The sequence below is a fragment of the Ensifer sp. LC11 genome (assembly GCF_001695835.1).
Lineage (GTDB): Bacteria > Pseudomonadota > Alphaproteobacteria > Rhizobiales > Rhizobiaceae > Ensifer.
Genome location: NZ_MBSO01000005.1, coordinates 110,748 through 168,418 on the forward strand (window position 1 = coordinate 110,748; position 57,671 = coordinate 168,418).

At 62.7% G+C, this 57,671-nt stretch carries 47 protein-coding genes and 1 tRNA gene (2 of these 48 cut by a window edge); 22 read left to right on the plus strand and 26 right to left on the minus strand.

Going from position 1 to position 57,671, the window contains the following annotated elements:
• A protein-coding gene (gene glpD, locus BBX50_RS04255) for a glycerol-3-phosphate dehydrogenase (protein ID WP_065774070.1) crosses the window boundary here: on the minus strand, positions 1 to 326 show its 5' portion. 1,192 nt of this gene lie to the left of the window's left edge; the window shows 326 of its 1,518 coding nt (coding positions 1-326); its start codon is at positions 324 to 326; the stop codon falls past the left edge of the window.
• 131 nt (positions 327 to 457) lie between these two features.
• Positions 458 to 1,222, minus strand: a complete 765-nt coding sequence (locus BBX50_RS04260; RefSeq protein WP_065774071.1) for a DeoR/GlpR family DNA-binding transcription regulator — start codon at positions 1,220 to 1,222, stop codon at positions 458 to 460.
• A 172-nt stretch (positions 1,223 to 1,394) separates the two neighbouring features.
• On the opposite strand from BBX50_RS04260, the gene BBX50_RS04265 reads away from it, so the two are divergent.
• The 7 genes from BBX50_RS04265 (at position 1,395) to BBX50_RS04295 (ending at position 9,987) form a co-directional block, all read left to right on the plus strand.
• The gene (locus BBX50_RS04265) at positions 1,395 to 2,162 is read left to right on the plus strand and encodes an SDR family oxidoreductase (protein ID WP_065774072.1); all 768 of its coding nucleotides are present in this window, start codon (positions 1,395 to 1,397) and stop codon (positions 2,160 to 2,162) included.
• Between the two features lie 275 nt (positions 2,163 to 2,437).
• Positions 2,438 to 3,334: a LysR family transcriptional regulator gene (locus BBX50_RS04270; protein WP_065774073.1), complete on the plus strand. Its 897-nt coding sequence runs from the start codon at positions 2,438 to 2,440 to the stop codon at positions 3,332 to 3,334.
• Positions 3,335 to 3,511: 177 nt separating this feature from the next.
• On the plus strand, positions 3,512 to 3,991 hold the full coding sequence (locus BBX50_RS04275) for a formate dehydrogenase subunit gamma (protein WP_065774074.1): 480 nt from the start codon (positions 3,512 to 3,514) through the stop codon (positions 3,989 to 3,991).
• Positions 3,988 to 5,544: an NADH-quinone oxidoreductase subunit NuoF gene (locus tag BBX50_RS04280; RefSeq protein WP_065774075.1), complete on the plus strand. Its 1,557-nt coding sequence runs from the start codon at positions 3,988 to 3,990 to the stop codon at positions 5,542 to 5,544. The genes BBX50_RS04275 and BBX50_RS04280 overlap by 4 nt, the downstream gene beginning before the upstream one ends.
• A 231-nt stretch (positions 5,545 to 5,775) precedes the next feature.
• Entirely contained in the window at positions 5,776 to 8,655 is a 2,880-nt protein-coding gene (fdhF, locus tag BBX50_RS04285) for a formate dehydrogenase subunit alpha (RefSeq protein ID WP_065774076.1), read from the plus strand.
• 269 nt (positions 8,656 to 8,924) lie between these two features.
• Positions 8,925 to 9,764: a formate dehydrogenase accessory sulfurtransferase FdhD gene (gene fdhD, locus BBX50_RS04290; protein ID WP_065774077.1), complete on the plus strand. Its 840-nt coding sequence runs from the start codon at positions 8,925 to 8,927 to the stop codon at positions 9,762 to 9,764.
• Complete coding sequence (locus tag BBX50_RS04295) at positions 9,754 to 9,987, plus strand: formate dehydrogenase subunit delta (protein ID WP_065774078.1); 234 nt, start codon at positions 9,754 to 9,756, stop codon at positions 9,985 to 9,987. Before fdhD ends, BBX50_RS04295 begins: the two co-directional genes overlap by 11 nt.
• A gap of 375 nt (positions 9,988 to 10,362) precedes the next feature.
• Here the strand turns inward: BBX50_RS04295 and BBX50_RS04300 are convergent, their stop codons facing one another.
• The 4 genes from BBX50_RS04300 to rocF form a co-directional block, all read right to left on the minus strand.
• Positions 10,363 to 12,147, minus strand: a complete 1,785-nt coding sequence (locus tag BBX50_RS04300; protein ID WP_065774079.1) for a PAS domain-containing methyl-accepting chemotaxis protein — start codon at positions 12,145 to 12,147, stop codon at positions 10,363 to 10,365.
• Positions 12,148 to 12,568: 421 nt separating this feature from the next.
• Positions 12,569 to 13,048: a chemotaxis protein CheW gene (locus BBX50_RS04305; RefSeq protein WP_057255050.1), complete on the minus strand. Its 480-nt coding sequence runs from the start codon at positions 13,046 to 13,048 to the stop codon at positions 12,569 to 12,571.
• Positions 13,049 to 13,442: 394 nt separating this feature from the next.
• A complete protein-coding gene (gene rocD / locus BBX50_RS04310; RefSeq protein WP_065774080.1) occupies positions 13,443 to 14,648 on the minus strand; it encodes an ornithine--oxo-acid transaminase in 1,206 nt (401 codons plus the stop codon).
• 137 nt (positions 14,649 to 14,785) lie between these two features.
• Positions 14,786 to 15,709 carry an arginase gene (rocF, locus tag BBX50_RS04315; RefSeq protein WP_065774081.1) on the minus strand — a complete coding sequence of 308 codons (924 nt, stop codon included), beginning with the start codon at positions 15,707 to 15,709 and terminating at the stop codon, positions 14,786 to 14,788.
• Between the two features lie 154 nt (positions 15,710 to 15,863).
• Here rocF and BBX50_RS04320 point away from each other — a divergent pair, with 154 nt between their 5' ends.
• A complete protein-coding gene (locus tag BBX50_RS04320) occupies positions 15,864 to 16,298 on the plus strand; it encodes an Lrp/AsnC family transcriptional regulator (RefSeq protein ID WP_065774082.1) in 435 nt (144 codons plus the stop codon).
• Between the two features lie 112 nt (positions 16,299 to 16,410).
• Entirely contained in the window at positions 16,411 to 16,893 is a 483-nt protein-coding gene (locus BBX50_RS04325) for a VOC family protein (protein WP_065774083.1), read from the plus strand.
• Between the two features lie 76 nt (positions 16,894 to 16,969).
• Here BBX50_RS04325 and BBX50_RS04330 read toward each other — a convergent pair whose 3' ends face one another.
• The 5 genes from BBX50_RS04330 to BBX50_RS04350 all read right to left on the minus strand — a co-directional run bounded on the left by BBX50_RS04330 (position 16,970) and on the right by BBX50_RS04350 (position 26,334).
• Complete coding sequence (locus tag BBX50_RS04330; protein WP_065774127.1) at positions 16,970 to 17,755, minus strand: APH(3') family aminoglycoside O-phosphotransferase; 786 nt, start codon at positions 17,753 to 17,755, stop codon at positions 16,970 to 16,972.
• A 411-nt stretch (positions 17,756 to 18,166) separates the two neighbouring features.
• On the minus strand, positions 18,167 to 22,345 hold the full coding sequence (locus BBX50_RS04335) for a translocation/assembly module TamB domain-containing protein (RefSeq protein WP_065774084.1): 4,179 nt from the start codon (positions 22,343 to 22,345) through the stop codon (positions 18,167 to 18,169).
• 102 nt (positions 22,346 to 22,447) lie between these two features.
• A complete protein-coding gene (locus BBX50_RS04340) occupies positions 22,448 to 24,361 on the minus strand; it encodes an autotransporter assembly complex family protein (RefSeq protein WP_065774085.1) in 1,914 nt (637 codons plus the stop codon).
• A 271-nt stretch (positions 24,362 to 24,632) separates the two neighbouring features.
• Positions 24,633 to 25,862: an MFS transporter gene (locus tag BBX50_RS04345; RefSeq protein WP_065774086.1), complete on the minus strand. Its 1,230-nt coding sequence runs from the start codon at positions 25,860 to 25,862 to the stop codon at positions 24,633 to 24,635.
• Positions 25,863 to 26,076: 214 nt separating this feature from the next.
• Entirely contained in the window at positions 26,077 to 26,334 is a 258-nt protein-coding gene (locus BBX50_RS04350) for a glycine zipper domain-containing protein (RefSeq protein WP_065774087.1), read from the minus strand.
• A 428-nt stretch (positions 26,335 to 26,762) separates the two neighbouring features.
• Between BBX50_RS04350 and BBX50_RS04355 the strand changes: the two genes are divergently transcribed.
• The 4 genes from BBX50_RS04355 (at position 26,763) to hemA (ending at position 32,013) form a co-directional block, all read left to right on the plus strand.
• Entirely contained in the window at positions 26,763 to 27,251 is a 489-nt protein-coding gene (locus tag BBX50_RS04355; RefSeq protein ID WP_034802397.1) for a (2Fe-2S)-binding protein, read from the plus strand.
• A gap of 60 nt (positions 27,252 to 27,311) precedes the next feature.
• Positions 27,312 to 29,657, plus strand: a complete 2,346-nt coding sequence (locus BBX50_RS04360; RefSeq protein ID WP_065774088.1) for a xanthine dehydrogenase family protein molybdopterin-binding subunit — start codon at positions 27,312 to 27,314, stop codon at positions 29,655 to 29,657.
• A 16-nt stretch (positions 29,658 to 29,673) separates the two neighbouring features.
• Positions 29,674 to 30,471: a xanthine dehydrogenase family protein subunit M gene (locus BBX50_RS04365; RefSeq protein ID WP_065774089.1), complete on the plus strand. Its 798-nt coding sequence runs from the start codon at positions 29,674 to 29,676 to the stop codon at positions 30,469 to 30,471.
• Between the two features lie 327 nt (positions 30,472 to 30,798).
• On the plus strand, positions 30,799 to 32,013 hold the full coding sequence (hemA, locus tag BBX50_RS04370) for a 5-aminolevulinate synthase (RefSeq protein ID WP_065774090.1): 1,215 nt from the start codon (positions 30,799 to 30,801) through the stop codon (positions 32,011 to 32,013).
• Between the two features lie 261 nt (positions 32,014 to 32,274).
• Here hemA and dxr read toward each other — a convergent pair whose 3' ends face one another.
• The gene (gene dxr, locus BBX50_RS04375; RefSeq protein ID WP_065774128.1) at positions 32,275 to 33,450 is read right to left on the minus strand and encodes a 1-deoxy-D-xylulose-5-phosphate reductoisomerase; all 1,176 of its coding nucleotides are present in this window, start codon (positions 33,448 to 33,450) and stop codon (positions 32,275 to 32,277) included.
• Between the two features lie 213 nt (positions 33,451 to 33,663).
• On the opposite strand from dxr, the gene BBX50_RS04380 reads away from it, so the two are divergent.
• The 3 genes from BBX50_RS04380 (at position 33,664) to BBX50_RS04385 (ending at position 35,196) form a co-directional block, all read left to right on the plus strand.
• Positions 33,664 to 34,386 (plus strand): META domain-containing protein, encoded by a 723-nt coding sequence (locus BBX50_RS04380; protein WP_065774091.1) that lies wholly within the window; start codon positions 33,664 to 33,666, stop codon positions 34,384 to 34,386.
• A gap of 148 nt (positions 34,387 to 34,534) precedes the next feature.
• Positions 34,535 to 34,696, plus strand: coding sequence for a Thivi_2564 family membrane protein (locus tag BBX50_RS30385; RefSeq protein WP_139108273.1), 162 nt, complete (start codon positions 34,535 to 34,537; stop codon positions 34,694 to 34,696).
• Positions 34,697 to 34,827: 131 nt separating this feature from the next.
• On the plus strand, positions 34,828 to 35,196 hold the full coding sequence (locus BBX50_RS04385; RefSeq protein ID WP_065774092.1) for a VOC family protein: 369 nt from the start codon (positions 34,828 to 34,830) through the stop codon (positions 35,194 to 35,196).
• Positions 35,197 to 35,235: 39 nt separating this feature from the next.
• Here BBX50_RS04385 and BBX50_RS04390 read toward each other — a convergent pair whose 3' ends face one another.
• Together BBX50_RS04390 and BBX50_RS04395 are read right to left on the minus strand one after the other, a co-directional pair.
• On the minus strand, positions 35,236 to 35,505 hold the full coding sequence (locus tag BBX50_RS04390) for a hypothetical protein (RefSeq protein ID WP_065774093.1): 270 nt from the start codon (positions 35,503 to 35,505) through the stop codon (positions 35,236 to 35,238).
• A gap of 387 nt (positions 35,506 to 35,892) precedes the next feature.
• Positions 35,893 to 36,612, minus strand: coding sequence for an SDR family oxidoreductase (locus tag BBX50_RS04395; RefSeq protein WP_065774094.1), 720 nt, complete (start codon positions 36,610 to 36,612; stop codon positions 35,893 to 35,895).
• A 113-nt stretch (positions 36,613 to 36,725) separates the two neighbouring features.
• On the opposite strand from BBX50_RS04395, the gene BBX50_RS04400 reads away from it, so the two are divergent.
• On the plus strand, positions 36,726 to 37,628 hold the full coding sequence (locus BBX50_RS04400) for a LysR family transcriptional regulator (RefSeq protein WP_065774095.1): 903 nt from the start codon (positions 36,726 to 36,728) through the stop codon (positions 37,626 to 37,628).
• Here BBX50_RS04400 and BBX50_RS04405 read toward each other — a convergent pair.
• The gene (locus tag BBX50_RS04405; protein WP_065774096.1) at positions 37,625 to 38,125 is read right to left on the minus strand and encodes a GNAT family N-acetyltransferase; all 501 of its coding nucleotides are present in this window, start codon (positions 38,123 to 38,125) and stop codon (positions 37,625 to 37,627) included. The two genes, BBX50_RS04400 and BBX50_RS04405, sit on opposite strands and share 4 nt — an antisense overlap.
• 131 nt (positions 38,126 to 38,256) lie before the next feature.
• Positions 38,257 to 38,333 (minus strand) — tRNA-Arg (locus tag BBX50_RS04410).
• 249 nt (positions 38,334 to 38,582) lie between these two features.
• Here BBX50_RS04410 and BBX50_RS04415 point away from each other — a divergent pair.
• The 4 genes from BBX50_RS04415 to metH all read left to right on the plus strand — a co-directional run bounded on the left by BBX50_RS04415 (position 38,583) and on the right by metH (position 45,079).
• The gene (locus tag BBX50_RS04415; RefSeq protein WP_065774097.1) at positions 38,583 to 39,479 is read left to right on the plus strand and encodes an ROK family protein; all 897 of its coding nucleotides are present in this window, start codon (positions 38,583 to 38,585) and stop codon (positions 39,477 to 39,479) included.
• Between the two features lie 3 nt (positions 39,480 to 39,482).
• Complete coding sequence (locus BBX50_RS04420) at positions 39,483 to 39,977, plus strand: heme-degrading domain-containing protein (RefSeq protein WP_065774098.1); 495 nt, start codon at positions 39,483 to 39,485, stop codon at positions 39,975 to 39,977.
• 3 nt (positions 39,978 to 39,980) lie between these two features.
• Positions 39,981 to 41,141 carry an AGE family epimerase/isomerase gene (locus BBX50_RS04425; RefSeq protein ID WP_065774129.1) on the plus strand — a complete coding sequence of 387 codons (1,161 nt, stop codon included), beginning with the start codon at positions 39,981 to 39,983 and terminating at the stop codon, positions 41,139 to 41,141.
• A 167-nt stretch (positions 41,142 to 41,308) separates the two neighbouring features.
• Positions 41,309 to 45,079, plus strand: a complete 3,771-nt coding sequence (metH, locus tag BBX50_RS04430; RefSeq protein WP_065774099.1) for a methionine synthase — start codon at positions 41,309 to 41,311, stop codon at positions 45,077 to 45,079.
• Between the two features lie 39 nt (positions 45,080 to 45,118).
• Here metH and BBX50_RS04435 read toward each other — a convergent pair whose 3' ends face one another.
• Genes BBX50_RS04435 through BBX50_RS04445 form a run of 3 tightly spaced genes read right to left on the minus strand, consistent with a single transcriptional unit; the run spans position 45,119 to position 48,438 of the window.
• Entirely contained in the window at positions 45,119 to 45,946 is an 828-nt protein-coding gene (locus BBX50_RS04435; RefSeq protein WP_065774100.1) for an alpha/beta hydrolase, read from the minus strand.
• A 33-nt stretch (positions 45,947 to 45,979) separates the two neighbouring features.
• Complete coding sequence (locus BBX50_RS04440) at positions 45,980 to 47,002, minus strand: DUF1254 domain-containing protein (RefSeq protein ID WP_083213527.1); 1,023 nt, start codon at positions 47,000 to 47,002, stop codon at positions 45,980 to 45,982.
• Positions 47,003 to 47,019: 17 nt separating this feature from the next.
• On the minus strand, positions 47,020 to 48,438 hold the full coding sequence (locus BBX50_RS04445) for a DUF1254 domain-containing protein (RefSeq protein WP_065774101.1): 1,419 nt from the start codon (positions 48,436 to 48,438) through the stop codon (positions 47,020 to 47,022).
• Positions 48,439 to 48,609: 171 nt separating this feature from the next.
• Here BBX50_RS04445 and BBX50_RS04450 point away from each other — a divergent pair, with 171 nt between their 5' ends.
• A complete protein-coding gene (locus BBX50_RS04450) occupies positions 48,610 to 50,829 on the plus strand; it encodes an adenylate/guanylate cyclase domain-containing protein (RefSeq protein WP_065774102.1) in 2,220 nt (739 codons plus the stop codon).
• 103 nt (positions 50,830 to 50,932) lie between these two features.
• Here the strand turns inward: BBX50_RS04450 and BBX50_RS04455 are convergent, their stop codons facing one another.
• The 7 genes from BBX50_RS04455 to BBX50_RS04485 all read right to left on the minus strand — a co-directional run.
• Complete coding sequence (locus BBX50_RS04455) at positions 50,933 to 51,436, minus strand: YHS domain-containing (seleno)protein (RefSeq protein ID WP_244513087.1); 504 nt, start codon at positions 51,434 to 51,436, stop codon at positions 50,933 to 50,935.
• Between the two features lie 27 nt (positions 51,437 to 51,463).
• On the minus strand, positions 51,464 to 52,054 hold the full coding sequence (locus tag BBX50_RS04460) for an ankyrin repeat domain-containing protein (RefSeq protein ID WP_065774103.1): 591 nt from the start codon (positions 52,052 to 52,054) through the stop codon (positions 51,464 to 51,466).
• Positions 52,055 to 52,187: 133 nt separating this feature from the next.
• Positions 52,188 to 52,847 (minus strand): aspartate/glutamate racemase family protein, encoded by a 660-nt coding sequence (locus BBX50_RS04465; RefSeq protein WP_065774104.1) that lies wholly within the window; start codon positions 52,845 to 52,847, stop codon positions 52,188 to 52,190.
• Positions 52,844 to 54,307 carry an MFS transporter gene (locus tag BBX50_RS04470; RefSeq protein ID WP_065774105.1) on the minus strand — a complete coding sequence of 488 codons (1,464 nt, stop codon included), beginning with the start codon at positions 54,305 to 54,307 and terminating at the stop codon, positions 52,844 to 52,846. Before BBX50_RS04470 ends, BBX50_RS04465 begins: the two co-directional genes overlap by 4 nt.
• Before the next feature lie 292 nt (positions 54,308 to 54,599).
• Complete coding sequence (locus tag BBX50_RS04475) at positions 54,600 to 55,442, minus strand: MurR/RpiR family transcriptional regulator (protein ID WP_065774106.1); 843 nt, start codon at positions 55,440 to 55,442, stop codon at positions 54,600 to 54,602.
• 133 nt (positions 55,443 to 55,575) lie between these two features.
• Positions 55,576 to 56,496, minus strand: coding sequence for a polyphosphate kinase 2 (gene ppk2 / locus BBX50_RS04480; protein ID WP_065774107.1), 921 nt, complete (start codon positions 56,494 to 56,496; stop codon positions 55,576 to 55,578).
• 117 nt (positions 56,497 to 56,613) lie between these two features.
• A protein-coding gene (locus BBX50_RS04485; protein WP_065774108.1) for an aldehyde dehydrogenase family protein crosses the window boundary here: on the minus strand, positions 56,614 to 57,671 show its 3' portion. The gene runs 421 nt beyond the window's last position; the window shows 1,058 of its 1,479 coding nt (coding positions 422-1,479); the start codon falls outside the window, past its right edge; the stop codon is at positions 56,614 to 56,616.

The following is a 57,671-nucleotide window of genomic DNA, read 5'->3' on the forward strand; positions in this document are numbered from 1 at the left end:
AGGCCGAGGCGGATCAGCCAGGCCGGGCGCAGGCCGCCCTTGTGATAGGGCAGCACGAAGCGCATCGGCCAGATGACGTGCGGCGCCATCGCCCACAGCACCTCGCGCTCCATCAGCGCTTCGCGCACGAGGCGGAACTCGTAATGCTCGAGATAGCGCAAGCCGCCATGAATGAGCTTGGTGGAACCGGAAGAGGTGCCGGAAGCGAAATCGTTCATTTCGGCCAAGGCGACCGAGTACCCACGGCCGACCGCGTCGCGCGCGATGCCGCATCCGTTGATGCCGCCGCCGATGACGAAGACGTCGTAGATTGCCTGCTCTGACACTGCTGTTTCCCCTCCACATTTCGCGATGCACAAATTGATGCATCAGCGAAAGTGAAATCAGTTAAAACGAAAACATATCGAATGTCAAACGAATGCTCCCCGAATCTTTAGGGGTATCTAAATCTCCTGCTTCAGGCGTCGGTTTCGATCAATCGGACGTCCTGTTCTGCGCAGATTTTCCTGACGTTTTCGAGGGTACAGCGATCGGTGATAAAGGTCTGAACCTGAGAGATATGACCGATGCGCACCGGCGCGGTTCTTTCGAACTTGGTCGAGTCGGAAACCAGAATGACATGACGTGCATTGGCGATAATCGCCTGGGCCACTTTCACTTCGCGGAAATCGAAATCGAGAAGCGCGCCGTCATGGTCGATCGCCGAGGCGCCGATGACGGCGAAATCGACCTTGAACTGCTTGATGAAATCGACGGCTGCCTCGCCGACGATGCCGCCATCCGAGCCGCGCACCACCCCGCCCGTGATCACCACCTCGATCGAGGGGAAGACGCGCAAGCGGTTGGCGACGTTAATGTTGTTGGTAATGACCATCAATTCCTTGTGGTCGAGCAAGGCTTCACCCACGGCTTCCGTCGTCGTGCCGATATTGATGAAGAGCGAGGCATTGTCGGGAATGAGTTCGGCAGCCGCCCGGCCGATTGCCTGTTTCTCCGGGGCCGCGATCTGCCGGCGGGCGTCGTATTTGACGTTTTCCTTGCCACTTGGGAAGATTGCGCCGCCGTGGATGCGGTTCAGCACCTTGGCGTCGCAAAGGTCGTTCAGGTCTTTTCGGATGGTTTGCGGCGTGACGGAAAAGCGCTGCGCCAGTTCCTCGACGAGCACGCGGCCCTCGCTCTTTGCCAGCTCCAGTATCTCCGCCTGCCGACCTGTCAGGTACATTTCGTCCTCCCCATTTTCGTTTTGTTTCATAATATGCAAAAACGAAAGCCGTGCAATTTCAGAATCGGCGTTTGCGCTGAAATTGCTTTCGCGGGAGGTCCAAAGTGTCCGGGCGCGTTGCATTCGTTTCGCCGATGGGCGACGCTATCTAAGGCGTATTAAGGGGGAAGACATGTTTCATCCAGCCTTGTTCAAGGGCATGACCGTCGTCGTTACCGGTGCCGGGCGCGGCATCGGGCTGGAGGTCGCCCGGCAGTTTTTGGATTGCGGCGCACACGTCCTCGTTCATGCCGGCCGGTCGATCGGCGACTTGCCTGATTTTCTCGAGTCGGCGGCAACGGAGGGCCGGGCGCATGTCGTGACGGCGGACTTCCTGGCGCCCGACGGGGTCGAGGGGCTCGCCGAGGTGATCCGAGGCCGGTTCGAAAGCATCGACATCCTCATCAACAACGCCGGCACGATGGTTGGCCGCTTCCCGGCGGCGGAACTCACCGACGAGCAATATCAAACCGTCGTGCAGCTCAACCAGACTGCGGTCGTCGAGATGACACGAGCGATGCTGCCGCTGCTGCGCAAGGGCACCCATCCGGCAATCGTAAACACCGTGTCGATTTCGGCGGTCACGGGAGGCAGCGCCGGCTCGTCGATCTATTCGGCCACCAAGGCTTTCGTCTCCACCTATTCCAAGGCGCTGGCGCGCGAACTTGCGCCCGAGGGCATCCGAGTCAACTGTGTTTCGCCAGGCACGATCACCACCGACTTCCATGAGCGCTATTCGTCGCCGGAGAAGCTGGAGGCGACCCGCAGGACCATTCCGCTCGGTCGGCTCGGGACGGCGGAGGATTGTGCGCCGGCCTATCTCTTCCTCGCCTCGCATGTGCTGTCGGGCTATATCACCGGCCAGGTGCTGGAGGTGAATGGCGGGCAGCTCATCGCTTGAGCGCGTGTCTGCTTCAGCGTTTGCCCCTCATCCGCCTACCGGCACCTTCTCCCCGCAGGCGGGGAGAAGGGACACTGCCGCGCCGCCAAGGCTCTAGTCAGGGATTAGCGCGTTCGCTTTCCCGCAGATAGGGAGGCAGGAGTTTTGGCGCTGTTGGTCTCTGATTCGGATCGGGGCACGTCCCCTCTCCCCGTCTGCGGGGAGAGGGCTAGGGTGAGGGGCAAAAGCCAACCCAAGCGGGTCAGGGGCAAAACAACGAACTCTGAAGGCTCGATATGATCGACAAGCTGGAAATGTTCCTGGTCCTCGCACGCGAACGGCACTTCGGCCGGGCGGCGGAGGAATGTGGGGTGACGCAGCCGACGCTCTCGGCCGCGATCCGCCAGCTTGAGGATCAGCTCGGCGTCATGCTTGTCAGCCGTGGTTCCCGTTTCCAGGGGCTGACGCCGGAGGGCCAGCGCGTGCTCGAATGGGCGCGCCGCATCGTCGGCGATACCCGTACCATGCGCGAGGAGATGCGGGCGGCGCGCAAGGGTCTTTCCGGCCATATCCGGCTGGCCGCGGTGCCAACGACACTCGCCATGGTGCCGATGCTGACGGCGCCCTTTCAGGAAAAACACCCTGATGTCACCTTCTCCGTGTTGTCGACGACATCGGTACAGATCCTGGCGTTGCTCGAAAACCTCGAGATCGACGCCGGGCTGACCTATCTGGAAAACGAGCCGCTCGGCCGAGTGACCAGCGTTCCTCTCCAGGTCGAGCGCTATCACCTCGTCACCGCCGCCGGAACACCGCTTTCGGAGCGGGAAAGCGTGACCTGGAAAGAGGTTAGCGACGTTCGGCTTTGTCTATTGACCGCCGATATGCAGAACCGCCGGATCATCAACCAGCATTTTGCCGAGGCAGGTGCAGTCGCCAAGCCGACGCTCGAATCGAACTCGATGATCGTGCTTTTCTCTCATGTGCGCACCGGACGCTGGGCTAGCATCATGCCGTTCAACGTCGCGAAATCATTCGGTTTTCACGAGGATATCCGGATGATCCCGATCGTCGAACCGGACGCCCGCCACACGGTCGGCCTGGTTGCGACACATCGTGAGCCGTACACGCCGCTTGTCTCGGCTTTGTTGCACGAAGCGCGCATCCTGGGTGAGCGAAATCAGGCTCGATAGATTTTTTCTATCGACCGACGGAACAGCCTTATTGACCCATCGGGCCATAAGCGCGAAGCTTTTTGATCATGGCCGGAGACCGCCGAGGAAGGGCCTCTGCCAGAAGTGAAATTACGGCTGGGCTGGCCGCCAGATTCGGGCGCCGCCATTCCAGTCCATGAGCCGGGAGGGCTCCCGTTGAACATCCATCAGCCGCGCGCCGACATCGCGGAGACCACGCTCGCCATCGTCGAGGAGCTCAAGGGGCGCGAGGGGCCGCTGCTGCCGATCCTGCACGAGCTGCAGGAAGAGTTTGGTTATGTGCCGCAGGACTGTCTTCCGGTCATCGCGCGCGAGCTCAACCTGTCGCGCGCCGAAGTCTACGGGGTGATGACCTTCTACCATGACTTCCGCGAGCATCCGGCCGGGCGCCATGTGCTGAAGCTCTGTCGCGCCGAGGCGTGTCAGTCGATGGGCGGTGATGCGCTTGCCGAGCGCGCCAAGCGCCTGCTCGGCATCGATTTTCACGAGACGACGCCTGACGGAGCGGTCACGCTCGAACCCGTCTATTGTCTTGGGCTCTGTTCCTGCGCACCCTCCGCCATGCTCGACGGAGAGGTGCATGCCCGGGTCGATGCCGCCGATATCGAGGCGCTTGTTCAGGAGGCGCGGCGATGACCACGAAGATCTATATCCCGCGGGATGCTGCCGCCGTGGCGCTTGGCGCCGAGAAGGTCGCCAAGGCGATGGCCGAGGCGATCGCCGCCCGCGGCCTTGACGTATTGATCGTCCGTAACGGCTCGCGCGGCATGCACTGGCTGGAGCCGCTGGTCGAGGTGGAAACGGCTGATGGCCGCATCGCCTACGGTCCGGTCAAGGCGCGCGACGTTGGCTCGCTCCTGGATGCCGGCCTGCTTGATGGCGGCGACCACGCGCTCTGTCTCGGGAAAACCGAGGAGATCCCCTTCCTCAAGCAACAGACGCGGCTGACCTTTGCGCGCTGCGGCGTCATCGATCCCCTGTCGCTTGACGACTATCAGGCCCATGGCGGTCTCGCCGGCCTGCGCAATGCCATCGCGATGGCGCCTCAGGACATTGTCGCACAGGTGACCGAGAGCGGCCTTCGCGGTCGCGGCGGTGCCGGCTTTCCGACCGGCATCAAGTGGAAGACGGTTCTCGATGCGGTGGGCGACCGCAAATACATCGTCTGCAATGCCGACGAGGGCGACAGCGGCACCTTTGCCGACCGGATGATCATGGAGGGTGACCCCTTCGTACTGATCGAGGGCATGGCGATATCAGGCATCGCGACCGGTGCCACCAAGGGCTTCATCTACACCCGCTCCGAATATCCGCATGCGATCGCGGCGATGGCCGAGGCGATCGAGATCGCGCGCAAGGCGGGTGTGCTCGGCGCTTCCGTGCTCGGCTCGGGCAAGGCCTTCGATATGGAAGTGCGTACCGGCGCCGGCGCCTATGTCTGCGGCGAGGAAACTGCGCTTTTGAACAGTCTCGAAGGCAAGCGGGGCATCGTGCGCGCCAAGCCGCCGCTCCCCGCCCACAAGGGCCTGTTCGACTGTCCGACCGTGATCAACAACGTGATCTCGCTCGCCTCCGTTCCCATCATCATGGACAAGGGGGCGGCCTTCTATCGCGACTTCGGCATGGGCCGGTCGCGCGGTACGATCCCGATCCAGATCGCCGGCAACGTCAAGCATGCCGGCCTCTACGAAACCGCCTTTGGTCTCGCGCTCGGCGAAATCATCGACCATATCGGCGGCGGTACGGCGAGTGGCCGGCCGGTGAAGGCCGTGCAGGTTGGCGGTCCGCTCGGCGCCTATTTCCCGCGGGCGCTGTTCGATACGCCGTTCGACTACGAAGCCTTTGCCGCGCGCGACGGCCTTATCGGTCATGCCGGCATCGTCGTCTTCGACGATACGGTCGACATGCTGCACCAGGCGCGATTCGCCATGGAGTTCTGCGCCGTCGAAAGCTGCGGCAAGTGCACGCCCTGCCGCATCGGTTCGACCCGTGGTGTCGAGGTGGCTGACAGGATTGCGGCCGGTATCGAGCCGGAGAAGAACCGCGAACTGCTCGCCGATCTCTGCAACACCATGAAGTTCGGTTCGCTCTGCGCGCTTGGCGGTTTCACGCCCTATCCGGTGCTTAGCGCCATGACCCATTTCCCGGATGATTTTCAGCCGGCCCCGGTGGTGGAGGCTGCGGAATGAGAGTGGCGATGGAGTTCACCCCCCTCTGCCCTGCCGGGCATCTCCCCCACAAGGGGGGAGATCGGCTCCTGGCTGGCCGCTCGTCTAGGCAGAGAAGTTTCCGCAAGTTGCGCCTTTCAAGAGATGCGCAGGGTGCGCCACATCCGTTCTCCCCCCTTGTGGGGGAGATGGCCGGCAGGCCAGAGGGGGGTGACGCCACCCTCGTGAACAACATTCTCAGGAGGCCTGACCATGTCTCTCATTCATGAAATCGACTACGGCACTCCTGCTTCCAAGTCCGAAAAGCTGGTGACGCTGACGATCGACGGTCGCGAGGTTACGGTGCCCGAGGGGACCTCGATCATGCGCGCGGCGATGGACGCCGGCATCGAGGTGCCGAAGCTTTGCGCCTCCGACATGATGGAAGCCTTCGGCTCCTGCCGGCTCTGTCTCGTAGAGATCAAGGGACGCGCCGGCATGCCGGCCTCGTGCACGACGCCGGTGGCGGCGGGCATCGAAGTCTCCACCCAGACGCCGCGGCTGAAGGACGTGCGCCGCGGGGTGATGGAGCTCTATATCTCCGACCACCCGCTCGACTGTCTGACCTGTGCGGCCAACGGCGATTGCGAGCTGCAGGACATGGCCGGAGCTGTGGGCCTGCGCGACGTGCGCTATGGCTATGAGGGCGAGAACCACGTCACGGCGCGCAACAATGGCGAGATCAACGCCAAGTGGATGCCGAAGGACGAGTCCAATCCTTACTTCACCTATGATCCGGCGAAATGCATTGTCTGCTCGCGCTGCGTGCGGGCCTGTGAGGAAGTGCAGGGCACCTTCGCGCTGACGATCGGCGGCCGCGGTTTCGACAGCCGCGTTTCGGCCGGCATGGCGGAAGACTTCATGTCGTCGGAATGCGTCTCCTGCGGCGCCTGTGTCCAGGCTTGCCCGACGGCGACGCTGACCGAAAAGTCGGTGATCGAGATCGGCCAGCCGGAACATTCCGTCGTCACCACCTGCGCCTATTGCGGTGTCGGCTGCTCGTTCAAGGCAGAGATGCGCGGCGAGGAACTGGTGCGCATGGTGCCCTGGAAGGATGGCCAGGCGAACCGCGGCCATTCCTGCGTCAAGGGCCGCTTTGCCTATGGCTATTCCAACCACAAGGACCGCATCCTCAACCCGATGATCCGCGAGAAGATCTCCGATCCCTGGCGCGAGGTCACCTGGGAAGAGGCCTATGCGCATGTGGCCGCCGAGTTCCGGCGGATCCAGTATCAGTACGGTCGCGATTCCGTCGGCGGCATCACCTCGTCACGCTGCACCAATGAAGAGACCTACCTGGTGCAGAAGCTGGTGCGCGCCGGCTTCGGCAACAACAATGTCGACACCTGCGCCCGCGTCTGCCATTCGCCGACCGGCTATGGCCTTGGCCAGGCCTTCGGCACATCGGCCGGCACACAGAACTTCGACAGCGTCGAATTCACCGACGTCGCCGTGATCATCGGCGCCAACCCGACAGACGGCCACCCGGTCTTCGCATCGCGGCTGAAGAAGCGGCTGCGCGAAGGCGCCAAGCTGATCGTCATCGACCCCAGGCGCACCGACATCGTGCGCTCGCCGCACATTGAAGCGTCCTATCATCTGCCGCTGCAGCCGGGCACCAATGTCGCCATCCTGACGTCGCTGGCGCATGTGATCGTCACCGAAGGGCTCGCCGACGAGAAGTTCATCCGCGAGCGCTGCGACTGGTCGGAATACGAGGACTGGGCGGCCTTCGTCGCCGAGCCCTATCACAGCCCGGAGGCGACCGAAGCCTATACCGGCGTGCCGGCCGATCTGGTGCGCGGTGCGGCGCGGCTTTATGCCACCGGCGGCAACGGCGCGATCTATTACGGCCTTGGGGTCACCGAGCACAGCCAGGGCTCGACGACGGTCATGGCGATCGCCAACCTCTCGATGGTCACCGGCAATATCGGCCGGCCGGGTGTCGGCGTGAATCCGCTGCGCGGTCAGAACAACGTGCAGGGCTCCTGCGACATGGGCTCGTTCCCGCACGAGCTGCCGGGCTACCGCCACATTTCCGACGATGCGACCCGCGAGACCTTCGAGAAGCTCTGGGGCGTTGAGATCTCCAACGAGCCGGGCCTGCGCATCCCCAACATGCTCGATGCCGCTGTCGACGGCACCTTCAAGGGCATCTATATCCAGGGCGAGGACATCCTGCAGTCCGACCCGGACACCAAGCATGTGGCCGCCGGTCTCGCTGCGATGGAATGCGTCGTCGTGCACGACCTCTTCCTCAACGAGACGGCGAACTACGCCCACGTCTTCCTGCCGGGCTCGACCTTCCTCGAAAAGGACGGCACCTTCACCAATGCAGAGCGCCGCATCAACCGGGTGCGCAAGGTGATGACGCCGAAGAACGGCTATGCCGACTGGGAAGTCACGCAAAAGCTCGCCCAGGCCATGGGCCTCAACTGGAACTATCGTCACCCCTCCGAAATCATGGACGAGATCGCTGCGACGACGCCGAGCTTCGCGCTGGTCTCCTACGACTATCTCGACAAGTTGGGCTCGGTGCAGTGGCCCTGCAACGAAAAGCATCCCGAGGGTTCGCCGATCATGCATGTCGACGGCTTCGTGCGCGGCAAGGGCAAGTTCATCCGCACCGAATATGTCGCGACCGACGAGCGCACCGGCCCGCGCTTCCCGCTGTTGCTGACGACCGGCCGCATCCTCAGCCAGTACAATGTCGGCGCCCAGACGCGGCGCACCGACAATGTCGTCTGGCATGCGGAAGACCGGCTGGAGATCCATCCGCACGATGCCGAACAGCGCGGCATCCGCGACGGCGACTGGATCAGGCTTGCCAGCCGCGCTGGAGAGACAACCCTGCGCTCGCTGATCACCGATCGCGTGGCGCCGGGCGTCGTCTACACCACCTTCCACCACCCGACGACGCAAGCGAACGTCATCACCACCGACTTCTCCGACTGGGCGACGAACTGCCCGGAATACAAGGTGACGGCCGTGCAGGTGATGCCCTCGAACGGCCCGTCCGACTGGCAGGTGGACTATGACGAGCAGGCCCGCCAGTCGCGCCGGATTTCCGGCAAGCTGGAGGCGGCGGAGTAACGTTCCATGGGGCCTTGTGCACGGAGCTTACCCCCCTCAGCCCTGCCGGGCATCTCCCCCACAAGGGGGGAGATGGGCTGGGCGCACCGCTTCGCTTCTTGTTTTGCCCCGTGCTTGGCGTCAGTTCGGCTGCGCGATTTTGGAGCGCGAGATAGGGAAAAACGGTGCCTGTTCGTGATCTCCCCCCTTGGGGGGGAGATGCCCGGCACGGCAGAAGCGGGTAACCCACTCTCAGCACAGCGAGGGGGCGCCCAACGCCTCAGCGAGCGATGACCACGTTCAGGACATCCAAGACCGTTCCCGGGGCGGCCCGCCGCAACGGCGGGCTTCGGGACGGTTCGCGCACGGTGCCGGAAGAAACGCCGGTTGCCTTCAGCTATGGCGGCTCGACCCATGCGGTGATGATGGCTACACCCGGCGATCTCGAGGATTTTGCCGTCGGTTTCAGCCTGACCGAGGGCATCATCACCGATCCCGGCCAGATCGAAACCGTCGAGATCGTTTCCGAGACGGTCGCCGGTAATCTCGGCATCGACTTACAGATAGTCCTTCGCGACGAAGAGAACGACATGCTGCGCCAACGTCGCCGTCATATGGCGGGCCCGGTCGGCTGTGGCCTCTGCGGTATCGAGTCGATCGAGCAGGCGGTGCGGCCGACGCCGGATGTTTCCGGCTCGAAGCTGACGCTGTCGCAGGAGGAAGTGGTTTCCGCCGTGGCGCTGCTCAACGGCCAGCAGCCGCTGCATTTCGAAACCCGCGCCGTGCATGGTGCCGCCTTCTACGTGCCGGGCCGCGGTCTGATCGCCGTGCGCGAGGATGTCGGCCGCCACAATGCGCTCGACAAGCTGGTGGGGGCTGCGGCTCGTGCCGGTTTCAAGGGCAGCGAGGGCGCGGTTGTCGTCACCAGCCGCGTTTCCGTGGAGATGGTGCAGAAGACTGCAGTCGTCGGCAGCGCCGTGATCATCGCCATTTCGGCGCCAACGGCGCTCGCCATCCGCACGGCGGAAGCTGCGGGCATGACGCTGATTGCGCTGGTGCGCGGCGATGAATTCGAGATCTTTACCCATGCCGAACGCATCAAGTCCGGAGCTGTCGCCGATGTCGCATGACAATACCAACGCCAAGCTGATCTACATGGCGAACCAGATCGCCACCTTCTTCAACAGCCAGCCTCAGGCGGAAGCGGCACAGGGCGTTGCCACTCATATCAACAAATACTGGGAGCCGCGCATGCGGCGCAAATTGTTCGAGCATATCGACAAGGGCGGCGAGGGGCTGACGCCGCTGGTGCTGGAAGCGGCACCGAAGATCAAGCGTCCGGAAGCCGCCTAGAGCGCCGTGCGTTCGTACGAACGCAGCAAGGACGCTCTAGCTCTTTGATTCTAGAGCATCTTTCCGCCTCACGTGGATCCACTTGAGAGCAGGATGCTCTACAGCGCCGCGCGTCTCATCGGACGCGCAAAGGTCGCTGTAGGGCTTTGAATTGCTGCATGTTTTTGTCCTTTAATCGGCTATGGTTAAAGGAAACATGCAGTAGGCGCTTGCGTCAGCGGCCGCCCGCAGCGGTCGCGCCGCCGGCGAATGCCCGAGGGTTCGTGAAACGGGCGGCCTTGATTGAGGCATCTTCAACATCTGAAAAAATTAAGGGAAGGCGGCTACCGGTCGCCGCCTTCCCCATTCCCGAGCGCGGGGTGCAGGGATGTGCGCTCAGAAATTCTGCCAGCCGTCCGCGGCCGGTGCCGCGGCTGCCATTGTTCGTTGGCCGCTGCGCATGGCGCGTGCGGTCGCGTGCAGACGGGCCGGCTGCGCACGGTCGTCGAAGTGGCGGTTCGCGTCGATGACCTGGGTCTGCTCGCCGTAGCGGAACTGCCGGAGCAGCTCATGCAGGGCTTCCGCCTCGCGGGCCATGGCGTGGCTTGCAGCCGTGCTTTCCTCGACCATGGCGGCGTTTTGCTGGGTCGCCTGGTCCATGGAGTTGACCGCCTGGTTGATCTCCTTAAGGCCGGTCGATTGTTCGCGGGCCGCTTCGACGATTGCCGAGACGTTGGCGTTTATCTCCTGGACCTGAGAGAGGATCTCTTCGAGTGCCGCACCCGTCTGACCGACGAGCGACACGCCATTCTTGACGTGTTCGGTGGAGGCGCCGATCAACGCCTTGATATCCTTGGCAGCACTTGCGGAGCGTTGCGCCAGTTCGCGCACCTCCTGGGCGACGACGGCGAAGCCCTTGCCCGCTTCGCCGGCCCGTGCCGCCTCGACACCGGCGTTCAATGCCAGGAGGTTGGTCTGGAAGGCGATGTCGTCGATCACGCCGATGATGTTGGAGATTTCGCGCGACGACTGCTCGATCTGGTCCATCGCACCAATGGCGCTCTTGACGACAGTGCCTGAGCGTTCGGCGCCGGCCTTGGTCTTGGCGACCAGTCCGCCAGCTTCCTCGGCACGCCGGCTCGAATCCGATACCGTCGTGGTGATTTCGTCCAGCGCAGCCGCGGTTTCCTCAACGGAGGCTGCCTGTTGTTCCGTGCGTTTGGACAGGTCGTCGGCGGCTGAGCGGATTTCGCGAGCGCCGGATGCGATCGCCGTGGCGTTGTCGCCGACCGTTCGCATGGCTTCGCAGAGCTTGCCGATCGCACCGTTGAAATCGGCCCGCACTGTTTCCATGCTGGGCACGAAGGGGGTGTCGAGCGTGCGGGTCAGGTCGCCCCCGGCCAGGGCTTGCAAGCCCGCGCCGAGGCTTTTGATCGCGCCCATGCGTTCGCTGACGTCGGTCGCGAACTTGACGACCTTGTAGACCTTGCCACTCAGGTCGCGGATCGGGTTGTAGGCCGCCTGGATCCAGATTTCCTTGCCGCCCTTGCCGTAGCGCACGAACTCGTTGGAGAAGAATTCGCCAGCGGCGAGCCGCTTCCAGAAATCGGCATATTCGCTGCTGCGCGCATAGGTCGGCTCGCAGAACATGCTGTGATGTTTACCCTGGATCTCGGCGAGGCTATAGCCGAGCGCGGCGCAGAAATTCTCGTTGGCGGTCAGGATTTCACCGGACGGCGTGAATTCGATCATCGCTTGCGAACGGGAGATTGCGTCGAGCTTGCCGGCATCTTCCACCGCCCTTGCCTTGGCGGCAGTGATGTCGCTTGCAAATTTCACCACCTTATAGGGCCTGCCGTTGCGCAGTACCGGATTGTAGGTCGCCTGGATCCAGATCTCGCGTCCGCCCTTGGTGACGCGCTTGTAGGCATTGGCATCAAACTCGCCGCGGCCAAGGCGGGCCCAGAAGTCGCGGTACTCCTGTGTCTGGGCGTAGTCGGCCGAACAGAACATGCGGTGGTGCTGGCCGACGATTTCAGCGAGGCTGTAGCCGAGTGCCTGGCAGAAATTCTCATTGGCGGTCAGGATGTTGCCGGTCAGGTCGAACTGGATGATGGCCTGCGACTTTGAAAGCGCGGCGACGATGTGGGTCGCATCTGCAATTTTACCGAGAGCGAACATAGGAACCCTCTGATCTCGTTTGTTTGGCTCAAGCCGGGGCTTCGTGCCTTCTTTGACAGGGCTTGCGGGGCCAAAGCGGCGCAATTCCCGGACTAAGACAAATGCCGGCCTGCCGAAAAATGCCTGGTCGTCCCGCGCTGGCCCACCGGGTCAGCGGTTTCGTGCTTCGTGAGGGGAGTTCGAACCACCGGGCTTCATGCCCAAGGCGCCGTGTTATGCAATCTAGGTTAGTGATAGGACTATTAAGCAGGTGTTAAAATAGCAACTATCAAATTTTAGTTGTAAGAACTCATAGATCCCAATTTTAGTTGAATTAGGTACGCCTGTTTTTCCAGGCTCTGTCGTAGAGGTCGGGGCACTGCCAATAAAAAAGGCCGCCCCACGGAACGTGGGGCGGCCTGCATAGGGTTGGTCGGGCGGCTTAGGCGGCCAGTTCTTCGACCTCACGCTCCTTGAACATGCGCGCAAGGTTGAGGAAGCAGATCATGCCGTTCTCATTGGCGATGATGCCCTCGGCGAAGCTCTTGTCGAAGGAGGCCGTTACTTCAGGAACCGGCTGAACCTGGCTGCCCTGAACCGTAAGGATGTCGGAGACGCGGTCGACGACGAGACCGATCACCATGTTGTGCACCTCGGCGACGACGATGGCGCTGCGTTCATTGGCCGTCGTCGATTTCATGCCGAGCTTGTGGGCGAGATCGATGATCGGGATCACCGTGCCGCGCAGGTTCATGACGCCGATCACTTCCGGCGGCGAATGCGGGATGGGGGTCGAAGGCGCCCAGCCACGGATCTCGCGGATCGTCGTCGTCTTGACGCAGAATTCCTGATCGTGGAGGCGGAACGCAATGATTTCCAGCGTCTCGCCGTCGAAACCGGCCGTTCTGAGTGTGCTTGTCATCGAAGGTCCTTCCAGCTTTCCGGTCGCGGCCTACGGGCGCGACATCGCCAAACTCGAGACATCTCCGCTTGGGGCTGCCGACGCATTGAGCGCGACCGAAAATCCGTTCGGGAGAGATCCTTACAATCCACCGATCACATCCGGTGGGGCGCAGCTGCATCATGCGCGGAGGAACCGCTTTGCGCTTTGGGAAGGCACTATAGGCCGGGATTCGTTAAGACTTGCTTTTGTAGGCGCGGGCAAGCCATCCCGGGAAAAGCGCAACACGGTTTTACGGCTGCTGTCGCGCTGTTCCACGCGTCGGACATCCTACCGTTCCAGCAAAACAACGACCTTCGCAAGGGACGGTCCGCCCCACGACGGCTCGGGGCAGACCGGGATCAGGAGGCAAGGGTCAGGCGGAGGCGAGGACCGCGGCAAACTGATCGACGGCCCAGTCCACCTGGTCGGCAGTGATGACGAGCGGCGGCGCGATGCGGATGGTGTCGCCATGGGTATCCTTGGCAAGGATGCCGCGCTCCTTCAGCGCTTCGCAATACTTGCGGGCGCCGCCAGCTTCCGGAACCAGTTCCACCGCCAGCATGAGGCCGCGACCGCGCACGTCCTTGATGATGTTGGAGCGGATGTCGGTGAGGCCCTTCTGGAAGCGCTCGCCCATGCGGGCCGAGTTCTCGATCATACCTTCCTCGGTCAGCGCCTTCAGAGCGGCGCGGGCGATGGCGCAGGCGAGCGGGTTGCCGCCGAAGGTCGAGCCATGCTGGCCGGGCTTCAGCACACCCAGCACTTCCGAGTTGGAGAGGACAGCCGAGACCGGGTAGAAACCACCGGACAGAGCCTTGCCGATCAGCGTCATGTCGGCTTCGATCGCCTCGTGCTCCTCGGCGAGCAGCTTGCCGGTGCGGCCGAGGCCGGTCTGGATCTCGTCGAGGATCAACGTGATGCCATGCCTGGTGCAGAGCTCGCGCACGGTCGTGAAGTAGCCGACAGGCGGAACGATCACGCCGGCTTCGCCCTGGATCGGTTCGACGAGGAACGCAACGGTGTTCTCGTTGATCGCGGCGCGGAAGGCGTCGATATCGCCGAAGGGCACAACCCGGAAACCGGGAGCGAAAGGACCGAAGCCTGTGCGGGCGTCCGGGTCGGTGGAGAAGCCGACGATGCCCATGGTGCGGCCATGGAAGTTGTTGGAGCAGACGATAATCTCGGCCTGGTTCTCAGCCACGCCCTTGACCTCGTAGCCCCATTTGCGCACGGCCTTGACCGCGGTCTCGACGGCCTCGGCACCGGAGTTCATCGGCAGCACCTTGTGCGAGCCGGTCAGCGCTGCGATCTCCTCATAGAAATGCGCGAGCTGGTCATTGCGGAAGGCGCGCGAGGTCAGCGTCAGCTTCTGCGCCTGCTCCATCATCGCCTGCAGGATCTTCGGATGGCAGTGGCCCTGGTTGACGGCCGAATAGGCCGAGAGACAATCGAGGTAGCGATTGCCCTCCATGTCCCAGACATAGACGCCTTCGCCGCGCGAGAGCACCACGTCGAGCGGCTTGTAGTTATGGGCGCCGAGCCGGTATTCGGTTTCGATCAGGGCTGCCGTCGTATTCATCCATCGTCCTCCGTTTGTCTGTTTTCTGAGCGGGATGAGGAAAAGTGTTTGCGGTTTTCCGCCCACATCCCGCTCTCACTTATGAGAGCCGATCACGTTTATGATTTCGGGTCGACTCGACCCGAAATCAACGTGATCTAGGCGCTGCGGGTCGGCCGGTCGAGCACGCGACGACCAAAGAGGCTCGCCGTCAGTTCGACCAGGATGCGCGCGCTCTTGCCGCGGTCATCGAGGAAGGGATTGAGCTCAACGACGTCGAGCGAGGAAACGAGCTCGCTTTCCCAGAGCATTTCCATGATCAGGTGCGCCTCGCGGAAGGTCGCGCCGCCGGGAACGGTGGTGCCGACGCCGGGGGCGAGTTCCGGATCCATGAAGTCGACGTCGAGGCTGACATGCAGCAGGCCGTTGGCGGCGCGCACTTCATTGAGGATCTGGCGCATGATGTGGGCCATGCCGAGTTCGTCGACGGCGCGCATGTCATAGACGCGGACCCCGTGCTCGGTGATCTCTTCGCGCTCGCGGTCGTCGACGGAGCGGATGCCGACCTGGAAGACCTTCTTCGGATCGACCAGCGGACGGTCGGTGGGCAGGATCGGGGCGAACTCGGCCTGGCCGCAGAAATAGGCGACGGGCATGCCGTGCATGTTGCCGGACGGCGACGTCGACGGCGAGTTGAAGTCGGCATGGGCGTCGAGCCAGAGCACGAAGAGCGGGCGGCCGACTTCGGCGGCGTAACGCGCCATGCCGGAGACGCTGCCCATGGACAGCGCGTGGTCACCGCCGAGAATGATGGGGAAGTGGCCCTTGCGGACCGTGTCGTGCACGGAATCATGCAGCGCGCGGGCGAAGGCGGCGACGATCTGCAGATTGTTGGCACCCTGGTGGTTGGCGAGGTCGCGGGCCGGCAGCGGCTTGACGTCGCCTTCGTCGTGAACCGTGTGGCCGAGGTCGCGCAGCACCATGTCGATGCCGGCAATGCGCAGTGCCGTCGGCCCCATGGCCGCGCCGCGTCGTCCAGAACCTTCCTCGATGGGTGCGCCGATCAGCGTGATGGTCGTCATGTCCGCCCGATTCCTTCTCAATAAATCCCTGTGACCCCGTTTGGGTCGTCGCGCGGATTATGGCGAAAGTGCGCGTCAGCAAAAAGATGGAAAACTGCCGATTAGTGAGATAAAACGCGCAGACTGATAAGTACGATATTGCAAAGTGACAGCCATGGATGACCTCGATCAGGCGCTGATCAGCGCGCTGCGCCAGAATGCACGCATCGCCGTTTCGGCGCTCTCGGCGATGACCGGCGTGTCGCGCGCAACTGTTGCCGCCCGCATCGACAGGCTGGTCGCCAACGGCACGATCGCGGCCTTTACCATCCGCACCGGCGCGGAAATCCCGGCATCCGGCGTGCGCGCGGTGGTGATGATCGAGGTTCACGGCAAGATGGCCGACCGCGTCGCCGAGCAAATGCGCGGTCTGCCGCAGGTCAGGGCGCTGCACAGCACCAATGGCCGCTGGGACTTCATCGCCGAACTGGAGGATCGTGATCTCGTCTCCTTCGACGAGACGCTGCGGCGCATCCGTCTGATCGATGGCATCACCGTCACGGAGACCAACATCCTTCTGAAAACCAGCAAGATGACCGGCGCTTTCTGACTGTGTTGGACCGCCGCCAAGCGGCGACGAAGTTGCTCGTCAGAGTCCGATTGTTCTTGATTTGTTCTCGTATTTCGCTATCCTGTGCGCCTCACCCAAGATGGAGGATGTCATGGTTGCCAATGGCGGCAGGCTTGCCGATCGGCAGATCTGTGTGAAGCTGTTTGTCAGGCATGGCGACGAGGATCGCGCCATCGCCTTTTATCGCGAGGCGCTTGGCGCCGAGCTCCTGCAGCGGCATGAATGGCCGAGCGGCATTCTGACGAGCGCGGATCTGAGGATCGGCGAATCGGTCTTCCGGATAGCGGGCGCCAATCCGCGACGCGACGCCGAGCCCAGGCTCGGGGGGCCGCGGTCGCCGCACGCGCTCGGCACGACGGCGGTGATCCTGGAACTGCATGTGCGCGACGTCGATCGCGTCATCGGCCGGGCGATCGGCGCCGGGGCAAGCCTTAGGAATGCGGCTGAAACGCTGTCGACCGGCGATCGTGTCGGTGCCTTCATCGATCCCTTCGGCCATATCTGGGCGCTGTTCAACGCGATCGAGGATGCCGACATCGTCGATCTGAGCGTCGAGGCCCGCAACGCTGCGTGAGGCGTTGGGGCCCTTTCCACAATGGCTTGGCGGCCGAGTGCCTGGCGGGGGGCTCTGTATCGGCCCAAGTGGGGGATCAGAAAAACTCATCGAGAAGGCAGTAGAAATCGCGCTTTTGCCGGTCGTCCTTGTCTATTCCATAAAGTGTCAGGAACGGCGAAACCCATTCCTCGCCGAGATTGTGGGCGATGCTGCGGCAGGCAAGCGCGATATCCTGATAGGGATCGGCGACGCCAAGCCGACTGCAATCGATGAAGCCGGCAAAGCGACCATTGCTTTCGATGATGTTCGGCAGACAGGCGTCGCCGTGGGTGACGACGAGCACCTTGGTCGAAGGCACGCGGGCTTGCAGCTCGGTAAAGAGGTCTGCCGCCGTGCGGCCAAGGCGCGCTTCGTCGAAGTCGCTTTCATCAATCAGGCCGGCTTGGGTGCGTGCGCTCGCGATGGCGATGCGCTTGTCGATCCGGTGATCGAAGGGGCAGGCGGCAACATCCAACGCATGCAATCGCTTCAGTGCGTTCGCCAGGATGACAATCTGGTCCTTGGGCGACAAGGTCGTCGATGCGAGATCGGTGCCTTCGACAGCCTGCAAGAGTAGCCAGTTCGTTTCCGCTCCGAAGGCGCGGGCGAGGATTTGCGGACAAGGAACGCCCTGCGATGTCAGCCAATCGAGCCGGGTGGCCTCATCGGCGAATTCGCCGAAGGGGCCGGCAGCCTCGACCTTCAGCACCAGCATCGGGCGGCCCGCCGCCTTCAACAGATAGATGCTGGAGTCCGACTGGCCGAGCGTGTCGCGGTTCCAGTCATAGCCGGTAACCAGCGGATCGAAATTTTCCGGGAGTTCGATATTGGGAATTCGCAAGGACAAGACGATCACCTGAAAAAATGAATGAAAATAGCGAGAGCATCCTGCCCCGAGGAGAGTCACCCTAGGCAGAAAGATGCTATCGAATCAAAGCGTTAGAACGTCCGTTGCGCGTTCATGTGAACGCACGGTGCTCTAGGTCGCGACGCGGCCGGACGTCGATGTAGGGTCTGTGTCGTGGTTATGCCACTGCCGCAACGCAGGTTTCGCGTGCATTTTGCGGGCGTTTGGCCCGACGGCGTCATCTCCTGGCCAAATCTCGATCAAGCCCTGCAAGTGCCGCAGGGAGCCCGCGTCAAGATCAGGGGAAGCGCGTGGCTCACGGCAGCTCCTGTGCGGCAAAAGGACGGCGGATCGCTACCCGCAGGCCCTTCGATTTGCCATGCTGCAGAGGAGGGGAGCGGTCGCTCAGTATTCCTTTTCGAAGAAGATACCGCCTGATGCGGAACCGTCGCCGGCCGCCGATCCCTTGAGCTTCACGCCCTTGCCGACATCGAGATTGATGACCGCCTTGCTGGAGGCGGAATCGGAGCCCTGCTGCAGCTCGATATAGGTCCGGTCATTGAGATACTTGCCGGCGCGCACCGAAGCGCCGCCGTTCTCGTCGGTGGTGACGTCGAGGTCGTCGACGCCGAGTTTGTTGCGCAGGCCGTCGAGCAGTGATGTCGAGCCGCCGCCGGCAAGCTGGCTGACGGCGGACGCGAGCTGGGCGATCTGGAAGGCTGAGAGGTTCGAGAGCGACCGGTTGAAGATCAGCTGCGCCAGGATCTCGTCCTGCGGCAGCGCCGGCGACGACGAGAAGGCGATCTGCGGATTGTTGGCAAGGCCCGCCACCGAAACGGTGATCGTGGTGGCGCCGACGCTCGAGGTTGCCTTGAGGTCGAGCGTCGGGATCAGGTCGCCGCCGAAGCCGATCTTGCCGTCGGTGAAGGTCAGCCGCTTGCCAAGGATTTCGAGGCGCCCGCGGCGCATTTCAAAGCCGCCGGAAACGACCGGCTGCACGGCCGTGCCGCGGATCGTCAGGTCGCCGCCGAGTTCGGCGTCGATGCCGCGGCCGCGCACGAAGATCTGGTGGGCGTTGACGCCAAGGTCAAAGGCGATGACGCCACTGGCATTGGCGCCGGCGCCCGGCGCCTCGTCCTTGCGCAGGTCCTTGACCATCTTCTGCACCTTGGGCGGCGCATTCTTGTGCTTGATGTCGATCGCCGAAAGCGAGGTCGGCAGTTTTTCCGGAATGGTGATCGACGCCTTGCGGATCGTCACCTTGCCGCCGAGCGTCGGTGTCGCGACCAGCGGACCGGTCAACGTCATCTCGCCATTGAGATTGGCGTTGAACAGCGTGCCGTCGACATAGGTTGCGTTGTTCAGCTTGATCGTCAGATTGGCCGGGAAGCTGGAGCCGGGAACGGTGCCGACGGTGCCGCTCGCCTCAACGGAGCCGCCGGTTGCGAGATTGGCCGAGAGCTTGGAGATCGTCGCCTGCTTGCCGTCGAGCGCGACATTGGCGGTCAGGTTATCGAGCGCGAGGTTGCGGCGCACGTCGACGAGGCGGCCGCCTGACGTGGTGAGGGTGCCGGCGATCTGCGGTGCCTTGGCCGAACCGGAAATGGCGACGTCGACCTTCGCCTGGCCTGTCAGCGTGAAGCCTTTTTCTGCCATCAGGCTGGCGATGAGTGCGAAAGGCACGTTGCCGTTGAACTTCATTGATATCGGCATGGTACCGCCGATATCGACATTGCCGCCGCCCTTGAAGGCAAGGCCGCCGGCGCCCGTAAGTGTTGTGTCGAGCGTCACCTTGTTGTTGGCGAATTTGCCGCTGGCCGCGATGTCGAAGGCGGCGACGCCGGCCGTGCGCGCAGCGGCGAGCGATGCGCCGGACCATTTGAGATCATAGGCGACAACAGGTGCGGACGCTGCGCCGTCGACATCGACGCTACCGGCGATCGTGCCTTCGGCGCCAAGATCCGGTGCAAAAGCGTTGACCAAGGCTGCCGGCAGAGCGTTCAGCTTCGCGGTGATATCAAGCTTTTCGCCCGCGCTGCCGTTGACGGTGATGGTGCCCTTCGATGCCTGGATCGTCAGCGCGTTGAGACGGACGGTGCCATTTTCGATGGCGATCGCCGTCGGCTGCGCAAGCTTCAGCGCGATGCCCTTCGGGGTCGCACCGAAGGACTGAAGGCGAATTTCGGTACGGCCTTTGGCGCTGCTGAGGTCGCCTTTCGCGGTCAGCGGGCCACCATCATACTTGCCGTTGATGGCAAAGCCGGTGCGGCCAGCCTGCTGCTCAAAATCAACGGCGAGCCCGGAAACGCGGTTTTCTCCCTGCGCGATGGTCTCGGCGCGGATGCTGCCCTTGATGGCAAGGGCTGCGACATCGGAGATGGTGATGTCGGCGGTCGGCTTGGCGATCGTCAGCGCATCGCGCTTGATGCCGCTGCCACCGGCCTTGACCACGACGGAGGTGATGCCATTGGCGGTCTTGATCGTCGCCGAGCCTTTGAGGTCGCCCGAGGCCTTCTCACCGGCCATGGCGGCCAGCAGGCCGAGGTCCGGCAGGTCGAAATTGACGTTGCCGTCCGGCTTGAAGTCGGGCGTGAAATTGATCGCGCCGGTCAGCGTGTTCTCGCCGATCCGGGCCTCGAGTACGGGGATCCCGGTGCGACCGTCCTTGGAGACGACATCGGCCTTGACGTCGATCGCCTGGCCGTCGAGCGCACCCGTGGCCGTGAGGCTTGCCTGTGGGCTCGAGGGGTTGGCTTTCGCGTCGGCCTTGATCGTGAGGTCGCTCAGCGTGCGGCCGGCGAGCGTCGCGCCGCTCGAGGTGAGCTCTGCCTTGATGCCGAGTTCGGCAAGCGGGCCCGTCACCGCTGCGGTGAAATCGGCCTTGCCCTTGGCGTCGGCCAGGATCTTGCCGAGATCGGGCAGGGTTCCCTTGAGGTCGGCCGTCAGATTGCTCTGGGCCAGGGCGACGGTGCCTGAGGCCTCGATCGTGCTCGACTTGAGCTCGAGGCCTTCGACGGTCACGCTGCCGTCGCTTGTGGTCTTGACTTCGCCTGCGAGCGCGATGGTGCCTTCGAACTTCGCCGCTGCCGCGGGCGGCAGCGCGTCCGGAACGGCAAACAGCTTGAAGGCAGCAGCGAGCGCGTTCTCGTCACGATAGAAGGCGCCGGTGATGGACCCGCCGACGCCGGGGCTTTCGATTGTCACCGGATTAAAGGCGATGTTTTCCCTGGTCACCGATAGGATTGCGTCCAACTTGAGCGGCGCCTGGACCAGACGGGTAAGGTTGGGATCGCTGAAGCCGGCCTCGCCTACTTCGATCACTGTCTTCACCGGGCCGGATTGCGCCTGAAGATTGAAGGCGTCGCTGTGTGCCGAAAACTTGACGGCGCCGAGCGCCACATCCGGCAGCGCCACGGAGGCGATGTCTGCTGCGAGATCGAGACTGGCGGCTTGCGCGTCGCCGGTCAGAGACAGGTTGACGGCATTGATCTTTGCCTGAGCCTCGCCCTTTTCGAGCGGCCAGCGAAAGTCGATTGCGCCATTGGTGCCAGCGAGCCTGGCCTGCAGGTTGTTTTCGCCCTTGCTGTCGAAGGTGCCGAAGGCACCAAAGCTGAGCGCCCCGGTTCTCACCTGCCCCTTGTCGACGCGAACGAGACCCTGGCCGTTGAAGGCGGCGGCGATGTCGATGCTGGTCTCGCCCCCGAACATCGGGCGCAGCGCCGGCGGCATCAGCGCGCCGAAGCCGCCGCCACCGTTGACCGTCAGCCGGTGCATGCCGTCTTTCGTCTGCACATGACGGCCGTCGAGCTTGAGGATCTCACTGCCGTCAAGTGCCGCCGTCGCGTTGCCGGCCCAGTCGGAAAGCGGTCCCTCGCCGGTGACCTTGATGTTGACCGCGGGCTCGTTGGGCAGTCGCAGGAGTTTTGCGAGCACGCCGTTTTGAGGTTCGTCGACCGTTGCCTCGAGTTTGAGTTCATTGCCGGCCGGATTGAAGACGATGTCGGCTACGGCGCGGGCGTCCGGCCGGTCACGCTGGGCGGCGGTCAGGCCAAGGGCGATGCTCTCGTTCGTGGCGTTCACTTTGCCGCTGGCGGTCAGGAACTGATCCTCGCCGGCGATTGCCTTGCCGATGACGATCTCCTTGAGGTCGATCGCGTCGATCTTGACATCGACCGGAAGCACGAAGGTCGAGCGGACTTCCTTGGTCTCGGTGGATGGCACAGGCAGGCGCTCGACGCGCACCAGGCCGGCCGAGATTGCCGACGCGTCGAAACGGAAGGACAGCAGCGCCGCAGGCGACCAGTCGAGCTTGAGGTCACGGACCTCCGCATAGACACCTTCGCCGTCGAAGAGCGTGATGCTTCCGGCCGTAAACTCACCGGTCAGGAGCGCACTCGGATCGGCGATCCGCACGATCTGGTCCGGCGTCGCCGCATACTTCTCGATCGCCCAGGCGACGAGCCGGGCGCCGGGAGTGGTGAAGCCCACGAAGGCGAGGAGAAGGAGGGCAACGACCGCGATCACGCCAAGCACACGAAGGCCATAGCGCAGCGTCGTGCCAAGGAAGCGGACGACCTGATTCATGATCTACCCATAACGCAAGTTGCGCTGCAGCGGAATCGCTGCGGGAGAAACTATCCCCCGATAACGGCAATTTGCCGGTTCTGGCTGGAGAATCGGCCCTGTTCAGAAGGATTGGCCGATACCGGCATAGATGCCGTACTTGGTGCCGCCGGGATATTTATTGAGCGGCACGGCGAAGTCGAGGCGGATCGGCCCGAAGGGGGTCGCATAGCGCAGGCCGATGCCGGCGCCGGCGCGGATGTCGGAGAAATCAGGTGTCGTCTTTGCAGAGACCGTGCCGGCATCGATGAAGGGAACGACACCGATCGTGTCGGTGATCGCGATGCGGGCTTCGAGCGAGGCGTTGACATAGGAGCGCCCGCCGGTCTCCTCGTTGTCGGCATTGCGCGGGCCGATTTCCTGATAGGAATAGCCGCGTACCGAGCCGCCGCCGCCGAGATAGAAGCGACGGTTGGCCGGAATGTCCTCAAGCCCGCTGCCGCCGACCAAGACGCCGGCGCCGATCTTGCCGGCGAGAACGAAGCGCTTCTCGTCGCCAAGCGCGTGATAGCCCGATGCCGACGCTTCAAACGACGAGAAGAAAGTCTGGCCCTTGATCTCGTAGCTCGGCTTGGCGTTGATCATCGCCCGGTAGCCGTCGGTCGCATTCAGCTTGTCGTTGCGGGTATCGCGCACATATTCGAGCGGAATGGCGGCGGTCAGATAGGAGTTCGAGCCGAAGGCGTCGTCGATGTCGGCCCAGCTGAGCTCGCCGCCGCCCGAAAAGGTATCGGTATCCGAGAGTTCGAACGTGGCGCCCGCCGCACCGGTCAGGATCTTGGCGCGATAGGCGTCCGGATCCTGGATGTTGGCCCTGAGGCTCGCGGTAAAGGTCGAGGCGGGACCGAAGGCGCCGGGTTTGGCAAAGAGGATGCCGACCGAATAATCGAGCTTGTCCAGTTCTTGCGTTTCGCCGATGCGGTCGACCGACCCTTCGATGCGCAGCGATTCGGCCCGGCCGAACAGGTTGCGGTGTCCCCAATAGCCGGACACTCCGAGGCCGTCGGTTGTCGAAACCTGGGCGCCGAAGCCGAAATATTTGTGCTTGCCCTCCGACACCTCGATCTTCATCGGGATCGAACCGTCTGATGAAAGCGTGTTGGCTTCCTTGATCGTGACGCTCGAGAAGACGCCGAGCTGGCGCAGGCGCTCGGAGGCCTTTCGGATATCTTCGGGCGAATAGGGGCGGCCTTCGTTGAGGCGCGAATAGTCGCGCACGAATCCGGGGTCGACGGTCTTGGTGCCGTCGACACTGACCTCCCCGACGGGAGCGACAGGTCCGCCGCTCGCAGCGATGACGATGTCGACGGTCGAGTTGGCGTGGTTGGCGACGGCACTGCGCTCGGTCAGTTTGGCCAGGGGACGGCCCTGCTCGCGCAGATCGTTCACGACCTTCTCGCCGGCCTTGATGATCAGTGTCGAATCGGCGCGCGCCCCGGCAGGCAGGCCGTAGTCTGCAGGATTGAAGCCAACCGCGTCGCCTTCGAACGTGACTGTGCCAACCTTGAAAACCGGGCCTGGCGTGACGGTGACGGTGACCGGGATCGGTTTGCCATCCGGGAATGCGGGATCCGGCGGCAGGCTGTCGATGTCCTGGCCGTTGACGCGGATCGCCACGGTGCCGCCGTAGCGGGCCTTTTCATAGAGAGCGGCGAGCAGCCGGTCGCGATCGTCGCGCGCCCGGATCGCAAGGCCGAGATCGCCGGAGACCGGTTTTTCCTGGCCCTGAACCAGCTGAGAGCTGTTTTCCAGCGCTTCCTTCAGCTCCTTGTCGTCGGTGCCGGCGTCGAAAGTAAGGGTATAGTTGACCGGGTCGATGACCGGCGCTTCTTCCTCGTCGCTTTCGAAGAACTTCATGCCGAAGAGCTTGAAGGCGTGGGCTTTTTCGGCGGAAAGCGGGCCGAGCGCGCACGAAAAGGCAACAGCAAACACAGTCGCTGCCTTCCAGTACGCAATACTCGACCGTGGTGGGGACATTCGCTTCCGCATCCCGTCTTCAGGCGACCCAATACAAACTGCCTGCTTATGCGGCCGGGTCACTATCGCATGCCTAAGGTTTTCCATCTGTTAACGATGACAGCCCGCAGCATCCACCCCTGATGCCGAAAATCGGTACCGATTTGCTCGAAAAAGCGTCGAAATGTTGTCGACGCAGCACAATCGCCAATCCCGGCAGGACTGGCTTCCAGCCAAGCGCGCCGCCACTCCGAAGGGCGCTTGGGCGCGCTTGACCTGTGGTCAGCCAAAGCTATGCGGCTTCCGGCAGCGCCCGCAATTGCGGTACGCGAGAGGCTATGATGACGAGAAACTGCATCAGGAAACCGCTAGCCGCGACGGCAAGACAGGCCTCGACGCCGAAGCGTGTGGCGACCATTGCCCCGAGGGCTGCGCCGATGGGCCGCGCGCCGAATGTGGCGGTGGCAATGAAAGCGGAAACCCGCCCGAGCATCGCATTCGGCGTCACGGCCTGTCTGAGGGTGAGAGTGGCGATCGACCAGAGCACTGGTCCTGAACCGAACAGAAAGAAGCTCAGGCCGGCGAGGGCGCCTGACGGCACCCATATCGTCGCGAGCATCGCTGCGGCCGCCATAAGACCGCCGAGCGGGCCAAGAGTGATCATCACGCCGAACGGGACGCGGCGCCCAATTGCGGGGGCGGCGAGTGCGCCGATCATCATGCCGGCGCCGTAAATTCCCAAGGTGATGCCGACACCCGTTGCCGTCAGGCCGAGGGTCTGGACGGCATAGGCGACATAGACGGCCTGCAACACGAACCAGGCCGTGTTGAAGACGATGGCTGTCACAAGAATGGGCCGCAGCAGTGGATGGCCGGCAAGGAACCGAGCGCCTTCGGCCAGGTCCTGAAGCGGATTGCGTTTGGGCATGGCCGGTGGGTGGTGATCACCAAGGCCGGCGAGCAGGCTCACGGAGAGAAGGGAAAGCGCCGTGGCTGCAACATAGGCGAGGGATGCACCGCTCCACGCCACGATGGCTCCGCCAATCGCAGGTCCGCCGGAATAGGCAAAGCTGCGGGCGAGTTCCAGCCAGCGATTGGCATCGGCCAATCGGGCGCGGGGAACGATCGCCGGGACAAGGGCGGGTGCGGCGACGTTGTAGCACACGGTGCCGATGGCGCCGATGAAGCCCATGAGGCCGAGAAGCGGCAGCGTCAGCAGGCCGCTGACCATCAACAGCAATGTGGCAACCAGTGATACGGCCCTCAGCATTTCCGAGGAGACCATCAAGTTGCGTCGCGACGCGCGGTCGGCAGCGAGACCGGCAGGGATCGAGAGCAGGAGGAAAGGCAGGGTCTGGGCCATCTGCAGCCATCCGGTTTCCGCCGGGCCGGCGGCAAGCAATAGGACCGCGGCGAGGGGAGCGGCGGCCAGCGCCATCTGCTCTGATAATTGCGCGAAGAGGTTGGACCAGCCGATCCTTATGAAGGCTGGCGGCAATGCGGTGTCCGGTAGTTTCGACATGGAGGACCTCGATCATGATCTGTCGAGGACAGCAAGAAGCGATCGCGCCAACGGTTGCCACCCGATTTCTGCGCGCTCGATCGGCGCCTTGCGCGTTCACCCGGCTTGGGCCGCGGCGTCCGCCGCAACGAAAAACCCCCTCAGGGCCATCGGCCGTGAGGGGGAGATTTCAGACGAGCCCATCGGCGGCCGAGGGCATAGCCTTCCTGTCGCCTTAGCGCGGGCAAGCGTCGATATAGCGGCGGCCGTAGCGGTCGCGGTAGTAGCACTGGCCCGGCTGTTCACTGACATGGCCGATGACCGCGCCGGAAACGCCGCCGATGGCCGCGCCGACCGCTGCGCCACGGACGTCGCCGGTGATCGCGCCGCCAATGATCGCGCCGGAAACAGCACCGATGCCGGCGCCTTTTTCCGTCTGGGTGCAGCTTGCGACCGACAGGGCCACCAGCACAAGTGCAATGGCTTTCTTCATATTGTCCTCTCCGATCTCTACGGATCTTGAGCGTTCGCTCAGTCCGTCCTTGGATGATGGCGGAGCCGGGCTCATCCCGCTCCACCTGAACTTGCAACCGGAAAATACGCGGTCCCCAATGAAAGTCTACAGAGGGTCCAGCGCTTTCTTTCCGCGTGCAAGATAATGATATCGTTCCTGAACGGGACATGAAGGCGCTGTTCCACGCGATACAACTGGCTTGGAAAAAATTTGTCGTCGGGCGACCGACAGCGGTTGCGACATTCCAAAAAAAGACAAATGATACAAACAAGCCAGCGGATCCGGGAGGAGTGGGTCAGCGGCGACGGGCATCGATATCAGTTGGCGCGTACCCTAGTCGCGTGAACCATCTCACCCGACGTTTCGGCCGCGCTCGTGTTGGCATTGACCGACCCCGGAGGAGCGAAATGGCGAAAGTAACAATGACGGTCAACGGCCGTCAGGTGAGCGGTCATTGCGACGACCGTACATTGCTGGTGCAATTCATACGCGAAAATCTTGGACTGACCGGTACCCATGTCGGCTGCGACACGTCGCAGTGCGGCGCCTGTGTCATCCATATGGACGGAAAATCGGTCAAGAGCTGTTCCATCCTCGCCGCGCAGGCGGCGGGCTCGACCATCACCACCATCGAAGGTTTGGCCGCAGACGGCGAACTGCACCCGGTGCAGGCGGCGTTCAAGGCCAATCACGGCCTGCAATGCGGGTTCTGCACGCCCGGCATGGTGATGACAGCGGTCGATATGATCCGAAGGCACCAGGGGCAACTGGACGAGGCGACGGTGCGCGCCGAGCTCGAAGGCAATATCTGTCGTTGCACCGGTTACCACAACATCGTGAAAGCGATCCTTGCCGCAGCCGCCGAGATGAGCGGCGCCCGCGTGGCCGCAGAGTAGCGCCCCACCCAGGCATGTCATCGAAGGACTGTCGCTGGATATCTCGGGAGGAGATCGGCAATGGGAGTTGAAGGCATTGGCGCCCGTGTGGCGCGCAAAGAAGACAAGCGGTTCCTGACCGGCAAGGGCCGCTACACGGACGACATGTCCGTGCCGGGCATGAAATATGCGGTGTTCGTGCGCAGCCCGCATGCGCATGCGAAGATCCTGAAGGTGGATGCGTCTGCGGCCAAGGGCATGCCCGGCGTGATCGACGTGCTCGATGGCAAGCAGATTCTCGCCGACGGTATCGGCAACCTGATCTGTGGCTGGATGATCCACTCCAAGGACGGATCGCCGATGAAGATGGGCGCCTGGCGGCCACTCGCGCACGAGACGGTGCGTTATGTCGGCGACGCTGTGGCGATCGTTGTTGCCGACAGCGTGGCTGAGGCGCGTGACGCGGCCGAGGCCGTCGTCGTCGACTACCAGGAACTTCCCGTCGTGATCGACGCGTCGAAAGCGATCGAAGCGGGACAGCCGCAGCTTCATCCCGAAGCGCCAAACAACCTGATCTTCGACTGGCAGATCGGCGACGAAACCGCGACCGACAAGGCGATCGCAACGGCTGCACACGTCACCGAGGTCACCATCCACAACAACCGGCTCTCGCCCAACCCGATGGAGCCGCGCGCGGCACTCGGCATCTATGACGCCGGCGACGACCATTATACCTGCTACACGACAAGCCAGAACCCGCATGTGGCGCGGCTGGTGATGAGCGCCTTCTATAACGTTGCGCCGGAGAACAAGCTCAGGGTGATTGCGCCCGATGTCGGCGGTGGCTTCGGCTCGAAGATCTACATTTATCCGGAAGAAATCGTCTGTCTCTGGGCATCGAAGCGCACCGGCGTGCCGGTGAAATGGACGTCGGATCGAACCGAAGCCTTCCTGACCGACGCGCACGGCCGCGACCATGTGTCGACGGTGAAGATGGCTTTTGATGCCAGCAACCGGATCATCGGGCTCAAGGTCGACACGATTGCCAATCTTGGCGCCTACATGTCGCTCTTCTCCTCGGCGGTGCCGACCTATCTCTATGCGACGCTGCTGTCCGGCCAATACGACATCCCGGCAATCCATGCGAATGTCCGGACCGTCTATACCAACACCGCACCGGTCGATGCCTATCGCGGCGCCGGGCGGCCGGAGGCGACCTATCTGTTGGAACGCACAATGGAGACGGCGGCGCGCGAACTTGGCGTCTCGCCGGCTGAGCTCCGGCGGGTCAATTTCATCCGTTCCTTCCCGCACCAGACGCCGGTGATCATGAATTATGACGCGGGCGACTACGAGGCGTCGCTCGACGCGGCAATGCAGGCGGCCGACTGGAACGGCTTTGCCGCCCGCAAGGCGGAAGCGGCCAATCGCGGCATGAAGCGGGGCATCGGCATGAGCTGCTACATCGAGGCCTGCGGCATTGCGCCGTCGGCGGCGGTGGGCTCGCTCGGCGCCGGCGTCGGGCTCTGGGAATCGGCCGAGGTGCGCGTCAATGCCGTCGGCACGATCGAGGTTTTGACCGGTTCGCATAGCCATGGCCAGGGCCACGAGACGACCTTTGCCCAGCTTGTTGCCGACCGCTTCGGCGTGCCGCTCGACAGCGTCAACATCGTGCACGGCGATACTGACAAGGTGCAGATGGGCATGGGCACCTACGGTTCGCGCTCCGGTGCCGTCGGCATGTCGGCCGTCGTCAAGGCGCTCGACAAGGTCGAGGCCAAGGCGAAGAAGATCGCCGCGCATCTGATGGAGGCGGACGAAAGCGACATCGTCATCGAGAACGGCGAACTGAAAGTTGCCGGCACCGACAAATCGGTGCCCTGGTTCCAGATGGCGCTTGCCGCCTATACCGCCCACAACCTGCCCTCGGGCATGGAGCCGGGGTTGAAGGAGGGAGCCTTCTATGACCCCGCAAACTTCACCTTCCCGGCCGGCTGCTACATCTGCGAAGTGGAGGTCGATCCCGACACGGGCAGAACCAAGATCGTGCAGTTTGTCGCTGCCGACGACTTCGGCAACATCATCAATCCGATGATCGTCGAGGGGCAGGTGCATGGTGGCATTGCGCAAGGGATCGGCCAGGCGCTGCTCGAAAGCGTTCACTATGACGCTTCGGGCCAGCTGCTGACGGCGAGCTACATGGATTACGCCATGCCGCGGGCCGACGATCTGCCGTCGTTCCAGGTCTCCACCTCGAACACGCCTTGTCCCAACAATCCCTTGGGTATCAAGGGCTGTGGCGAGGCAGGGGCGATCGGCTCGCCGCCGGCACTGATCAACGCCATTACCGACGCCATCGGCAACAACGCGCTCACCATGCCGGCGACACCGCAGAAGGTGTGGGCGGCGGCGCACGCGGCCAAGTGAACGGGAGGACACCCAAATGTACGAGACCCAATATCATCGGGCGTCCTCGGTTCAGGATGCCGTCAGCCGAATGGAAGCGGCCGGAGAAGGCAAATATGTCTCCGGCGGCATGACGCTGATCCCGACGATGAAGCAGAGACTGGCGGCGCCGAGCGACCTCATCGATCTCCGCCACATCGCCGAGATGCAGGGCATCTCGGTCAATGGCCGGTCGGTGCGCATCGGTGCGGCGACCACCCACGATGAGGTGGCGTCGGCGGCGGCGCTGAAAGCGGTCTGTCCGGCCATCTGCCATCTCGCCGGCCATATCGGCGATCCGCATGTGCGGCACATGGGCACGATCGGCGGCTCGATCGCCAACAACGATCCGGCAGCCGACTATCCGGCGGCGGTGCTGGCGCTCGGTGCGACGATCGTGACCAACCGGCGGGAGATCGCAGCCGACGATTTCTTCACCGGCCTGTTCGAGACGGCGCTGGAAGACAGCGAGATCATCACCGCCATTACCTTCGACGCACCGGCCAAGGCCGCCTACCAAAAGTTCGCCAATCCGGCGTCGCGCTATGCGATGGCCGGCGTCTTCGTGGCAAAACGGGACAATGGCGAGGTCCGGGTTGCGGTCACCGGCGCCGGAGCCAACGGTGTCTTCCGGCAAATGGACATGGAAGCAGCCCTTGCTGCCAATTGGTCGCCGGATGCGCTTGCCACCGTCAGCGTCGATGCCACGGACTTGCTCTCCGACCTTCACGCCGATGCGGCCTATCGCGCCAATCTGGTGAAGGTCATGGCCAAACGCGCTGTCGCGGCGGCCTGACCGCCATGGGGCGCCGTGCACCCATCGAAAAAGGGCGGCTTTGGCCGTCCTTTTTTCATCCTTGCTTGACTTCGATCAAGCTTGAAGAGATGAACATGCGCTAAGGCTTTCTTTGGAATGTTTCAAAACTAGCGCTGTCTCAGTTGAAACGGTTTCAGGGAAAGCAGCGAAGATGCTCTGGAGCGAAAATGCTAAAGCATCTCTGATGCATTTGCTGGGCGGGCAGCAGGTAAGGGCCTTTTGCCGCAGTTGGCAGATGCCGAGCATTCCGAGGTTGACCCCAGGTCGCTTTGAATCAAAAAAAAGCGCCGGGCACTGGAGAAAATGATGGATTTCGAGAATTTCTTTAAGAACGAGCTGGACGGGCTGCATCAGGAAGGCCGTTACCGGGTTTTCGCAGACCTCGCCCGTCATCGCGGCCAATTCCCGAAGGCAGCGCGCCACACGGCTGACGGCGTTCAGGAAGTGACCGTCTGGTGTTCGAACGACTATCTCGGCATGGGTCAGCATTCCGTTGTCACCGAGGCGATGAAGCGCGCCATCGACGAATGCGGCGCCGGTGCTGGCGGCACCCGCAACATCTCCGGCACCAACCACTACCACGTCCTGCTTGAGCGCGAGCTCGCGGACCTGCACGGCAAGGAATCGGCGCTGCTGTTCACCTCGGGCTATGTGTCCAACTGGGCCGCACTCGGGACGCTCTGTTCGAAGATTCCTGGCGTCATCGTCTTCTCGGACGCCGGGAATCACGCTTCGATGATCGAGGGGATCCGTCACTCCAAGTGCGAACGCGTCATCTTCAAGCACAATTCGGTCGCTGACCTCGAAGCCAAGCTCGCGGCTGCCGATCCGCGCGCGCCGAAGCTCATCGCCTTCGAATCCGTTTACTCCATGGATGGCGACATTGCGCCGATCAAGGAATTCTGCGACCTCGCCGATAAATACGGCGCCATGACCTATCTCGACGAAGTCCATGCCGTCGGCATGTACGGCCCGCGCGGAGGCGGCATTGCCGAGCGCGAAGGCCTGATGCATCGCCTGACGGTCATCGAAGGCACGCTCGGCAAGGCGTTCGGCGTCATGGGCGGCTATATCACCGGTTCCGCGGCGCTCTGTGACTTCATCCGCTCGTTTGCGTCCGGCTTCATCTTCACGACGGCGCTGCCGCCGACGCTCGCCGCCGGTGCGCTCGCCTCGATCCGTCACCTGAAGGAAAGCCAGGTCGAACGCTTCGCCCACCAGGAGCGCGTTCGTCGCCTGCGTTCGCTGCTCGACCAGCGCGGCATTCCGCACATGCCGAACCCGAGCCATATCGTGCCGGTCATGGTCGGCGATGCCGCCAAGTGCAAGTGGATCTCCGACTTGCTGCTCGATAACTTCGGCGTCTACGTCCAGCCGATCAACTATCCGACAGTGCCGAAGAAGACCGAACGCCTGCGCATCACCCCGACGCCGTTGCATTCGGATGCCGACATCGACCATCTTGTCGGCGCGCTGCATTCGCTGTGGTCGCGCTGCGCGCTGGCCCGCGCCGTCGCGTAAGTTACGGCGCACCGTCTCGAAAATCTGCCCCTCACCCTAACCCTCTCCCTGCAAGCGGGGCGAGGGGACGAGAGTGACGATTGAACCACTCCGGCCAACGCCGAAACGACGTCTTGCTCCCATGGCAGGACGCGAAACTGAGTGCGTTGGATCGGAGCGGGCGCCGCAACGTCCCTTCGCCCCGCTTGCGGGGAGAAGGTGCCGGCAGGCGGATGAGGGGGCGCTTCCCTCTCGAGGGGGTGAAGCGCTCAGAGAACCTGATTACTGAAGCAGCTCGGCCGCCAGTTGCCGGGCTTTTTCGTCGGCGGCAAAGACATCGTCCATGGTGGACGCCGCCGGCAGGCCAGCAAGCCTGTCCATGACCTTTTCGACGATCTCCGCCATGGCGAGAAAGCCGGTGCGGCCGGCGATGAAGGCGTCGAGCGCCGTTTCCTTGGCGCCGTTGAGCACGGCACCCTGTACCCCACCCTCGACCATGGCACGGCGCGCCAGGCGGATGGCCGGGAAGCGCACTTCGTCCGGCGCTTCGAAATCGAGGCGCGACAGCTTGGCGAAATCGAGCCGCTCGATCGGCAGGCTGCAGCGGCTCGGATAGGCAAGCGCATAGCCGATCGCGGTGCGCATATCCGGGCAGCCGAGCTGGGCGAGAACCGAGCCATCGGTGTAGCCGACCATCGAATGGATCACCGATTGCGGATGCACAATCACCTCGACCTGTTCCGGCCTGAGGGCGAAGAGGTGTTTCGCCTCGATCATTTCCAGCGCCTTGTTGAACATCGAGGCGCTGTCGATCGAGATCTTCAGCCCCATCGACCAGTTGGGATGGGCGCGCGCCACGTCTGCCGTCACATGCCGCATCTCTTCCAGCGATTTGGTGCGGAACGGACCACCCGAGGCCGTCAGGATGATGCGCTCGACGGCGTGGCGCTGGTGCTCTTCCAGCACCTGGAAAATGGCGTTGTGCTCGCTGTCGACAGGCAGCAAGCGGCCGCCGCCCGTCTTCACCGCCTCGATGAACAGGCTGCCTGCGGAAACGAGGCACTCCTTATTGGCAAGCGCGATGTCGGCGCCGCGGCGCGCGGCGGCCAGCGTCGGGGCGAGGCCGGCATTGCCGACGATGGCCGCCATCACCCAATCGGCGTCGCGTTCGGCCGCTTCGATCAGGCCGCTTCTGCCGGCGGCAACCTCAATGCCGGTGCCGGCAAGGGCTGCCTTCAGGTTTTCATATTGGTTTTCGTTGGCGGTGACGGCGAGTTCGGCGCCGGACTTCACTGCCTGCTCGGCGAGCAGGGGAATATTGCCGTTGCCGGTGACGGCGACGACGTCGAAGCGCTCGCGGCCGCCCAAGCGCTCGATGACGTCGAGCGTGTTGGTACCGATCGAGCCGGTCGAGCCGAGGATCGTCAGTCGGCGCTTCGCGTTGTCGCGGGATGCCATGCCAATACCCATTTTCTTCTTTTCGGAGGAATGCGCGCGGCGGACTTCGTCGCGGATGCAGCGCATGATCTTTTGAAGATCGATCCGAGTTTTTTATGTTGTGCCTAGGCTCTACAGGCGAATTCCGTCGGCAACAAGGGCGCGGTCTTCAATCCGTCTCGTCCAGAGGCTAAGAATCGGATCTGCTTTGAGTCGAAGCCGAAGGAGTTCGTGATGCTGAAAGCCGTTACCGCCCTTTCCTGCGCCTGCGTCATGATCGAGATGGCTTCGATGCAGCCGGTCGCGGCCGAAAACGTTCCTCCGCAACTCGTCGGCACCTGGCTTGCCGAAGATATCGGCGGAGGCGGGGTGATCGACGACCTGCAATCGACGCTCGAAATCCGCGAGGACGGCACTTACGGAGGCATGGCCGGCTGCAACCATTTCACCGGCACCTTCGGCCTCTCGGGTTCGAAGCTCACCTTCGGTCCGGCCGCATCGACACGCAAGATGTGCGTGCCGGCGGTGATGAACCAGGAACAGAAGTTTCTCGAAGCTCTGCGCAGCGAGCTCTCCTGGGCGGTGGAGGGATCAAAGCTCGTCCTGACCAAAGCCGGCGGCGAACCCGGCATCAAGCTGGCGTCGACGACGGCCGGGTCGGAAGGGGTCGATGTGACAATCCGCGTCCCAGGTGCCGACGCGGCGGATCGTCAATCGGTTCGCTACGATTGCGGCGGCAAGGTTGTCGAGGCGGAATACATCAATGCCGGTCCGGTCTCGCTGGTGACCTTCACGATCGACGGCACCTTTGTCGTCGCGTCCAACGTGATTGCCGCTTCGGGTGCCAAGTACGCCGGCGGGCAATACATCTGGTGGACGAAGGGCGAGGAGGCGACGCTGTTCGACGCAACGAAAGGTGAAGAGGATCAGGGCATCGCCTGCAAGCCTGCGTCCTGACGCGGGTATTTCGCGGTCACGCATCGGTTCTCCAAGCGTGCTTGCCGGGCCGGCTGTACAAGTTGCCGCCTCGAATGGAACTTTTGGCTTCGACTCCTAGTTACATTCCGACGCCATTGCGGCGCTGTCGTGCAAATGGGAGTGATCCATGGGGCTGCTTATCGGAATTCTGATTACATTCCTCGTCATTGTGCTGGTGCTCTATCTCGTCCAGCGGCTGCCGCTTGACGCGCGCGCCAAACAGATCGTCCAGATCATTGTGATCATCATCGGCATCGTCTCTCTGTTGAAATACCTGGCCGTCTTCTGACGCGCCGCCTTCCAGCCAATGCGAAGACCGCCGGTTCCGATGGACCGGCGGTTTTTTGATGCCTGGTCGATGCTGACAACAACTGACAGTCGTTTCACCTAGGGTCCGGTCATCCAAAAGGAGACCCGGCCATGCTGTCACCCAACCTCATCCTCTTGTATGTCGAAGACCCGATGGCGAGCGCTCGCTTTTACGCGGACCTCATCGGACACGAGCCTGCCGCTGCCTTTCCGACCTATGCCGCCTTCGAGCTCGAAAACGGCCTGACCTTCAGTCTCTGGTCCACGGGCGCGAGGGATTTCGTTTCGTCCGGCACCGGCCATCGCTCGGAAATCGCCTTCATGGTGAAGGACGACGCGGAGGTCGAACGGCTCTATGCGGCCTGGCGCGAGCGTGGGCTCACGATCGAGCAGGAGCTGAAGACCGCCGTATTCGGCCGCACTTTCGTTGCCCTCGATCCGGACGGTCATCGCCTGCGCGTATGCCGGCCGGATGACTGAGCGGCCACCGACCGGTGCGCCGGGCGCATGCTGCCCCTCTCACGGCGCAGCCGCTGGCGTCCTTCGGTCGAGAATGGCCTGGAACAAGGCGGCTTGGCGCTCGGTGGCGGCGCGGATTGCGCTGAGCTGCCGCAGCATGGATCCGAAGGCCGTGAGAAGAATGCCGCTCAGGATCGCGCTCAAGGCCCAGGGTAGAACCATGAGCGCACGCAGCTGCGCGGTGGCCGGATCAACAGCCAGCGTCGCGGTGGCGACAACGGCTGCGGCGATGATGATGACGATTCCAATGATTTGCAGAAGCTTGCCCATGGTCTCCTCCCGTCATGCGAGCAACCTCGGGCAGACCGCATGCGCTGTCAAGCAGGTGCTGCCGCCCGCCCGGCTACGTGATTTCGATTGGCCTGGAGGAGAACCGGTCAAAACAAAAAAGGCCGGGGCGAACCCGACCTTCCTCATCACCTCCCGCCGATGCCAGTTCATCCGTGGTCATCAAGAAGGTATGAGTGTTCAATAGCCTCTGTTCGTGACAGGCAAATGACGGAGATGCCTCTATCCTGATCGGCCGATGACATGAGCGCCGCCGGCCGCTTTCTCAATCCGCCACCTTGACCACGAGCTCGATCTCGACCGGCAGTTCCAGCGGTCGTTGCCGATGCTTTCCTTCAATCGTTGTTCTGCGCGGCGCGGTGCTCGGCTCTACCATTTTCCCAAGTGCGCGCCGCCGTCGACGTTCAGCACCTCCCCGGTTATGCGCGGCGCCCTGGTCAGGAACAGGACGGCATCAACGATCTCATCGACGCTGGAAATACTGTGCATCGGCGAAAGCGTGTTCAGGAACTCCTTCGGATTGTCCTTGTGAAGCGGCGTATCGACCACGCCGGGCGCCACGATGTTGACGCGGATCCCGTCCCTTGCGTACTCCATGGCGATGTTCTTCGAGATGGCATTGATGCCGCCCTTGGTCAGCATGGCGACCGAGGCGTTCATGCCCGCGATCGGGCGGTCCGCCAGTGGCGTCGTGATGCTGACGATGCTGCCGCCGCTCTTCTGCGCCAGCATCTGCCTGATGACGAGCTGGGTCGTATGCAGAAAGCCCTCGATGTTCGTCGCGCTCAGCTGTCGGTAGTCTTCGGCGGTGTAATCGACGAAGGGCTTGGTGAAGAAGATGCCGGCATTGTTGACGAGCGCGTCGATCGATCCAAACCGGTCGATCGCGGTCTCGACCACGCGTTTGGCCGTGTCCGGATCGGCGATATCGCCATCGACCCGCGCCAGCCGGTCCGATTGGACGATATCCCGGGATTGGCTGACGCTACGCGACGTTGCGACGACGCTATAGCCCTCAGCGAGGAAGGCGTTCGTGAGACCTGCGCCGATGCCCTGCGATGCGCCGGTAATGATTGCGACCTTTGCCATTTGACGTCTCCATGGTTGGATTGGGTTGCTGGAGATCAATATGGCTGCAGCGCCATTCCACGATTAGATGAAACTATCTGGAATTACTTTTCCATCAGTGCAAAAATCTCGGCATGGTCGATCTGAACGATATCGCGGTCTTTGTGGCCGTTGCCCAACTCGAGAGTTTCAGCCGGGCGGCGCGGGCGCTCGGCATGCCGGTTTCCACCGTCAGCCGCAAAGTGACGGCCCTTGAGGAGCAGCTGGGCGTCACGCTCATTCAGCGCACCACGCGCAAGCTGAGCCTGACGGTTCAGGGGCGGGCCTATTATGACGAGTGCAGCGAACCGCTGAAGCAGCTTCACGACGCGGAGCGGGTGCTCAGCGAGGCGCAACGGAAGCCTGAGGGTTTGCTGCGAATGAGCGTTCCCGTGACACTGGGGCAGCCGCCGTTCTACGATTTCCTGTCGGGCTTTCTGAAGAAATATCCCCTCATCGAGGTCGACCTGCGTGTAACAAATGTGTTTCAGGATCTCGTCGCGGAGAACATCGACGTCGCCGTGCGATTTGGCGAGCTCAGAGATTCGTCCCTCGTGGCGCAACGAATCGGCCGGACCACGCACTACCTGGTGGCGGCACCACACTATCTCGACGAACATGGCGCGCCGCTGCGACCGGAGGATCTGCTTGAGCATAAATGCGTCTTGCTTGGCGCTCGCAACAACGAGGTCGAATGGCATCTCGTCAGTGGGGACAGATCGATTCGGCTTAACGTCACAGGATCGGTCGCCGTTCACGATATCCAGACGCTCAGCGCCTTTGTCGAGCGGGGCCATGGCATCGGCCGGCTCCCGCCGATCTTCTGCGCCGAAGCTCTTTCAAGCGGCAAGCTTATCCGCGTGCTGCCGGAATGGTCGGCGCCGGATGTCTTCGTGCACGCGATCTACCCGACGCGCCGCTTTCTGCCGTTGCGGCTGCAGGTCTTTCTTCAGGAGTTGAAAGGCTGGCGAAGTGCCGCGTGGCAGCCGCTTCGCTAGACGTCGACCTCTTCGAGCTTCTGCGCGAACATTCTGAAGCCGGCGCGGCGATAGGTGTCTTGCGCTTTCATATGATCCCATTCGTCCGTGTGCAGCCAGATACGCTGCGGCCCCCGATCCCACACGGCGCGAAGCGCGCTGTCGAGAAGGAATGGCCCGAGCCTCCTGCCGTGCACGTCCGGGATCAGGCCGAAATGGGTGAGCTCGACATCTGATGTATCGATGCGGTCAAATTCGCAGAAGCCGACCGCGCGGTTCTCAAGCCGAAGAATGTAGAGGCCGGTCGAGGCGCTCTGCAGAAAGTGGTCGAGATCGCCCGCAGACATGCGCAACCGCTGATCCCAGCGCAAAGGTTCGCCGACGGCGCGATAGAGCGACAGGAATTCGCTGGTGGCGAGCCGTTCGGGCGCAACGACGGCATGGTCGATCGGCGGCGGAAGTGCTTCGCCCGCCGGACGTTTGTGCATTTCCATGTAGGTCACAAGCAACTGAACCATGGGTGAACCAGAATTATGAATTTGGTTGGACTCTCTTTCTTGGGGCAGTGCAAAGAATCCTAAGCAAACACAAGCGGGGAACGTTCGCGGGAACGTATAGGAATGCTCGGTTGCCAACTGTTTGATTTTTATGGTGATCCCGGCGCGATTCGAACGCGCGACCCCCAGATTAGGAATCTGGTGCTCTATCCTGCTGAGCTACGGGACCACTCGGATAGCACCCATACAAAAGCACAGCCCCTTCGCCAAGTGTTTTTGCATGAGTACAGGCGGAATTGCAGGCGGCGCCGGGGCTGGACATCCCCAACGGCTGGGTTGTCACTGCTGCTTCCTCGCCTTGAAATCGATTGCCAAACGGGGCTGGTCTTTCAGGTCTTTCGAATGCTAAGCAAGGCGGGCGTCGGCTTGAGGAGGCAGGCGCTCCCCATGAGACCTTCATCAGAGACCTGATCCACATATGTTCATCGGAATAGATTGGGGCGGCACGAAAATGGAAGTCATCGCGCTTGGCCGCGATGGCGAAACGCGCGCCCGTCATCGCGTCGCGACCCCGACCAGCGGTTACGACGACTGCATTCGCGCCGTTCTCGACCTCGTTGCCGCCGCGGAGCAGACGGCGGGCGAAAAGGGCTCGATCGGCATCGGCATTCCCGGCAGCCCCAATCCGCGCACCGGCATCGTGCGCAACTCCAACGCGGTGCTGATCAACGGCAAACCACTCGGCCACGACCTCGAAGCGGCCCTTGGCCGCCCGGTGCGGCTCGCCAACGACGCCAACTGCCTGGCGGTCTCCGAAGCGGTCGATGGTGCCGGCAGGCAAGCGCACGTGGTCTTCGGCGTCATCGTCGGCACAGGCCATGGCGGCGGCCTTGCGATCGACAAGAAGGTGCATGCCGGCTACCAGGGCGTTGCCGCCGAGATTGGCCATTATCCGCTGCCCTGGATGACGAGGGACGAGTATCCCGGCCACAAGTGCTGGTGCGGCAAACACGGCTGCCTCGACATGTATGCCTGCGGCACCGGCGTCGAGCTCGACTACCGGCTCACCACAGGGGTCGAGCGCTGCGGCCGCGAGATCATCGAGGCGAAACGGGCAGGCGACCCGGTGGCGTCAGGCGTCTACGAGCGCTTCGTCGACCGGCTGGCGCGCAGCCTGGCGCTGCTGACCAACATCGTCGATCCCGATGTCTACGTGCTCGGCGGCGGCATGTCGAATGTCGACGAGATCTATGACGACGTGCCGCCTCGGGTGGTCAACTATCTCTTCGGCGATACGTTCGAAACCCCCATCCGCAAGGCCCTGCATGGCGACAGCTCCGGCGTGCGCGGTGCTGCCTGGCTCTGGAAGGACTAACCCATGAACATCGACAAGGATCTGGCCCGCATCACGCTGCAGGAACAGGAATTGCAGTTCGAGCGCTTCGACCTCGAAACGGCCTGGGAGCTCGGCGCACTGCTGCGCAAGATGGCGGTCGAGCGCAAGGTCGGTGTCGTCATCGACATCACGCTGTTTTCGATGCAGGTGTTCTATGCAGCCCTCGAAGGCGCGACGCCCGATAATCCGAACTGGGTGCGCCGCAAGCGCAACACCGTGTTCCGGCTGTTCAAGAGCAGCTATGCCACCGGTCGCGAACTTGCCAAGGCGCAGACGAACCTGCAGGCGAAGCTCGGGCTTGCCGATGCCGACTATGCCGCCCACGGCGGCAGCTTCCCGATCGTCGTCAAGGGCACGGGCTGCATTGGCGCGGTCACCGTTTCCGGTCTGCCGCAGCGCGAGGACCACAATATGGTGGTCGAAGCGCTCTCAGCCTTGCTCGGCAAGAACCATGACGCCTTGAAGCTTGAGGGCTGAGTGTTGTCAGACGAAATTTTCTCTCAGTCCCGCATTCTGTCGCAATGGCTGGCCGACAAGGCCCTGCCGCTCTGGCGTGAAAACGGCGTCGATGCGGCCGGTGGCTTCGTCGAGACGATCGACATGGCCGGCGAACCGACACGCGCAAACCGTCGTTCGCGGGTGCAGCCGCGGCAGGTCTATTGCTTCGCCGAGGCCGGACGCCGCGGCTGGGCTGGAGACTGGCGGGGTGCCGCCGAAGGCGGCCTTGCCTATTTCGATCGCGTCTACAAGCAGCCGGGCGGCTTCTACGGTGCGCTCGCCGATGCGGACGGCAATCTGCTCGACCCGTCCTTCGACCTCTACAATCAGGCTTTTGCCTTGCTGGCCTTCGCCTATCTCGCAGAGGTCGTGCCGTCCCGAAAGGCCGAGATGATCGAGCGCAGCAACGGGCTGCGCTCCTGGCTCGAGGCGCATGTCAAACATCCGGCTGCCGGGTTCGAGGAGGACAATCCTTCGCGCCTGCCGCTCGGCTCCAACCCGCACATGCATCTCTTCGAGGCCTGCCTTGCGAGTGAAATCGTAGAGGGTTTCGATCAGGTCGCCTGGGCCAATCTCGCCGATGAGATTGCGCATCTGGCGATGGACTGCTTCATCGATGCCGAAAGCGGCGTGCTGCGTGAATTCTTCGACCACGACTGGGCGCCGTTTGAGGGCGACAAGGGGCGGATCGTCGAGCCCGGACATCTGTTCGAATGGGCCTGGCTGCTCTTGCGCTGGGCGGAACGCCGCGGCAGCGCCGAGGCGATCGTAAAGGCACGGCGCCTTTTCGATCTCGGCGAGGCCCATGGCGTCTGCGCCGACCGCAATGTCGCCATCATGACGCTTCTCGACGATCTCTCCGTCGCAGATCCGATCGCGCGGCTCTGGCCACAGACGGAATGGCTGAAGGCCGCGGTCCGGTTCGCAGCACTCAGCAACGGCGCCGAGCGTGAACGGTATCTTGCTTCCGCAGCGCGGGCGGCGGCGGCGCTTCAGACTTTCCTGGAGACACCAGTCGCGGGCCTCTGGCGCGACAAGCAGACGTCCGACGGCCGTTTCGTCGATGAGCCGGCGCCGGCCAGCAGCTTTTATCACATTCTCTGCGCCATCTATGAAACTGAGGATTGCCTCGCGCGGCTCTGATTTGCCGTTTTACATCAGGTTGTTCTTCCGGTGGCCCGTTGCACACGCGACGGGCCATTTTCTTTGCCTGGCTGATCAAATGTGATTGGATGATATGTTGACATAAAGATATCTTTATGTGACTGACTTATTTTATTGTTTGTCGTTTTCAGAACGGGAGATTTCCCATGTCCGCCATCGGCGCCCTTTTCGGTGACGTTTCCTCCAAGCCGGACGGCTCCGAGATCAAAGAGGCGCTGCGTCGGGCGGCGAGTGAACGCATCCTGATCATGGATGGCGCGATGGGCACGGAGATCCAGCAGCTCGGCTTCATCGAGCAGCATTTCCGCGGTGATCGCTTCGGTGGCTGCGCCTGTCACCAGCAGGGCAACAACGACCTTCTGACGCTGACGCAGCCGAAGGCGATCGAAGACATCCATTACGCCTATGCGATTGCCGGCGCGGACATCCTTGAAACCAACACCTTCTCCTCCACGCGCATCGCCCAGGCCGATTACGGCATGGAGGACATGGTCTATGAGCTCAACCGCGATGGCGCGCGGCTGGCGCGACGTGCCGCCAAGCGGGCCGAAGCCGAGGATGGTCGTCGCCGCTTCGTCGCCGGCGCGCTTGGGCCGACGAACCGCACGGCGTCGATTTCGCCTGACGTCAACAATCCCGGCTATCGCGCCGTCAGCTTCGACGACTTGCGCATTGCCTATGCCGAACAGATCCGCGGGCTGATCGACGGCGGCGCCGACATTATCCTGATCGAGACGATCTTCGACACCTTGAACGCCAAGGCGGCAATCTTTGCCACCAGGGAAGTCTTCGTCGAGAAGGGCATCGAGCTGCCCGTCATGATCTCGGGCACGATCACCGACCTCTCCGGCCGCACGCTCTCCGGTCAGACGCCGACTGCCTTCTGGCATTCCGTGCGCCACGCCGATCCCTTCACCATCGGGCTCAACTGCGCGCTCGGCGCCAATGCGATGCGCGCCCATATCGACGAGCTCTCAACCGTTGCCGATACCTTCGTCTGCGCCTATCCGAACGCCGGCCTGCCGAACGAGTTCGGCCAGTATGACGAGACGCCGGAGCAGATGGCGGCGCAGGTGGAGGCGTTTGCGCGCGACGGGCTCGTCAATATCGTCGGCGGCTGCTGCGGTTCGACGCCCGCCCATATCACTGCGATTGCCAAGGCGGTCGCCAAGCATCCGCCGCGCGAGATCCCCAAGGTCGAGCCGCTGATGCGGCTGTCCGGACTGGAGCCCTTCACGCTGACCTCGGACATTCCCTTCGTCAACGTCGGCGAGCGCACCAATGTCACCGGCTCGGCCAAGTTCCGCAAGCTGATCACGGCCGGCGACTATTCGGCCGCTCTCGATGTCGCGCGTGACCAGGTGGCGAACGGCGCCCAGATCATCGACATCAACATGGACGAGGGCCTGATCGATTCGAAGCAGGCGATGATCGAGTTTTTGAACCTCGTCGCCTCCGAGCCCGATATTGCCCGCGTTCCCGTGATGATCGATTCGTCGAAATGGGAGGTGATCGAGGCGGGGCTGAAATGCGTTCAGGGCAAACCGCTGGTCAATTCGATCTCGATGAAGGAAGGCGAGGAGGCGTTCCTTCATCACGCCCGGCTTTGCCGCGCCTATGGCGCCGCCGTCGTCATCATGGCCTTCGATGAGGTCGGCCAGGCCGACACCAAGGCGCGCAAGGTCGAGATCTGCACCCGCGCCTACAAGCTCCTGACCGAAGAGGCCGGTTTCCCGCCTGAGGACATCATCTTCGACCCGAACATCTTCGCAGTGGCAACCGGGATCGAGGAGCACAACAATTACGGCGTCGACTTCATCGAAGCGACGCGCGAGATCATCGCGACCCTGCCGCATGTGCATGTGTCGGGCGGCGTCTCCAACCTCTCCTTCTCGTTCCGCGGTAATGAGCCGGTGCGCGAGGCGATGCACGCGGTGTTCCTCTACCACGCCATCCAGGCAGGCATGGACATGGGCATCGTCAATGCCGGCCAGCTTGCCGTTTATGACGCGATCGATCCGGATTTGCGCGAGGCCTGCGAGGACGTGGTGCTCAACCGCCGCACCGATTCGACCGAGCGCATGCTTGAGATCGCCGAGCGCTATCGCGGCCAGGGCGGCGCACAGGGGCGCGAGAAGGATCTTTCCTGGCGCGAGTGGTCGGTGGCAAAGCGGCTTGAGCATGCGCTTGTCAACGGCATCACCGAGTATATCGAGGGCGATACGGAGGAGGCGCGGCTGGCTGCTGAGCGGCCGCTGCATGTCATCGAAGGCCCGCTGATGGCCGGCATGAACGTCGTCGGTGACCTTTTCGGCTCTGGCAAGATGTTCCTGCCGCAGGTGGTGAAATCCGCGCGCGTGATGAAGCAGGCGGTGGCCGTGCTCTTGCCGCACATGGAGGCGGAGAAGCTTGCCAATGGCGGCGAGGCGCGCGAAAGCGCCGGCAGGATCCTGATGGCGACGGTCAAGGGCGACGTGCACGATATCGGCAAGAACATCGTCGGCGTCGTGCTTGCCTGCAACAACTACGAGATCATCGATCTCGGCGTCATGGTGCCCTCGGCCAAGATCCTCGACGTGGCGCGCGAGCGGAAGGTCGACATCATCGGGCTCTCCGGTCTGATCACCCCGTCGCTCGACGAAATGGTGCATGTCGCCTCCGAGCTCGAGCGCGAAGGCTTCGACATTCCGCTTCTGATCGGCGGGGCGACGACCAGCCGGGTGCACACGGCGGTCAAGATCAATCCGCGCTACGACCGCGGCCAGACCGTCTACGTCACCGATGCCAGCCGCGCCGTCGGCGTCGTCTCGAGCCTTCTGTCGCCGGAAGCGCGCGACAGCTACATGGAGACGGTGCGGGCGGAGTACCGCAAGGTCGCCGACGCGCATGCCCGCAACGAGGCGGAAAAGCGCCGACTGCCTTTGTCTCAGGCCCGCGCGAACCAGCACCGGATCGATTGGAACGGCTATCAGGCCAAGGCGCCGTCGTTCCTCGGTACACGCGTGTTTGAAAGCTGGGATCTGGCGGAACTCGCCCGCTACATCGACTGGACGCCGTTCTTCCAGACCTGGGAGCTGAAGGGTGTCTATCCGAGGATCCTTGACGATGAGGCGCAAGGTGCGGCCGCCCGGCAACTGTTCGACGATGCCCAGGCGATGCTTGCAAAGATCATCGAAGAAAAGTGGTTCGCGCCGAAGGCGGTGGTCGGTTTCTGGCCGGCCGGCACGGTCGGCGACGACATCCGGCTCTTCACCGGCGAAGATCGAGCGTCTGAGCTCGCGACCTTCTTCACGCTGCGCCAGCAGCTGTCGAAGCGCGACGGTCGCCCGAACGTGGCGCTTTCCGATTTCGTCGCACCTGCTGACAGCAGCTCCAACGACTATGTCGGCGGCTTCGTCGTCACCGCCGGCATCGAGGAGGTGGCGATTGCCGAGCGTTTCGAGCGCGCCAACGACGACTACTCCTCGATCCTGGTCAAGGCGCTGGCCGACCGTTTCGCCGAGGCCTTCGCCGAGCGCATGCACGAATATGTCCGCAAGGAACTCTGGGGCTATGCGGCTGACGAGACCTTCTCGCCCGTGGATCTGATTGGCGAGCCCTATGCCGGCATCCGCCCGGCGCCCGGCTATCCGGCCCAGCCCGACCATACGGAAAAAGCGACGCTTTTCCGGTTGCTTGATGCGGAAGCCGCGATCGGCGTCAGCCTGACGGAGAGCTATGCGATGTGGCCGGGTTCGTCGGTGTCCGGCCTCTATATCGGCCACCCCGAGGCCTATTACTTCGGCGTCGCCAAGATCGAGCGCGACCAGGTCGAGGATTATGCGACACGCAAGCGCATGCCGGTGCGCGAGGTCGAGCGCTGGCTCTCGCCGATCCTCAACTACGTGCCGATGCCGGAGGCAGAGGCGGCGGAGTAGCGTTGCGGGATGGGATGATGACGAGCGGATCCGGGCTCGTCATTGTTGGCTCTGCTCGTCGCCTTCAGACAGCGCCGTAAGAAAGGCCTTGAGTGCGGCATTGAAGCGGTCCGGCCGCTGTAGCGGTGCAAAGTGGCTGACGCCGTCAAGCAGGATGAATGCGGCGCCGGGAATGCTGCGGGCGAGATAGTCCGCATGCTCGCGTTTGATGAACTCGTCGTTTTCGCTCTGGACGATCGCGACCGGTACGCGGATCTTGCCGAGGTCTTCGGCAGCATAGTTCGGTTCGGTCTTCTGCATCTCGCTGACCGAGTCGACGAAAGCGCCAAAATCATCCGGCGTTGCCGATAGCTGCCTGTAATCGCCGGAATGCCGGCCGAAGCAGCGGTCGAGCACCGGGCCCGGTTCGACCTCCCTGGTTCCGCTCGGGTCCATGTTGCAGGCGAAGAAGAAGACACCGCTCACCCGCTCCGGTGCTTTCGAAGCAAGTACGAGCGCGATGCAGGCACCGTCGCTCCAGCCGGCAATGGCTGCCTTTTGAAGCTGCAGCCTGTCCATGACGGCAAGCACATCGGATGCCATCAGTTCATAGGTATAGGGTTTGCTATCGCGGGTGCTGCGGCCGTGACCGCGGCTGTCGATCAAAATGACGCGATGCCCGGATTCGGCGAGCGCTGGTACCTGATAGCCCCAATTGCCGCTGTGGCCGAGGCCGCCATGCAGCAGGATTACCGGCCTGCCCTCGCCATAGGCCGCGTACCAGATGCGGGCGCCGTCGCTTTCGACCTGGCCTTCAGCGGCTGGTGCGGGCAGGGGCAATGCGCCGTTTGCTGCAAAGGCGACAAGGTCGTCGTCCTGAAATTCCATGCACCAGGTCTCCTTGATCACCCCGCGGCGAGCTTAGTTTACCGGCTGCGGCTCGGGAAAGTGCCAGGTATCATCAAGAATTTCCTTGCGCGGCCGGTAGAGCCGTACGGTGTAGTTCCAGCCGTCGACGACGGGCAGGCAGTTGGCGATCTTGCCGTCGCAGCCGCCGAACTGGATCGAGACGCTGCCGTCGTCCGCCTTCCTGGCGGTGATGTTGTTGATCGTGTAGGCGTCGTAGGAGTTCTTCTCGTAGAAGCCCTGCGCGTCGTAGACGCTGACCGACCAGAAGGCATCGACCGGCACGTCCTTGACGGCAAGCTTGTAGACCGTCTTGCCGTCGTTCTTGGCCGGCGTGACGTTCAGATAGGTCGCGTCCTTGTCGGGATTGCCGCCCCAGCCGGTCGCCGTGCCGATCAGGTGGCGGATCGGGTCGACCTCTTCCCTGGTGCCAAAGGCCTTCTTGAAGTCCGGCATGGTGGCACCGAGCGCGAGCAGCGCCTCGCGCACCTTCTTCTGGCTGGCCGGGTCCCAGGCGGGAACCTCGAACTTGCCTTCTTTTGGTTGACTGACCTTGATCGCGTCCTGCAGTGCATGGACTTCGGCGATATCCTTCGGGTCGGCGGGATTGACGAGGGTCCGGACGCCGACGACGACGTAGCGTGTACCGACCTTCTCCTTCGTCAGCGTCGTTTCGCCGGCACCATAGACGACCTCGGGTACATAGTGGTCTTCGCTGATCACCTGCATCGACATGAAGCGCTTGCCAGCGTCCGGCAGGGTGATCGTGACCGGTCCGGCATCCAGATCGAAAACAGCAGACGAATAGAGCGTGTCCCGATTGAGGCGGATGACGGTCTGATTGTCGATCGAAGCCGGTTCGCGTCGGTGCACGAATTTGCCGAAGCCACCGTCCTTGACCATGCTGGCCGCATACATATCGCTTTCGGCGCGAATGAAGTTGTCAACGCCAACAGTCACGGGGTCGGCGGCGCTTGAAGGCGCGGCACCGGCGATCACCAATGCGCCGGCCATGAAGAACGAACGATAATGCGTCATGCTCGGATCCTTCTTGATCAGTTGGCGCGCTGCATCGGCGGCGCTTTCCATTTGCCGTCCAATGCGTCCGGCTTCGGCCAGTAGAGCCGCATGGCGGTGAAGAACGGGCCGCTCGGTGCCGGCAGCCAGTTGGCTTCCTTGTCGGCGCCGGGTGTTTCATGCTGGATGTAGAGCGTTACGCCGCCATCGGCGTCCTTCTTCAGATCCGCAAGCATCGGCGAGTTGATCAGGTAGCGGTTAAGCGGATTGGCATAGAGCAGGCTCGACGGCAGCTCATAAAGTGTCAGCGACCAGAAGGCGTTGACCGGCGGCGGCATTCCCGGCTCGAAGCGCAGGGTGTATCTGTTTTCGCCCGAGAGCGGCTTCTTGTCGTCGCTGGTAAAATAGACGGGATAGATCGCCTCGTTCTTGGAGTTGCCGTAAATCCCGAGCACAGCGCCGGACATGCGGTCGAGATAGCGGCCGTTCAGATATTCGCGTGTTCCGAAACTGTCGCCGCTGGTTCGCTTCCCCGTGTCGAGTTCGGTTTCCTTGAATTCCTTGAATGCGGCCCAGGCGTCCGCGATCCCACCCTCGATCGCCTGCTGCATCTCTGGAGGGAATGTATCGAAATCAAAGCTCTTGCCGGCGCCGACATTGATCTTGGCGAAGCGCTCCATCAGGCTCGTTTCCGACGGGTGCGTCGGGCAGAAGCCGAGAACGAAGTTGAGGACCCTGAAGAAATCCGGCGAGGTCTTCTCCTCGTCGGCGCCGAGCGGTTCTGCAAAGTCGATGGCCGCGGCCGGGGCCGGCGCCGCCTCGCCGAGGAAGCTCGACAGGGGTTGGACTTGGTAACCGGCCTGGACTTTCTTGACGTTTTCGATGTCAGCCGGATTGAACATCTGGGTGCGGTAAAGCACGAAGGCGAATTCGGTTTCCGAGCGGATCACCGCCTTGATCCCGGGCGGGGTCTCGCCTTTCCAGGTAGGCCCCGCAAGCAGGAAGCTGCCGGCCTCGTTTCCGGTGGCACGGCTACCGACATAGGCGAAGTTGAACGTGTACATATCGATGAACTGGAGCGAGTAGTACCGCTCCGGCTCGACCGCCGGTACAGTCAGGACCAGCGGTTCTGCACGCAGGTCCGCTCCAAGGAACGAATAGGGCGTGTCGGAGTTCGGCGTTTGGATCGCCTTATCCTCAGGCGTATAGACCCGAGCGGTGTTGTTGAGTGTGTTCCATCCGCTCTTGAACTCGGGATTGCCGCGATCAACGAAATAGGAATGTTGCACACGGTAGCTGTCGACGAGCGGAAAGCCGTAGATATAAGCTTCCTTGGCGATGGCGCGGGCTTCCTCTGCGGAGAGGCCTGCATCGGCAGCGCTTGCCCCCGTCATCTTGAGTGCAGGCAGAGCCGTCGCAAGTGCGCTGAGCATCAGCAGTGACCGTCGTTTGAGCATGGCAAATTCCCTTCGATGATCGCCAGCAATCGTGCCAGTTCGACGGGGCACCGCAAGTACGTAACGGTTACGACGCAGCTCGGGCGTGATCGCCGGCCGCACGCCGATGGCGCCGCTTGCCAAGCTGCGGTAACATCTCGCTAAAATACATCGTATGTTGAGAGTTCATCGATGGAGCGCCGTCTCGCTGCCGTCCTGATCGCGGATGTCGTCGGCTACAGCCGCCTGAGCCGGCTCGACGAGGAAGGGACGCGCCTGCGATTCCAGTCGGACCTCGGCAACATCCTTGAGCCGCTCTTCCTCGAACACCACGGGCGTCTGGTGAAGACGATGGGCGACGGCCTGCTCGTCGAGTTCCGCAGCGTCGTCGATGCGACCCAGTGCGCGATCGAAATCCAGCAACGCAAGGCGGCGGAAGAGGCTGACAAGGGACCGAACGGCGAGAGGCTGGATTTCCGCATCGGCATCAATCTCGGTGACATCATTGTCGAGGGCGACGACATCCATGGCGACGGCGTCAACATCGCCGACCGGGTGCAGGGGCTGGCGGAGCCGGGTGGCATTGCAATATCGGGCACGGCCTATGATCAGGTCAGCTCCAAACTCAAGGCTGGCTTTGCATCGTTGGGGCACCAGTCGGTCAAGGGGCTCGCCGAGCCGATCCGCGTCTATCGCGTCCTTCTCGACCCGGATGCTGCCGGCAAGACCATCGCCGCAAAGAACGGGCGGACCGCCGCCCGGCTGAAACGCGTGGCAATCGGCGTGGCGGCGCTTGTGTTGGTGGCGGCTGTCGCCTGGTGGCAGCCGTGGACATGGATCGGACAGGAAGGACCAGCGCAGCGTTTCGCCTATCCGTTGCCGGACCAGCCTTCCGTCGCGGTGCTGCCGTTCATCAATGTCAGTGGAGACAGCGATCACGATCACCTGGCCGAAGGGCTGACGGACGATCTCATCACCGAATTGTCCAAGGTGTCCGGTCTCTTCGTCATAGCGCGGCATTCGGTGTTTGCGCTCAAGGGCAACGCCACCAAGATCCAGGACGTGGCGGCCGAACTGGGCGTGCACTACGTGTTGGAAGGCACGCTGCAGCGGGCCGACCAGCGGCTGCGCATCAACGTCAAGCTGATCGATGCGATGAGCGGGCTTTCGCTCTGGGCGGAGCGCTATGACCGGCAATATGCCGACCTGTTTGCCGTTCAGGACGACGTCATCGGCCAGATCATCGCAGCACTCGAAGTCAAGCTCAGCGAGGGCGAGCGCGACCAGCTGGCGCGCATCCCGACGGATAATCTCGAGGCCTATGACAACTACATGCGGGCAGAGCAGCAGGGCCTTATCTGGCGCGATGTCGACACCAATCGCCAGACACTTGCCTTTTACCAGCGGGCGATCGACCTCGATCCCGATTTCGCCGATGCCCACGCCGGCATAGCCCGCATCGCGGTCGACGTCTGGCGCAACGACTACAACTATCTCTGGTCGGCGGCCGTCGCGCGCAAGATCGCCTATGATGCGGCGGGCCAGGCGTTGAAACTCGACGCCAACAATGCCCGCGCCCATACGGTGCTGGCGCTGCTTCAGCTCGTCGATGGACGCGCTTCAGAGGCAAAGGAATCGGCGCTCAGGGCCGTCTCCGCGCAGCCCAACGATGCGGAGGCGCTGGCCAACCTGGCGCTGGTGCTTGCCCAGACCGGCGAACACGAGCAGGCGGTCGAGGATATCGAGCGGGCACTGAGGCTCGATCCGTCGCCGTCGTCCAGCCTGAAGCTGCTTGCGGGCATCGTCTACTACACGGTGCGCCGCCTCGAACGGGCGATCCCACTGATTGAAGCGGCGCGCGAGGAGCTACCGAAGGCGGAAGCCGTGAAGGAGTATCTCGCCGCGGCCTTTGCCCAGCACGGCGACCAGCAGAGCGCAGCGGCAGAAGCGGCGGAACTGCTAAAACTCTTCCCGGACACCAACCTGACCTATTACGGCTATCTCTATGACTATTGGCGCGAAGAAGATCTCTACAGGCATCTCTTCGGCTTGCGCACCGCCGGTATCCCCGAATGGCCCTTCGGCTTCGTTGGGGCGACCAGCGATCGCCTAGGCCCGGCGGAACTGCAGCGATTGATCGACAACAAGACATGGGTCGGCGTGCACAAGAATGGCACGAGCTTCGTGCAATTCTTCGACACGGCCGGCAACACCGCCTATCGCAGCAGCAACACGAGCATCACCGGTCGTGTCGAGGTGAAGGGCAATCAGCTTTGCGAGAAATACGAAGGGTACTTTCTCGGTCGCATGGTCTGCGGCTATGTCTATCGCAATACGGCGAAGGGTGAACGCACCGCCGACTACATCAACGTGACACCACAGGCGCTGAAGTTCTTCTCGATCGAACGATGACGGGGTTCGCCAGGCATCGATGATCAAAGCCTGGTCGGTGCAGGTTCCTTGAGTTGACGCCGTTCCGGACGGAAAACTGCTTCACACTTTTCCTGGAACTGCTTCAGGGCGAGGGCTTCGTCCAATTGATCGACGCCTTTTCGGTGAGCAGCGTCTGCTCGACCTCGGACCAGTGTTTGCGCGAATCGACCACCTTGTTCGGATTTTTCTGGAAGCCGTCAGCGGCGCCCGGATCGTAGCTGAGATACAACTTGTTCTCGATGATCCGCCAGGCCTTCGGGTCGATGTTGGTCGTCACCGTGCCGAAGGAGACGCCGTCGGCGCAATAGCCGCCATATTGCGGCGCATAGCGGGTCGGCTCCTTGATGAACTGGTCACGGTGCTCGGCGCTTGCGAATTGCCAGGTGGCGCCGAGCCAGCGATAGCTGAATTCCGGCGATCCTTCGACTGCCTTGTTCTCGGTGAAATAGGCGACCGGATCGTATCCCTTGATCGCCACGTCGCCGAAGTAGCCGGTGTTCACGGGCTCTTCCGCCAGCGACGGCCCAGCGGACGCGAACAGCGCCGCTGTCGCCGCGATCGCAAATGGTATGGAGTATCGAGACATGCCGTTTCCTCCGTTTCCGGATCTGATTTATTGTCGTTTGGTGCATTCGCCGTAGAGCCACTCGCCGACAAGTTCGGCCTTCTGGCAGGTGGCACCCGCCTTCAAAAGAAGCTCGGCGGTTGGCCAGTACGAGCGCCAGCCGGCTTGCGTCAGCGGCGTGTAGCCATTGCGTTCCTTGGCTTCGATGTCCGCCTTGTTGGCGAGCAGGAAGGCGACCACCTCCGCGTGGCCCTCTTCGGCTGCCGCATGCAGCGGCGACATCTTGTAGAAATTGGCGACGTCGTTGACGGCAGCGCCCTTGGCGACGAGCAATTTGACGGTTTCGAGATCACCGCCATAGGCGGCGGCATGCAGTGCCGTCAGGCCGCCTTTGTTGCGGATCTCGATGGCGGTGCCGCGGTCGAGGAGAAGCGCGACGATTTCGGTGCGCCCTTTGAGAGCGGCGATGAGCAGCGCCGGCTCGCCGGCCGCATCGGGCTCGGTTATGTCGGTTCCCTGATCGAGCAACTGCTTGACGCGTTCCGTGTCGCCGTCCCGTGCCGCGTCATGCAAAGGACCCGCCATAGCCGCCACGGTAAAAAAAGCCACCGCGGCGAGTGCAGCAAAGAGAGATCTCATCGCGTAACCTCCGCCCCCGCTTCGGTCTCGCCTGTTTAGGAAGAGCGAAAATAACACAGGGCGACCGGTGGAAACAGGCTTTACCGTCGCCCGGTCCATACTCCTTTCGGGTGTCTGCGATGGCGAATGCCGGTCAGGCGGCGACCTGCATCAGGTCGAGCATGCGATCGATCGCGCTCGGGATGGGGGCGATGATCGGCGTTGCGAACAGCGGCTGGAGCTGTTCGGCCGCCTGGCCGAGCGGGCCGCCACCGATGATGACAGCCTCGGCGCCATCCCGTTCGATGCATTGGCGCACGGCTTCTCCGAGGGCATCGAGCAGGCGCTCCGGGTGAGCGGAGAGCGCGAGGGGATCGCCGGATGTGCAGCGAATGCCGGTATACTGGTCCCAGACGCCGAGATCGCGGGCGCGGTCGTCGATCGCCTGGATCAATTCCGGCGTCGTGGTGGCGACGCCGAATTTGCGGCCGTCCTGCGAGGCCTCGATCATCGAGGCCTCGCAGATGCCGATCACGGGGATCGTGAGGCGGTGCTTGAGGGCGGCAAGGCCGGGATCGCCGAAGGCGCTGACGACAATGCCAAGGCATCCGGCCTCATGCTTTTCGCCGATCTCGACGACCTCGGCAGCGGCCGCATCCAGCTGCTCCGGTGTCACGATCATCGGCGGGTTCCGCATGGCCGTGGCAACTGCCACGGCCATGCGTCCTGATGCGGCCCTGCGTGCGATGGCGACCATCATGTCGCTGGTGGCATGCGAGCTGTTCGGGTTGATCAGAAGGATATGCGAGCTCACGTTCTCAGTTCCGCGCCGACTTTGATTTCAGAGGTGTCAGCCTTTGCGACGTCGGCACTGGCCGGCTGGGTCAAATCCTCCATCGACATGCCGTAGGTCTCGGGCCCGAGCTGGATGCAGAAGGCGAAGACCGCATACATGCTGGCGGCGAGACCGAAGACCCCGACCATGCCGTAAACATCGAAGAGCGCGCCGGCGATGGTGGGGATGAAGGAACCCGCGGCCGAACCGGTTGCCAGGATCAGCGCCACGCCGAAGGCGCGGATGCGGGTCGGGAAGAGTTCGGGCGCATAGATCCAGATCGAGGTGTTGAGAAGCAGCACGAAGAACTGGAAGATCGCTCCGAACATCAGGACGAGGTAGATGTTGGTGCCGAGATAGGCGATCGAGACCGCCGCAAGGCAGGCAAAGATCGCGCCTGTTGTCAGCACCTTCTTGCGCGGGAAGTAATAGCCGAACATCGAGGCGGCGATGGCGCCGAGCACGCTGCCGCTCTGGATGATCATGCTGTAGAGCAGGCTGCCCTGGAGCGTGTAACCCATGGAGACGAAGATGATCGGCATCAGGGTCAGCACCGAAAGCTGGGCGCCGTAGCTCATCAGGATGGCGATGGCGACCGGAATGGTGCGGCCGATGAAGGGCGCCCGGAAGAGTTCCTTCCAGTCGCTCTTGACTGGTTCCTCGTCCTTCAGGTGGTCCTTGGTCAGGTATTCCTGGACCTTGAGGTTGCGCGGCCGCAGCGAGCCGGAGGCAAGGATCGAAAGCACCTTGTTGGCCTCGTCGATCTTGCCTTGCGAGGCGAGGAAGCGCGGCGTTTCCGGCACGAAGCGGCGATAGAAGACGACGAGCAGGGCCGGCAAAGCGAGTGCTGCGAAGAGCCAGCGCCAGCTGTTTTCACCCGGGAAGAGAGTGAAGATCATCAGGCCGAAGGCAGGCGCCAGGAAGTTGCCGAAGCCGCCGGCGCCGACATTGACGAGGCCGGCCGCGGTGCCGCGGAATTTTGGCGAGCAGAATTCCGACAGCATCGTCACCGCCGTCGAGATTTCGCCGCCGACGCCGAAGCCGACGATGGCGCGGGCAAAGCAGAGCGTGGCGAAGTTCGGCGCCATGGCGCAGGCGGCCGAGCCGATGGTGAAGAGCAGAAGGTTGATGGTCAGCATGACGCGGCGGCCGTAGCGGTCGCCGAGGATGCCGGAGAGCAGACGACCGATCGCGGCGCTGCCGAAGGTGATGGTGTTGAGGAAGCCGATATCGGTGCCGGTGAGGCCCCAATGCTCCTTCAGGATCGGGCCGGCGACGCCGATGGTGTTCTGCTCGAAGCTGTCGAACAGGCAGCCGATGAGCACGAGGGCAAGGATTTGCTTGTGGGCGCCGGTGACGCCGATCTTGGTGAAGGCTGATTCCAACTGTCTGATGACCGGCGATGACCTGCCGGAAGGCACCATATTTTCCGCTGCCATGGTTCGTTCCCCTTTATGGCTTAACAACGTGAAAATGTGAAAACTCAGTTTCATGAAATCTACATCATGAAATTCTGGTTTCATAGAAGATTCTATGATGCGCTGCGAAAGGACCAGGCCGTTCGCAGAACAGTCTAGGGAATGCAGATTTCGTGCCATTTGCTGAGAAACCATGGTTTCTCTTTTATTGTCAGAGGCTTGACGGAAGGTCGTCGTGTCGCGAACCGTTGAAACTCAGATTTCTTCCGTGCAAAAAATGTTCTGGTGTTTCAGGCAAATGCCCAATCGCCGCTCACAATTCTTCGAGCGCATCGTTGATGGCTTCGATGCCGCGGAGCCGACTTCGACCGGAAGTGCCGGCGATTTCGATGCATCGGGTCGTCAAGAGATGGCAGAGCGCCATGACCGAGACATGGTTGAAGAGGGGGCCAGGTGCCAGCGTCTGGCAGCGGAAATGCCATTCCGCCTGGTTGAGAAAGGGCACGCCCTCGTCGGTAATGTAGAGCAGCCGCGCACCCGATTTCTCGATCTGTGCAAGCAATGGTTCCATCAGGGAAACGCGCCGGCGCAGGCCGAAGAGGATGACGACATCGTCGCTGGTGATGCTGACCAGATGCTCGCCAAGCGTCTGGCCGCCGCCGGGAATGGCCGAAATGTTCTCGATCACCTGCGTCATCTGCCATTGCAGATAGGTGGCGAAGGAATGGCTGGCGCGAAAGCCGATGACCCAGACCTTGCGGGCGCTAAGAATGGCGGTTGCCGCCGCCGTCACCTGAGTTTCGGAAATAGCGAGAAAGGACGCCTCGATGTTGGAGACCCCTTGTGCCACATGGGCGGAGAGCGATTGTTCGCCGCCGCTGTCGGTGGCGGTCGCCAGGAAAAGGCGCGAGCCCGTCTGCTTGTCGGCGCGGGCATGGCGGCGCGCCTCCTCATAGTTGTCATAGCCGAGCCGCTGGATGAAGCGCGAGACGGTCGCCTTCGACACATGCGCCAGCGCGGCCAGTTCCTGGGCCGAGTAGCTTGCGACCTCGCCGGGAAAATCGCAGAGAAAGTCGCCCAGTCGCCGTTCGGCCGGATGCAGTTCCGGCAGCACCTGGCGGACGCGGGTGAGGAAGGAGCGTTCTTTGGGGCTCATGTCGATTCCATGAAACTGTCGTTTCACGGCAATCTCTGATTTCCGCGCGGATATTGCAAGCGAGCCGGGCGGGCGCCGCCTCGCTTTCAACTGTGACCGGCAGGGAGGAGCGAACGCCGTTGCGCCGCCGACGTCAGTACTTCGACGGCACGTAGAGTTCCGGCGGCAGCACCTTGCGCTCGTAATCCGGATTGAAGACGCGTTCCGGCAGCGAGATTTCCTCGTGAGGGACGTCCTCGTAGGGGAACTGCGCCAGCAGGTGATCGATACAGTTCAGCCGGGCGCGTTTCTTGTCGTTGCCTTCGACGATGTGCCAGGGCGCTTCGGGAATGTTGGTGCGGGCGAAGGTCTCTTCCTTGGCCTTGGTATAGGCCTCCCAGCGCACCCGCGACTGCAGGTCCATGGGCGACAGCTTCCACTGCTTCAGCGGGTCATGGATGCGCACGAGGAAGCGCATCTGTTGCTCCTCGTCGGTGATCGAGAACCAGTATTTCACCAGCCGGATGCCGGAGCGCACCAGCATGCGCTCGAATTCCGGCACGTCGTCGAAGAATTGCTCGACCTGGTCTTCTGTGGCAAAGCCCATGACGCGCTCGACGCCGGAGCGATTGTACCAGGAGCGGTCGAAGAGCACGATTTCGCCACCGGCCGGCAGGTGCGGCACATAGCGCTGGAAATACCATTGCGTCTTCTCGCGGTCGGAGGGCGCCGGCAGTGCGGCGACCCGCACGACGCGCGGGTTGAGCCGCTGGGTGATACGCTTGATGACGCCGCCTTTGCCGGCGGAATCACGCCCCTCGAAGATCACCACCACCTTTTCCTTGTGGTAGACCACCCAGTCCTGCAGCTTGATCAATTCCGACTGCAGCTTCAGCAGCGTGCGGAAGTAATCGATGCGCGGGATCGTTGGCGGGTGGCTCTTGCGGTAGATCTTGCGGATCTCTTCGGACAGCGCCGGTTCGGAAAGCTCGAGCTCATAGTCCTCGTCGAGCGTGTCGGCCAGTTCGGCTTCCAGCCAGTCCTGCGTTTCGATCTCGTCGTTCGGCCTGTTCATCTGACCCTCCGGATTCAGTGTGCTCAGCGACAGCCTTTCCTGTTGCTATCGTTAGTCGGCTTATTTCACAGCCGCATGAAGGGAATTTGACGCCCAGGCAGATGCGCCTGCTCGCCCCTATCCCTTGAGATACCAGCCCCAGGGCTCGTCGGCGTCAAAGCTGGTGATCTGCTTGGTCTCGAGATAATTCGAAAGACCCCAGCGGCCGAGTTCGCGGCCGATGCCCGATTGCTTGTAGCCGCCCCAGGGCGCCTCGGGGAAAGTCGGCTGCGAGCAGTTGATCCAGACGATGCCGGCGCGGAACGCGCGGGCGACACGTTCGCAGCGTTCCCGGTCGGCAGACATCACGGCCGCCGCCAGGCCGAAGCGGCTGTCGTTGGCCATACGGATCGCATCCGCCTCGTCACCAAACGGCTTGACGCAGACGACCGGGCCGAAGATTTCCTCGCGCCAGACGAAGCTGTCTTCGCGCATGTCGGTGAGCACGGTAGGCTCGATGAAATAGCCACTGTTCAGGCCGGCCGGACGGCCGCCGCCGGCTGCCACCGTGGCGCCGTCCTGTCGAGCACGGTCGATGGCGCCGAGGATCTTGTCGTATTGACCTCTCGAAACGATCGGCCCGAGCAGGGTGCCGTCTTCGAGCCCATTGCCGATGGTGATTTTGGCAGCCTCTTCGCAAAGGCGTTTGACGACGGTCTCGTAGATCTCTTCCTCGACCAGCACCCGCGAGGTTGCCGAGCAGACCTGGCCCTGGTTCCAGAAAATGCCGAACATGATCCATTCGACGGCCTTGTCGATGTCGCTGTCGGCAAAGACGACGAAGGGCGACTTGCCGCCGAGCTCGAGGCTGACATTCTTGATGTCCTGGGCGCCGGCCATCATCACCTTGCGGCCGGTCACGACGGAACCGGTAAAGGCGAGCTTGTCGATCAGCGGGTGTTCGGTGAGCGGCTGGCCGGCGTCTTGGCCGGTGCCGGTGAGGATGTTGAGCACGCCAGGCGGCAGGGCGATTTCCTCGGCGATGACGCCAAGCTCAAGCGCCGTCAGCGGTGTCAACTCTGACGATTTCAGCACGATGGTGCAGCCGGCGGCGAGCGCCGGGGCCACCTTCCAGGACACCATCAGCAGCGGATAGTTCCAGGGCGTGATCGCGCCGACGACGCCGAGCGGCTCAC

Bases quoted from the DNA above. Each gene is read 5' to 3' on its own strand.
- BBX50_RS04345 (WP_065774086.1), bottom strand. From the start codon at position 25,862: ATGTCGAAACTACCGGACACCGCATTGCCGCCAGCCTTCATAAGGATC.
- BBX50_RS04350 (WP_065774087.1), bottom strand. From the start codon at position 26,334: ATGAAGAAAGCCATTGCACTTGTGCTGGTGGCCCTGTCGGTCGCAAGC.
- BBX50_RS04455 (WP_244513087.1), bottom strand. From the start codon at position 51,436: ATGTCTCGATACTCCATACCATTTGCGATCGCGGCGACAGCGGCGCTG.
- BBX50_RS04450 (WP_065774102.1), top strand. From the start codon at position 48,610: ATGGAGCGCCGTCTCGCTGCCGTCCTGATCGCGGATGTCGTCGGCTAC.
- BBX50_RS04365 (WP_065774089.1), top strand. From the start codon at position 29,674: ATGTACGAGACCCAATATCATCGGGCGTCCTCGGTTCAGGATGCCGTC.
- BBX50_RS04405 (WP_065774096.1), bottom strand. From the start codon at position 38,125: ATGGTTCAGTTGCTTGTGACCTACATGGAAATGCACAAACGTCCGGCG.
- BBX50_RS04335 (WP_065774084.1), bottom strand. From the start codon at position 22,345: ATGAATCAGGTCGTCCGCTTCCTTGGCACGACGCTGCGCTATGGCCTT.
- BBX50_RS04415 (WP_065774097.1), top strand. From the start codon at position 38,583: ATGTTCATCGGAATAGATTGGGGCGGCACGAAAATGGAAGTCATCGCG.
- BBX50_RS04470 (WP_065774105.1), bottom strand. From the start codon at position 54,307: ATGGCAGCGGAAAATATGGTGCCTTCCGGCAGGTCATCGCCGGTCATC.
- BBX50_RS04395 (WP_065774094.1), bottom strand. From the start codon at position 36,612: ATGGCAAAGGTCGCAATCATTACCGGCGCATCGCAGGGCATCGGCGCA.
- BBX50_RS04380 (WP_065774091.1), top strand. From the start codon at position 33,664: ATGCTGAAAGCCGTTACCGCCCTTTCCTGCGCCTGCGTCATGATCGAG.
- dxr (WP_065774128.1), bottom strand. From the start codon at position 33,450: ATGGCATCCCGCGACAACGCGAAGCGCCGACTGACGATCCTCGGCTCG.
- BBX50_RS04385 (WP_065774092.1), top strand. From the start codon at position 34,828: ATGCTGTCACCCAACCTCATCCTCTTGTATGTCGAAGACCCGATGGCG.
- BBX50_RS04445 (WP_065774101.1), bottom strand. From the start codon at position 48,438: ATGCTCAAACGACGGTCACTGCTGATGCTCAGCGCACTTGCGACGGCT.
- BBX50_RS04325 (WP_065774083.1), top strand. From the start codon at position 16,411: ATGGTTGCCAATGGCGGCAGGCTTGCCGATCGGCAGATCTGTGTGAAG.
- BBX50_RS04320 (WP_065774082.1), top strand. From the start codon at position 15,864: ATGGATGACCTCGATCAGGCGCTGATCAGCGCGCTGCGCCAGAATGCA.
- BBX50_RS04280 (WP_065774075.1), top strand. From the start codon at position 3,988: ATGACCACGAAGATCTATATCCCGCGGGATGCTGCCGCCGTGGCGCTT.
- BBX50_RS04340 (WP_065774085.1), bottom strand. From the start codon at position 24,361: ATGTCCCCACCACGGTCGAGTATTGCGTACTGGAAGGCAGCGACTGTG.
- BBX50_RS04265 (WP_065774072.1), top strand. From the start codon at position 1,395: ATGTTTCATCCAGCCTTGTTCAAGGGCATGACCGTCGTCGTTACCGGT.
- BBX50_RS04420 (WP_065774098.1), top strand. From the start codon at position 39,483: ATGAACATCGACAAGGATCTGGCCCGCATCACGCTGCAGGAACAGGAA.
- rocF (WP_065774081.1), bottom strand. From the start codon at position 15,709: ATGACGACCATCACGCTGATCGGCGCACCCATCGAGGAAGGTTCTGGA.
- BBX50_RS04435 (WP_065774100.1), bottom strand. From the start codon at position 45,946: ATGGAATTTCAGGACGACGACCTTGTCGCCTTTGCAGCAAACGGCGCA.
- BBX50_RS04355 (WP_034802397.1), top strand. From the start codon at position 26,763: ATGGCGAAAGTAACAATGACGGTCAACGGCCGTCAGGTGAGCGGTCAT.
- fdhD (WP_065774077.1), top strand. From the start codon at position 8,925: ATGACCACGTTCAGGACATCCAAGACCGTTCCCGGGGCGGCCCGCCGC.
- BBX50_RS30385 (WP_139108273.1), top strand. From the start codon at position 34,535: ATGGGGCTGCTTATCGGAATTCTGATTACATTCCTCGTCATTGTGCTG.
- metH (WP_065774099.1), top strand. From the start codon at position 41,309: ATGTCCGCCATCGGCGCCCTTTTCGGTGACGTTTCCTCCAAGCCGGAC.
- BBX50_RS04440 (WP_083213527.1), bottom strand. From the start codon at position 47,002: ATGACGCATTATCGTTCGTTCTTCATGGCCGGCGCATTGGTGATCGCC.
- ppk2 (WP_065774107.1), bottom strand. From the start codon at position 56,496: ATGAACAGGCCGAACGACGAGATCGAAACGCAGGACTGGCTGGAAGCC.
- BBX50_RS04305 (WP_057255050.1), bottom strand. From the start codon at position 13,048: ATGACAAGCACACTCAGAACGGCCGGTTTCGACGGCGAGACGCTGGAA.
- BBX50_RS04270 (WP_065774073.1), top strand. From the start codon at position 2,438: ATGATCGACAAGCTGGAAATGTTCCTGGTCCTCGCACGCGAACGGCAC.
- BBX50_RS04360 (WP_065774088.1), top strand. From the start codon at position 27,312: ATGGGAGTTGAAGGCATTGGCGCCCGTGTGGCGCGCAAAGAAGACAAG.
- BBX50_RS04475 (WP_065774106.1), bottom strand. From the start codon at position 55,442: ATGAGCCCCAAAGAACGCTCCTTCCTCACCCGCGTCCGCCAGGTGCTG.
- BBX50_RS04260 (WP_065774071.1), bottom strand. From the start codon at position 1,222: ATGTACCTGACAGGTCGGCAGGCGGAGATACTGGAGCTGGCAAAGAGC.
- BBX50_RS04300 (WP_065774079.1), bottom strand. From the start codon at position 12,147: ATGTTCGCTCTCGGTAAAATTGCAGATGCGACCCACATCGTCGCCGCG.
- BBX50_RS04295 (WP_065774078.1), top strand. From the start codon at position 9,754: ATGTCGCATGACAATACCAACGCCAAGCTGATCTACATGGCGAACCAG.
- BBX50_RS04390 (WP_065774093.1), bottom strand. From the start codon at position 35,505: ATGGGCAAGCTTCTGCAAATCATTGGAATCGTCATCATCATCGCCGCA.
- BBX50_RS04460 (WP_065774103.1), bottom strand. From the start codon at position 52,054: ATGAGATCTCTCTTTGCTGCACTCGCCGCGGTGGCTTTTTTTACCGTG.
- fdhF (WP_065774076.1), top strand. From the start codon at position 5,776: ATGTCTCTCATTCATGAAATCGACTACGGCACTCCTGCTTCCAAGTCC.
- hemA (WP_065774090.1), top strand. From the start codon at position 30,799: ATGGATTTCGAGAATTTCTTTAAGAACGAGCTGGACGGGCTGCATCAG.
- rocD (WP_065774080.1), bottom strand. From the start codon at position 14,648: ATGAATACGACGGCAGCCCTGATCGAAACCGAATACCGGCTCGGCGCC.
- BBX50_RS04400 (WP_065774095.1), top strand. From the start codon at position 36,726: ATGGTCGATCTGAACGATATCGCGGTCTTTGTGGCCGTTGCCCAACTC.